Source organism: Clostridium sp. 001 (genome assembly GCF_019056555.1).
GTDB classification, from domain to species: domain Bacteria; phylum Bacillota; class Clostridia; order Clostridiales; family Clostridiaceae; genus Clostridium_B; species Clostridium_B ragsdalei.
In genome coordinates this window covers 57672-115342 of record NZ_CP020473.1, presented here as the reverse complement: position 1 = coordinate 115342, position 57671 = coordinate 57672, and the positions used below count along the sequence as shown (strand labels likewise).

The 57671-nt window shown below is 31.1% G+C and carries 58 protein-coding genes, 2 pseudogenes, 1 riboswitch and 2 other annotated features (1 of these 63 only partly in view); of the genes and pseudogenes, 39 read left to right on the top strand and 21 right to left on the bottom strand.

Translation table 11 applies throughout. The annotated features are described in order from the left end of the window. The first annotated feature begins 33 nt into the window (after positions 1 to 33). The 5 genes from B5S50_RS00580 (at position 34) to B5S50_RS00560 (ending at position 5575) form a co-directional block, all read left to right on the top strand. Positions 34 to 1272, top strand: coding sequence for an NAD(P)/FAD-dependent oxidoreductase (locus tag B5S50_RS00580; RefSeq protein ID WP_065079206.1), 1239 nt, complete (start codon positions 34 to 36; stop codon positions 1270 to 1272). Between the two features lie 117 nt (positions 1273 to 1389). Further along, positions 1390 to 2055 carry a (d)CMP kinase gene (cmk, locus tag B5S50_RS00575; RefSeq protein WP_065079205.1) on the top strand — a complete coding sequence of 222 codons (666 nt, stop codon included), beginning with the start codon at positions 1390 to 1392 and terminating at the stop codon, positions 2053 to 2055. 19 nt (positions 2056 to 2074) lie between these two features. Beyond that, on the top strand, positions 2075 to 3988 hold the full coding sequence (locus B5S50_RS00570) for a bifunctional 4-hydroxy-3-methylbut-2-enyl diphosphate reductase/30S ribosomal protein S1 (RefSeq protein ID WP_065079204.1): 1914 nt from the start codon (positions 2075 to 2077) through the stop codon (positions 3986 to 3988). A gap of 220 nt (positions 3989 to 4208) precedes the next feature. After that, positions 4209 to 4589, top strand: a complete 381-nt coding sequence (speD, locus tag B5S50_RS00565; RefSeq protein ID WP_013238781.1) for an adenosylmethionine decarboxylase — start codon at positions 4209 to 4211, stop codon at positions 4587 to 4589. A gap of 98 nt (positions 4590 to 4687) precedes the next feature. Further along, positions 4688 to 5575, top strand: a complete 888-nt coding sequence (locus B5S50_RS00560; RefSeq protein ID WP_065079203.1) for a GNAT family N-acetyltransferase — start codon at positions 4688 to 4690, stop codon at positions 5573 to 5575. A gap of 22 nt (positions 5576 to 5597) precedes the next feature. Here the strand turns inward: B5S50_RS00560 and B5S50_RS00555 are convergent, their stop codons facing one another. The 3 genes from B5S50_RS00555 to B5S50_RS00545 are packed head-to-tail and all read right to left on the bottom strand — an operon-like array spanning position 5598 to position 8250. After that, positions 5598 to 6794, bottom strand: a complete 1197-nt coding sequence (locus tag B5S50_RS00555) for a pyridoxal phosphate-dependent aminotransferase (RefSeq protein ID WP_065079202.1) — start codon at positions 6792 to 6794, stop codon at positions 5598 to 5600. Between the two features lie 60 nt (positions 6795 to 6854). Further along, positions 6855 to 7010 (bottom strand): hypothetical protein, encoded by a 156-nt coding sequence (locus tag B5S50_RS00550; RefSeq protein ID WP_167351581.1) that lies wholly within the window; start codon positions 7008 to 7010, stop codon positions 6855 to 6857. A gap of 55 nt (positions 7011 to 7065) precedes the next feature. Continuing rightward, positions 7066 to 8250 carry a PLP-dependent aminotransferase family protein gene (locus B5S50_RS00545; RefSeq protein ID WP_065079201.1) on the bottom strand — a complete coding sequence of 395 codons (1185 nt, stop codon included), beginning with the start codon at positions 8248 to 8250 and terminating at the stop codon, positions 7066 to 7068. A gap of 352 nt (positions 8251 to 8602) precedes the next feature. Here B5S50_RS00545 and miaB point away from each other — a divergent pair, with 352 nt between their 5' ends. The 13 genes from miaB (at position 8603) to B5S50_RS00480 (ending at position 24179) form a co-directional block, all read left to right on the top strand. After that, a complete protein-coding gene (gene miaB, locus B5S50_RS00540; protein WP_065079200.1) occupies positions 8603 to 9946 on the top strand; it encodes a tRNA (N6-isopentenyl adenosine(37)-C2)-methylthiotransferase MiaB in 1344 nt (447 codons plus the stop codon). Positions 9947 to 9962: 16 nt separating this feature from the next. Further along, positions 9963 to 12638, top strand: coding sequence for a DNA mismatch repair protein MutS (gene mutS, locus B5S50_RS00535; RefSeq protein ID WP_217302825.1), 2676 nt, complete (start codon positions 9963 to 9965; stop codon positions 12636 to 12638). Between the two features lie 26 nt (positions 12639 to 12664). Then, positions 12665 to 14494: a DNA mismatch repair endonuclease MutL gene (gene mutL, locus B5S50_RS00530; RefSeq protein ID WP_217303741.1), complete on the top strand. Its 1830-nt coding sequence runs from the start codon at positions 12665 to 12667 to the stop codon at positions 14492 to 14494. Between the two features lie 8 nt (positions 14495 to 14502). Continuing rightward, a complete protein-coding gene (gene miaA / locus B5S50_RS00525) occupies positions 14503 to 15438 on the top strand; it encodes a tRNA (adenosine(37)-N6)-dimethylallyltransferase MiaA (protein WP_217302824.1) in 936 nt (311 codons plus the stop codon). Between the two features lie 49 nt (positions 15439 to 15487). Then, on the top strand, positions 15488 to 15730 hold the full coding sequence (hfq, locus tag B5S50_RS00520; RefSeq protein WP_127721345.1) for an RNA chaperone Hfq: 243 nt from the start codon (positions 15488 to 15490) through the stop codon (positions 15728 to 15730). 75 nt (positions 15731 to 15805) lie between these two features. Then, positions 15806 to 17083: a methionine gamma-lyase family protein gene (locus tag B5S50_RS00515; RefSeq protein WP_217302823.1), complete on the top strand. Its 1278-nt coding sequence runs from the start codon at positions 15806 to 15808 to the stop codon at positions 17081 to 17083. Between the two features lie 220 nt (positions 17084 to 17303). Further along, complete coding sequence (locus B5S50_RS00510; protein ID WP_217302822.1) at positions 17304 to 19325, top strand: FAD-dependent oxidoreductase; 2022 nt, start codon at positions 17304 to 17306, stop codon at positions 19323 to 19325. A gap of 226 nt (positions 19326 to 19551) precedes the next feature. Then, positions 19552 to 19965, top strand: a complete 414-nt coding sequence (locus B5S50_RS00505) for a CGGC domain-containing protein (RefSeq protein ID WP_065079194.1) — start codon at positions 19552 to 19554, stop codon at positions 19963 to 19965. A 176-nt stretch (positions 19966 to 20141) separates the two neighbouring features. Further along, positions 20142 to 20492: a GlpM family protein gene (locus tag B5S50_RS00500; protein WP_217302821.1), complete on the top strand. Its 351-nt coding sequence runs from the start codon at positions 20142 to 20144 to the stop codon at positions 20490 to 20492. A 242-nt stretch (positions 20493 to 20734) separates the two neighbouring features. Further along, a complete protein-coding gene (locus B5S50_RS00495) occupies positions 20735 to 20971 on the top strand; it encodes a hypothetical protein (RefSeq protein ID WP_254306654.1) in 237 nt (78 codons plus the stop codon). Positions 20972 to 21126: 155 nt separating this feature from the next. Next, complete coding sequence (locus B5S50_RS00490; RefSeq protein ID WP_217302819.1) at positions 21127 to 22059, top strand: DUF4829 domain-containing protein; 933 nt, start codon at positions 21127 to 21129, stop codon at positions 22057 to 22059. Between the two features lie 227 nt (positions 22060 to 22286). After that, a complete protein-coding gene (locus tag B5S50_RS00485; RefSeq protein WP_217302818.1) occupies positions 22287 to 23675 on the top strand; it encodes a transposase in 1389 nt (462 codons plus the stop codon). Between the two features lie 45 nt (positions 23676 to 23720). Continuing rightward, entirely contained in the window at positions 23721 to 24179 is a 459-nt protein-coding gene (locus tag B5S50_RS00480; protein WP_217302817.1) for a YbaK/EbsC family protein, read from the top strand. Positions 24180 to 24306: 127 nt separating this feature from the next. Here B5S50_RS00480 and B5S50_RS00475 read toward each other — a convergent pair whose 3' ends face one another. Continuing rightward, a complete protein-coding gene (locus B5S50_RS00475; protein ID WP_217302816.1) occupies positions 24307 to 25647 on the bottom strand; it encodes an MFS transporter in 1341 nt (446 codons plus the stop codon). A 426-nt stretch (positions 25648 to 26073) separates the two neighbouring features. Next, a riboswitch (guanidine-I (ykkC/yxkD leader) is annotated at positions 26074 to 26169 on the top strand. Positions 26170 to 26268: 99 nt separating this feature from the next. On the opposite strand from B5S50_RS00475, the gene B5S50_RS00470 reads away from it, so the two are divergent. From B5S50_RS00470 to B5S50_RS00455, 4 genes are all read left to right on the top strand, one after another. Further along, the gene (locus tag B5S50_RS00470) at positions 26269 to 26589 is read left to right on the top strand and encodes a multidrug efflux SMR transporter (protein ID WP_217302815.1); all 321 of its coding nucleotides are present in this window, start codon (positions 26269 to 26271) and stop codon (positions 26587 to 26589) included. A gap of 109 nt (positions 26590 to 26698) precedes the next feature. Next, the gene (locus B5S50_RS00465) at positions 26699 to 27406 is read left to right on the top strand and encodes a B3/4 domain-containing protein (protein ID WP_217302814.1); all 708 of its coding nucleotides are present in this window, start codon (positions 26699 to 26701) and stop codon (positions 27404 to 27406) included. A gap of 18 nt (positions 27407 to 27424) precedes the next feature. After that, on the top strand, positions 27425 to 28117 hold the full coding sequence (locus B5S50_RS00460; protein ID WP_217302813.1) for a radical SAM protein: 693 nt from the start codon (positions 27425 to 27427) through the stop codon (positions 28115 to 28117). A gap of 73 nt (positions 28118 to 28190) precedes the next feature. Further along, positions 28191 to 28387, top strand: a binding site (T-box leader). 38 nt (positions 28388 to 28425) lie between these two features. Further along, positions 28426 to 28622, top strand: a binding site (T-box leader). Between the two features lie 103 nt (positions 28623 to 28725). Next, positions 28726 to 30063: an MFS transporter gene (locus B5S50_RS00455; protein ID WP_217302811.1), complete on the top strand. Its 1338-nt coding sequence runs from the start codon at positions 28726 to 28728 to the stop codon at positions 30061 to 30063. A gap of 216 nt (positions 30064 to 30279) precedes the next feature. Here B5S50_RS00455 and B5S50_RS00450 read toward each other — a convergent pair whose 3' ends face one another. After that, positions 30280 to 31428 carry a double-cubane-cluster-containing anaerobic reductase gene (locus B5S50_RS00450; protein WP_217302810.1) on the bottom strand — a complete coding sequence of 383 codons (1149 nt, stop codon included), beginning with the start codon at positions 31426 to 31428 and terminating at the stop codon, positions 30280 to 30282. Between the two features lie 271 nt (positions 31429 to 31699). On the opposite strand from B5S50_RS00450, the pseudogene B5S50_RS00445 reads away from it, so the two are divergent. The 12 genes and pseudogenes from B5S50_RS00445 to B5S50_RS00395 form a co-directional block, all read left to right on the top strand. Then, a pseudogene (locus B5S50_RS00445) lies at positions 31700 to 31978 on the top strand (B12-binding domain-containing protein); the annotation flags it as partial. Positions 31979 to 32009: 31 nt separating this feature from the next. Beyond that, a complete protein-coding gene (locus B5S50_RS21365; RefSeq protein WP_254306653.1) occupies positions 32010 to 32213 on the top strand; it encodes a hypothetical protein in 204 nt (67 codons plus the stop codon). A gap of 28 nt (positions 32214 to 32241) precedes the next feature. Further along, a complete protein-coding gene (locus B5S50_RS21360; RefSeq protein WP_254306652.1) occupies positions 32242 to 32475 on the top strand; it encodes a uroporphyrinogen decarboxylase family protein in 234 nt (77 codons plus the stop codon). A 30-nt stretch (positions 32476 to 32505) separates the two neighbouring features. Further along, a pseudogene (locus B5S50_RS00435) lies at positions 32506 to 33476 on the top strand (methylcobamide:CoM methyltransferase MtbA). A 299-nt stretch (positions 33477 to 33775) separates the two neighbouring features. After that, entirely contained in the window at positions 33776 to 34228 is a 453-nt protein-coding gene (locus B5S50_RS00430) for an Lrp/AsnC family transcriptional regulator (protein ID WP_217302809.1), read from the top strand. A gap of 263 nt (positions 34229 to 34491) precedes the next feature. Next, positions 34492 to 35169 (top strand): GntR family transcriptional regulator, encoded by a 678-nt coding sequence (locus tag B5S50_RS00425; protein ID WP_217302808.1) that lies wholly within the window; start codon positions 34492 to 34494, stop codon positions 35167 to 35169. A gap of 781 nt (positions 35170 to 35950) precedes the next feature. Then, complete coding sequence (locus B5S50_RS00420) at positions 35951 to 36589, top strand: oxalate oxidoreductase subunit delta (RefSeq protein WP_217302807.1); 639 nt, start codon at positions 35951 to 35953, stop codon at positions 36587 to 36589. Between the two features lie 30 nt (positions 36590 to 36619). Beyond that, positions 36620 to 36913 carry a 4Fe-4S binding protein gene (locus B5S50_RS00415; protein ID WP_063599908.1) on the top strand — a complete coding sequence of 98 codons (294 nt, stop codon included), beginning with the start codon at positions 36620 to 36622 and terminating at the stop codon, positions 36911 to 36913. A gap of 31 nt (positions 36914 to 36944) precedes the next feature. Then, on the top strand, positions 36945 to 38135 hold the full coding sequence (locus B5S50_RS00410) for an oxalate oxidoreductase subunit alpha (protein WP_065079331.1): 1191 nt from the start codon (positions 36945 to 36947) through the stop codon (positions 38133 to 38135). Between the two features lie 19 nt (positions 38136 to 38154). Further along, a complete protein-coding gene (locus tag B5S50_RS00405) occupies positions 38155 to 39099 on the top strand; it encodes an oxalate oxidoreductase subunit beta (protein ID WP_063599910.1) in 945 nt (314 codons plus the stop codon). A gap of 190 nt (positions 39100 to 39289) precedes the next feature. Next, positions 39290 to 40579 carry an oxalate/formate MFS antiporter gene (gene oxlT / locus B5S50_RS00400; protein ID WP_254306651.1) on the top strand — a complete coding sequence of 430 codons (1290 nt, stop codon included), beginning with the start codon at positions 39290 to 39292 and terminating at the stop codon, positions 40577 to 40579. A 190-nt stretch (positions 40580 to 40769) separates the two neighbouring features. Beyond that, positions 40770 to 41099, top strand: coding sequence for a hypothetical protein (locus tag B5S50_RS00395; RefSeq protein WP_217302806.1), 330 nt, complete (start codon positions 40770 to 40772; stop codon positions 41097 to 41099). A gap of 75 nt (positions 41100 to 41174) precedes the next feature. Here B5S50_RS00395 and dinB read toward each other — a convergent pair whose 3' ends face one another. Together dinB and lexA are read right to left on the bottom strand one after the other, a co-directional pair. Beyond that, positions 41175 to 42389 (bottom strand): DNA polymerase IV, encoded by a 1215-nt coding sequence (gene dinB, locus B5S50_RS00390; RefSeq protein WP_217302805.1) that lies wholly within the window; start codon positions 42387 to 42389, stop codon positions 41175 to 41177. Between the two features lie 45 nt (positions 42390 to 42434). After that, on the bottom strand, positions 42435 to 43052 hold the full coding sequence (gene lexA / locus B5S50_RS00385) for a transcriptional repressor LexA (RefSeq protein WP_217302804.1): 618 nt from the start codon (positions 43050 to 43052) through the stop codon (positions 42435 to 42437). Between the two features lie 123 nt (positions 43053 to 43175). On the opposite strand from lexA, the gene B5S50_RS00380 reads away from it, so the two are divergent. Continuing rightward, positions 43176 to 43595: a hypothetical protein gene (locus B5S50_RS00380; protein ID WP_217302803.1), complete on the top strand. Its 420-nt coding sequence runs from the start codon at positions 43176 to 43178 to the stop codon at positions 43593 to 43595. A 45-nt stretch (positions 43596 to 43640) separates the two neighbouring features. Here the strand turns inward: B5S50_RS00380 and B5S50_RS00375 are convergent, their stop codons facing one another. After that, positions 43641 to 44627, bottom strand: coding sequence for a tyrosine recombinase XerC (locus B5S50_RS00375; RefSeq protein ID WP_217302802.1), 987 nt, complete (start codon positions 44625 to 44627; stop codon positions 43641 to 43643). An 879-nt stretch (positions 44628 to 45506) separates the two neighbouring features. On the opposite strand from B5S50_RS00375, the gene B5S50_RS00370 reads away from it, so the two are divergent. The 3 genes from B5S50_RS00370 to B5S50_RS00360 are packed head-to-tail and all read left to right on the top strand — an operon-like array spanning position 45507 to position 48440. Then, the gene (locus tag B5S50_RS00370) at positions 45507 to 46406 is read left to right on the top strand and encodes an acyl-CoA dehydratase activase-related protein (RefSeq protein WP_065078199.1); all 900 of its coding nucleotides are present in this window, start codon (positions 45507 to 45509) and stop codon (positions 46404 to 46406) included. Beyond that, on the top strand, positions 46403 to 47500 hold the full coding sequence (locus B5S50_RS00365; protein ID WP_065078200.1) for a 2-hydroxyglutaryl-CoA dehydratase: 1098 nt from the start codon (positions 46403 to 46405) through the stop codon (positions 47498 to 47500). The genes B5S50_RS00370 and B5S50_RS00365 overlap by 4 nt, the downstream gene beginning before the upstream one ends. Further along, the gene (locus B5S50_RS00360; RefSeq protein ID WP_065078201.1) at positions 47481 to 48440 is read left to right on the top strand and encodes an acyl-CoA dehydratase activase; all 960 of its coding nucleotides are present in this window, start codon (positions 47481 to 47483) and stop codon (positions 48438 to 48440) included. The genes B5S50_RS00365 and B5S50_RS00360 overlap by 20 nt, the downstream gene beginning before the upstream one ends. A 319-nt stretch (positions 48441 to 48759) precedes the next feature. Here B5S50_RS00360 and B5S50_RS00355 read toward each other — a convergent pair whose 3' ends face one another. Further along, positions 48760 to 48972: a DUF3006 domain-containing protein gene (locus tag B5S50_RS00355; RefSeq protein WP_065078202.1), complete on the bottom strand. Its 213-nt coding sequence runs from the start codon at positions 48970 to 48972 to the stop codon at positions 48760 to 48762. Between the two features lie 85 nt (positions 48973 to 49057). After that, entirely contained in the window at positions 49058 to 49681 is a 624-nt protein-coding gene (locus B5S50_RS00350; protein ID WP_217303739.1) for an SDR family oxidoreductase, read from the bottom strand. 129 nt (positions 49682 to 49810) lie between these two features. Here B5S50_RS00350 and B5S50_RS00345 point away from each other — a divergent pair, with 129 nt between their 5' ends. Next, positions 49811 to 51199 (top strand): transposase, encoded by a 1389-nt coding sequence (locus B5S50_RS00345; RefSeq protein ID WP_217301860.1) that lies wholly within the window; start codon positions 49811 to 49813, stop codon positions 51197 to 51199. Here B5S50_RS00345 and B5S50_RS00340 read toward each other — a convergent pair. The 11 genes from B5S50_RS00340 to B5S50_RS00290 form a co-directional block, all read right to left on the bottom strand. After that, positions 51157 to 51366 (bottom strand): SDR family NAD(P)-dependent oxidoreductase, encoded by a 210-nt coding sequence (locus B5S50_RS00340; RefSeq protein ID WP_302180676.1) that lies wholly within the window; start codon positions 51364 to 51366, stop codon positions 51157 to 51159. The two genes, B5S50_RS00345 and B5S50_RS00340, sit on opposite strands and share 43 nt — an antisense overlap. 107 nt (positions 51367 to 51473) lie before the next feature. Next, entirely contained in the window at positions 51474 to 52049 is a 576-nt protein-coding gene (locus B5S50_RS00335) for a transposase (RefSeq protein WP_065079513.1), read from the bottom strand. Continuing rightward, the gene (locus tag B5S50_RS00330) at positions 52012 to 52551 is read right to left on the bottom strand and encodes a winged helix-turn-helix domain-containing protein (RefSeq protein ID WP_217302786.1); all 540 of its coding nucleotides are present in this window, start codon (positions 52549 to 52551) and stop codon (positions 52012 to 52014) included. Before B5S50_RS00330 ends, B5S50_RS00335 begins: the two co-directional genes overlap by 38 nt. Before the next feature lie 240 nt (positions 52552 to 52791). Beyond that, the gene (locus tag B5S50_RS00325) at positions 52792 to 52998 is read right to left on the bottom strand and encodes a DUF1657 domain-containing protein (RefSeq protein WP_065078204.1); all 207 of its coding nucleotides are present in this window, start codon (positions 52996 to 52998) and stop codon (positions 52792 to 52794) included. A 20-nt stretch (positions 52999 to 53018) separates the two neighbouring features. Beyond that, positions 53019 to 53372 carry a stage V sporulation protein AE gene (gene spoVAE, locus B5S50_RS00320; protein WP_065078205.1) on the bottom strand — a complete coding sequence of 118 codons (354 nt, stop codon included), beginning with the start codon at positions 53370 to 53372 and terminating at the stop codon, positions 53019 to 53021. Positions 53373 to 53389: 17 nt separating this feature from the next. After that, the gene (spoVAD, locus tag B5S50_RS00315; protein ID WP_065078206.1) at positions 53390 to 54388 is read right to left on the bottom strand and encodes a stage V sporulation protein AD; all 999 of its coding nucleotides are present in this window, start codon (positions 54386 to 54388) and stop codon (positions 53390 to 53392) included. Continuing rightward, complete coding sequence (spoVAC, locus tag B5S50_RS00310; RefSeq protein WP_065078207.1) at positions 54389 to 54868, bottom strand: stage V sporulation protein AC; 480 nt, start codon at positions 54866 to 54868, stop codon at positions 54389 to 54391. A gap of 11 nt (positions 54869 to 54879) precedes the next feature. After that, positions 54880 to 55740 (bottom strand): YetF domain-containing protein, encoded by an 861-nt coding sequence (locus tag B5S50_RS00305; protein WP_065078208.1) that lies wholly within the window; start codon positions 55738 to 55740, stop codon positions 54880 to 54882. 16 nt (positions 55741 to 55756) lie between these two features. Next, positions 55757 to 55963 (bottom strand): DUF1657 domain-containing protein, encoded by a 207-nt coding sequence (locus B5S50_RS00300; RefSeq protein ID WP_065078209.1) that lies wholly within the window; start codon positions 55961 to 55963, stop codon positions 55757 to 55759. A 184-nt stretch (positions 55964 to 56147) separates the two neighbouring features. Continuing rightward, on the bottom strand, positions 56148 to 56780 hold the full coding sequence (locus B5S50_RS00295) for a HutD family protein (RefSeq protein ID WP_242872125.1): 633 nt from the start codon (positions 56778 to 56780) through the stop codon (positions 56148 to 56150). A 64-nt stretch (positions 56781 to 56844) separates the two neighbouring features. Next, on the bottom strand, positions 56845 to 57671 hold the 3' portion of the coding sequence (locus B5S50_RS00290) for a potassium channel family protein (RefSeq protein ID WP_065078210.1). The gene runs 64 nt beyond the window's last position; the window shows 827 of its 891 coding nt (coding positions 65-891); its start codon lies beyond the right edge, outside the window; its stop codon occupies positions 56845 to 56847.

Sequence of the window (57671 nt, the reverse complement as noted above, 5' to 3'; positions counted from 1 at the left end):
AGGCATTTGAAAGAAAATAAGGTGTGTGGATTAATGTCAAAAGTAATAGTAATTGGTGGTGGCCCCTCTGGTATGATGGCAGCCATAAATGCAGCAAAAAATAACGATGTCGTTTTAGTTGAAAAAAACAACAAGTTAGGTAAAAAAATGTTTATATCGGGAAAAGGAAGGTGTAATATAACCAATTCAAAAGATATAAGTGAATTTTTTGATTACATTCCCCGAAATCCGAATTTCTTATACAGTTCTCTTTATTCGTTTACAAACAATGATACTATAAATTTTTTCAATAATTTAAAAGTTAAATTGAAAGTTGAAAGAGGAGATAGAGTTTTTCCTGAATCTGATAAATCATCAGACTTAATTGGTGCTATGGAAAAAGAGTTGCTTAGAAAAAGGGTTGTTATAAAATTAAACTCTCAAGTTACAAAATTTATCTGTAGAGAAAATCGTATACAATCGATTCAACTTCAAGATAATTCCATAGTAGAGGGTGACTATTTTATATTGTGTACAGGGGGAATGTCTTATCCCCAAACCGGTTCTACCGGGGATGGTTACAGAATGGCAAAAGATTTAGGCCATACTATAACACCTATAAATCCTGCTTTAGTACCAATAGAAATAAGTGATGATTGGATCAAATCTCTCCAGGGACTTTCTTTAAAAAATGTAGAGCTAAGTATAATAGATCCTAAAAAAAATACATTATATAAGGAATTTGGAGAAATGTTGTTTACCCATTTTGGTATCTCTGGACCTATAGTATTAAGTGGAAGTAGGGTTATAGAGAACAAACATAATTTAAAGGCAGTTATAAATCTAAAACCTGCACTTAGCTTTGAAGATTTAGATAAAAGAATACAAAAGGACTTTTTTAAGTATTCAAATAAAAGTTTTAAAAATTCCCTAGATGACCTGCTTCCTAAAAAATTAATAGATGTAATTGTAAGTTTGAGTAATATAGACCCAAATAAAAAAGTTAATTCTATAACAAAACTTGAAAGACATACATTAGTAAATTTGCTTCAAAATTTATCAATGAATATAAAAGGACTTCGCCCTATAGCTGAAGCTATAGTAACTTCTGGCGGTATAACTGTTAAAGAAATAGATCCATCTAATATGAAATCTAAAATAGTTTCAAATTTGTATTTTGGTGGAGAAGTAATAGATGTAGATGCTTATACGGGAGGATTTAACATGCAAATTGCTTTATCTACCGGTTTTTTAGCAGGAAATGATATTGGAAATATTCAAGAAAATAACTAATTTTATATAATATCATAAAATAAAGGATTTTATAGTTTTATATAGAATTATAATAGAATGTGGATATGTAAATTTTTATCTTTATATGGACTATTTTAAGAAAGGCGGAATAACATTTTGAAAATATCTGTAGCAATAGATGGACCTGCAGCTGCAGGTAAAAGCACCATAGCAAATATCATAGCCCAAAAATTTAATTTTATGTACATAAATACTGGAGCTATGTATAGAGCAGTTACTCTTATGTGTATAAGACAAAATGTAAGCTGTACAGATGTAAATAAAGTATGTGAAATCACAAAATCGCTTAAGATGCATTTTGAAGGAGAGAAGTTAATTGTAAATGGGGAAGACTTAACAGAAAGTATAAAGCATCCTACAATAAGCAATACTGTATCCAATTATGCTGCAATTTCTGATGTTCGAAAATTACTTGTAAAGTTGCAACAGCAGATGGCAGGAGAATATAATGTAATTATGGATGGAAGAGATATTGGCAGTGTTGTTTTAAAAAATGCACCTTTAAAATTTTTTCTAACTGCCAGTCCAGAGGAAAGAGCTAAAAGAAGATATAATGAATTGAGTGAAAAAAATATATCTGTAAACTATGACGAAATACTAAATGATATAATTAAAAGAGATCATATAGATTCACATAGATCCTCTTCACCTTTTGTAAAGGCAGAAGATGCTGTAGAGATAGATTCATCTTTTCTCTCTCTTTCTGAAGTTGTACAAATAATTTCATCCTATATAAAAAAATATATTGAAGAACATATATAAAATAATTAAGGTGATAAAATTGAATATTATTTTAGCAGACAAATCCGGATTTTGCTTTGGAGTAAAAAGAGCTGTAGAAGAATCCTTAAAGACTCAAAAAAAATTTAATAAAAAAATATATACTTTAGGTCCTTTGATTCATAATAGTGATGTAGTAAATAAATTAAAGGAAAAAGGTATATATCCTATAGAAATAGATAATATAGATAATCTAAGGGAAGATGATGTAGTTATAATACGTTCTCATGGTGTTCCCGAAAAAATATTTTTTACTTTAAAAAGTAAAAAAATAAACATAGTAAATGCAACTTGCCCATATGTTTTAAATATACAAAGAAAAGTACAAGAATATTATAAATTAGGGTATTCTATATTAATAGTAGGAGATAAAAATCATCCTGAAGTAATTGGAATAAATGGGTGGTGTGAAAATAAGGCTTTAATATCTAAAGATGGCACCAATTTAGAAAAGTTACCATCAAAACTGTGTATAGTTTCTCAAACTACAGAAAAACAATCTAACTGGGAAAAAGTGCTTAGTATAGTGGCTAAAAATTGCAAAGAATTTATTGCTTTTAATACTATATGCAGTGCCACAGAATTTCGTCAGAAGGCAGCAGCAGATATTTCTAAAGAAGTAGATATGATGGTAGTAATAGGTGGTAAAAATAGCTCTAATACCACTAAACTTTATGAAATATGTAAAGATAACTGCAATAATACTATTTATGTTGAAAATTCAGGAGAAATACCTGATGATATAAGTAATTGTAATAAAATTAAAACTATAGGTGTTACAGCAGGAGCTTCAACACCAGATTGGATAATAAAGGAGGCAATTTTAAAAATGAGTGATGACAAAAATTTAGAACTAAATGAGCAACTATCTTATATGGACAAAAATGATACCCAAATAATATTAGGTGAAAAAATTAAGGGTACAGTAATATCTGTAAATCCAAAAGAGGTTTTTTTAAATATAGGATATAAATCAGAAGGTGTACTTCCAAAACGTGAAATAACAAAAAATGAAAGTGACAACTTAGAAGAATTAATTCATTGTGGAGATGAATTATATGTCAAAGTAATAAGAAGACAAAATGAAGATGGATATGTGGTATTATCTAAGATAGAATTAGAGAGAGAAAATGCTTATAAAGAATTAAAAGAAGCTAATGGAAATAGTCAGGTATTAAAAGTTATTGTAAAAGAAGCTGTAAATGGAGGTCTTGTTGCCAATTACAAAGGTGCTAGGGTCTTTATACCTGCTTCTCATGTAGAATTATATCATGTAGATGATCTTTCACAATATGTAGATAAAGAGCTTGATGTAACTATAATTGAATTTAAAGAAGAAAAGAAAGGTACCAGAATAGTAGCTTCAAGAAGAGACCTTTTGAGAATGGAAAGAGAAAAAATGGAAGAACAGACTTGGAATGTGCTTGAAAAAGATACTGTAGTAGATGGTGAAGTTAGAAGATTGACTGATTTTGGCGCATTTGTTGATGTACAAGGAGTTGACGGACTTCTACATGTATCTGAACTTTCCTGGGGAAGAGTTGGAAAACCAAGTGATGTTTTAAAAATTGGAGATAAGATTAAAGTTTATATCTTAGACATTGATAGAGAAAAGAAGAAGTTATCTTTATCTTTAAAAAAGCTCATGGAAGACCCATGGATCAACGTAGACATAAAATATCCTGTTGGCAATGTAGTACTTGGTAAAGTAGTTAGGTTTGCAAATTTTGGTGCATTTGTTGAATTAGAGCCAGGTGTAGATGCATTAGTTCATATATCACAAATAAGCCATAAGAGAATAGATAAACCAGAAGATGTACTTAAAATAGGTCAGGAAATAAAGGCTAAGATCCTTGAAGTAAATAAAGATAGCGAAAAAATAGCTTTAAGTATAAAAGAAGTAGATGAAATCTAAGTTAAGTATTTTTAATTTACTACCCTGAAGTAAGAATTAGAAAATAGAAACTTTATGTAAATTCTGATTTCTTATACAATATACATAGAAAATGGGAGCAATGTTTAATTAAATAGAGCTATTGTTAACTAATGTTTTATAGCCATATTTATATTGACTTTTCTCTTATTTTTGATAAAATTTAATTGTTGTATTTTTTTCTAAGGGGGTAAGTTGAAGCATGCATGAATTGGGAAGACATATTTTAGCAGAAATTTATGGATGTGATGCTAAAATATTAAATAATAAAGATTTTATAGAAAAAATTATGATTGATTCTGCAATAAAGGCAGGTGCCGAAGTTAGAGAAGTTGCTTTTCATGAATTTAAACCTCAAGGAATAAGTGGAGTAGTAATAATATCTGAATCCCACTTAACTATTCACACGTGGCCTGAACTTGGTTATGCTGCTGTAGATGTGTTTACTTGTGGAAGTAGGATAAATCCTTGGGATGCATGTAATTATATGACTGAAAAGTTTCATGCCAGAAATATGACAGCAACTGAAATAAAGAGAGGTATATTTGAGCAAGTTGTAGAGGTAAAAGCTTCAAATATATAAGAGATCATCACCTGAGATGGTCTCTTTATATATTTGACCAAGATTTATTTTAAATTTATACTTATATTAAATAACAATCCTATGGGGAAAAATAGAGTATGTATAAATGCGTAAAACTAACAAACAAGAATCTAAAGTATTTTAGGGAGTTAAACAATAAAAGATATTTATTTAATCCTGTAAATGAGGATTTTTTTAAAACCTATGATAGGTATAATTTTGCTAAACAGCTAATTTTAAGAAGAAGGGTAAAACTTATAAAAAAAGATTTACACTATATAGGCTATATTTGGTCTGATGTCTCTTATAATAAAATATGTACTATAAACGCCATGAATGTATTATGTAACTGCATTGCCCCAGATAATTCGCCTTATAAGTATCTAATAAACACTATAAAAGAGCCTTGCACTATAAAGTATATATGTCAAAACAATAATTATAACTTCAATTTATTAAAAAGTATTGGATTTAAAAAAGGAGAGGGAACTTTAACCCTTTATAAAAATTTACTTGAAAATATACCGTTAATTTTTGACGAAAAACTTCAATTCAAAATATTTGAAAAGGGAAAAGATGAACAAAAAAGATGTGAAATACAAAATGAAATATTTAAAACTGATACTAGAGTTCCTTTGACTTTAGAGGATATATATTTTGATGAAGCTCAAGATTACTATTTTGAAAAAGGGGCAATTTTTCTAAAGCAAAATGATGAGTATATAGGTTATGGGCAAATTGTAATGGAAAATGATATACCTGTTATAGTGAATTTTGGTATATTAAAAGAATTTAGAGGAAAAAAATATGGTAAGGCACTGTTAATCTATCTTTTAAAAATAATGTACTGTAGTGGATTTAATAGAGTAATAATAAAAGTAAAAAGTTCTAATTATATAGCCTTACAATTATATACTAACATGGGATTTCGTATTGAAAGTGAGAGGTATAACTGGATATTGGATAAAAAAAGTTTCCATAAATAATTATGGAAACTTTTTTTATAATTTATTTTATAACTTTTTGATACTCTTCTATTGCTACTTTGAGAAGGTCCATAGCATCTTTTAAATCATCACAATTTAAACAATAAGATATTCTCACTTCATCTTTTCCAAGACCAGGAGTAGCATAGAACCCTCCTGCAGGTGCTACCATTACAGTTTTACCATCTTTATTAAACTCAGTTAATAAGTATTTAGCAAAATCTTCTGCATCTGGGACAGGTAACTTAGCAACTATGTAGAAAGCACCTGTCGGCTTTTGACATACAACTCCAGGGATTTTTTTAAGACCATCCATAAGTATGTCTCTTCTTTTTTGGTACTCTTTTCTAGTTTCAATGAAGTAACTTTCTGGAGTATCTTTTAAAGCTGCAGCGCCTATCTGCTCTACTGTAGGTACACAAAGTCTAGACTGACATAATTTCATTATATTGTGAATAAGGTTCTTATTCTTTGAAGCTACCAGACCAATTCTTGCACCACAAGCGCTGTAACGCTTTGATATACTGTCTACGATTATTACTCTGTCTTCAATATCCTTCAAAGTAAGGGCTGAAGTATATTTCAATCCATCATATACAAATTCCCTATAAACTTCATCTGCGATTAAGAATAAGTCATGTTCTTTAGCTATATCTCCAAGCATCCTGAGTTCTTCTTCAGTATACACTGTTCCAGTTGGATTTCCTGGATTTGAAATCATAAGAGCACGTGTTTTGTCAGTTATTTTACTTTCTATTACTTCTTTAGATGGCAAGTGAAATCCATCTTCAGCTTTTGTTAAATAAGGAACCATTTTAGCTGAAGCTACTTGTGCAAATCCATTATAATTTGTATAAAAAGGCTCAGGTGAAAGTATTTCATCACCAGGATCACATAAAGTCATAAAGGTAAGCATTATGGCTTCACTTCCACCATTAGTTACCAAAAGTTCATCTTTTGCAAATTCTGTGCCCCATTTTTTATAATATTCTATAAAACTTTCTTGAAGTGCATCCATTCCTTGTGATTCAGTGTATTTAAGTACATTTTCCTTAAAATTTGAAATTGCCTTAAAAAATATGTCAGGAGTAAGTACATCAGGTTGTCCAATGTTTAAGTGATAGACCTTTGTTCCTCTCTTTTTAGCTTCAGCTGCATAAGGCGCCAATTTACGAATAGGCGAAAATTGCATATTTAAAATTCTGTTTGATAATTTCATATAATTTATCCTCCGACTATTAATTTTAATCAAGCTAAAGATAATTTAAGTTAAAAACTTCTATTTAATTAAGCTTTCTGTAGGAATATGCATTGACTTAAATTGAAACATACTTTCATAATAAGTACTTTTAAAATAACCTCTGTCTCCAATACAATCAGCCCTTAGCTTATTTTTGCTCTCTTGTAGTTTTTTGAAATCTTTTATATCATACATAGTATCCTCTCCCTTAAGAGAAGTTTAACCCAAAGGGAGAGATATTATTCATATATCAATAGTATTTAGCAAGAACTTTTCCTAATCTTTTGATTCCTTCAACGATTTTGTCTTCTGACATACAGGAGTAGTTTAATCTAAAGTGATTTTTATGCCCACCATTTGGGAAGAAAGGACCTCCAGGAACATAGGCAACATTCTCTTTTAAAGCTTCTTTTAATATTTCAGCAGAATCTAAACCTTCTTTTAAATAAACCCAAGTAAAAAGTCCTCCATAAGGATTTGTATGTGTAACTTCTTTTGGAAAATATTTATCCATACTTTCAAGCATAAGTTTTCTGCGTTTTCCGTATACTTTTTTGATTTCTTCTACATGTTCATTTAAATCATACTTTTGCATAAAAAGTGCAGTTGCCCTTTGATCTAAAGTACTACACTGCAAGTCTACACCTTGTTTTATAATAATGTATTTTTCAAGTATTTCAGGTGCAGCACATATCCAACCAAGTCTCAAACCTGGACAAAAAGTTTTAGAAAATGTTCCAAGGTATATTACCCAACCATCTTTATCAAAACTTTTTATAGATGGATGTGTAGTGCCTTCAAAAATAAGTTCTCCATATGGATTATCTTCAATTACAGGAACCTGGTATTCTTTAGCAAGCTCTGCAATACGCTTTCTTCTGTCATCTGACATAGTTATTCCTGTTGGATTTTGAAAATCTGGAATTGTATATATCATTTTAACTCTTTTATTTTTCTTTAATTCTTCTTCTAACTTTTCTATTATGATACCATGCTCATCCATTTCTATTTCAGTAAAATTAGGTCGATAAGCTTTAAATGCTCCAATAGCACCTAAATAACTTGGACTTTCACATATTATAGTATCTCCCTCATTTACAAATATCTTAGCTGAAAATTCAATTCCCTCTTGAGATCCAGATGTTACAATTATGTCATCTCCAGTTACATCTACACCTTCACGAGACATTCTCTGCTTTGCTATTATATCTCTTAAAGGCTTAAACCCTTCTGTTGTACTATATTGTAAAGCAACTTGTCCATCCTTTTCCAAGACCTCTTGAGTAACTTTCTTCATTCCGTCTACAGGGAATAATTCCGGTGCTGGTAATCCTCCGGCAAAAGAAATGACTTCAGGCATCTCTGTTAATTTTAAAAGCTCTCTTATTTCAGATGCTTTTAAACCATTTGCCCTTTCTGAAAAATTTATTTTCATAAAAAAACCCCCTTAAGTAAATATTTTGTCATATAAATATCTATTTATCGCCACCTTATAAATAGATATATTACAATAATATAGTTTTTGAATGATTTTTTCAATAAAAACTTTATTATTGTATAATTCTGAATATGAAATTTATTCTATATATTTATTATACTTAAATTTAAAGAGCTATGAAAACCATAACTCTTTAAAGATTTTATAAAAGATTTAATGAATTAAAGTCTATTTCTAAATTATCATAGATATTAACTTTAATCTTATTTAAATGGATTATGTTTATTTTTAATTGCTTATTATGTTATAATACAGTGTAAAGCTAAGACTATCGGAGGTTATAATACACATGATAAATAATGTAGAAAAGGCAGCTAAAAATTTCTTTATTGAAACTTGGGGATGTCAGATGAATGAAGAGGATTCTGAAAAATTATCTGGCATGTTAAAAAGATTAGGATATAAAAGAACAGAAGATAGATCTTCTGCGGACTTAATAATATTCAATACCTGCTGCGTAAGAGAAAATGCAGAACTAAAAGTATATGGGAATCTTGGAATGCTCAAAAAGCTAAAGATTAAAAATCCAAATCTCATAATAGCCATATGTGGATGCATGATGCAGCAAAAAGACATGGCAAAAAATATAATCAAAAGGTTTCCTTTTGTAGATATAATATTTGGAACTCATAATTCTTATAAATTTCCTGAATACTTAAATAGAGTTCAGCAGGAAAATACATCTGTAATTGAAATACAAGACAAAGAGTCTGGGATCGTAGAAGGGCTTCCAATAGATAGAGAAAGTACTGTAAAAGCCTTTGTTACAATAATGTACGGATGTAATAATTTTTGTACCTACTGTATAGTTCCCTATGTAAGAGGAAGAGAGAGAAGCAGAAAACCTGAAGATATTGAAAAAGAAATAAAAGAATTGATTTCAAAAGGGTATAAAGAAATAACCCTCCTTGGACAAAATGTAAATTCCTATGGTAAAACTTTAGAACCTAAAATAAGTTTCAGTGATCTTTTGAGGAGAATTAATTCTATAGATGGTGTTGAAAGAATTAGATTCATGACATCCCATCCTAAAGATTTAACTGAAGATGTAGTAGATGCCGTAGCTGAGTGTAGTAAAGTATGTGAGCAAATACATCTTCCAGTACAATCGGGTTCAACTTCTCTTTTAAAAAAAATGAACAGAAACTATTCAAAGGAAGGGTATCTAAATCTTGTTAAAAAGATAAGAGAAAAAGTGCCTGATGCCGCTATTACTACAGATATAATAGTTGGTTTTCCAGGTGAGACGGAAGAAGATTTTGAGGAAACATTAAATCTTGCAAGAGAAGTACAGTATGATTCAGCATTTACTTTTATATATTCAAAAAGGAAAGGTACTCCTGCTTATGATTTTGAAGATCAGATTCCAGAAGATATAAAACATGAAAGATTTAATAGACTTGTTGAAGTTATAAATGAATCCTCTGCTAGAAAAAACAAAGCCTATGAGGGAAGAACGGAAGAAATATTAGTAGAGGGTACAAGTAAAAATGATAATACAAAACTTACAGGCAGAACAAGATCAGGTAAGCTGGTAAACTTTGAAGGTAATAAAAAAGATATAGGCAAATTAGTTAAAGTACACATAACAAAAGCAACTTCTTTCTCACTTTTAGGTGAGGAAATACAGTAGCAAGGAGGACAATAAAGTGGCATTAACTCCAATGATGCAGCAGTATATGGAAGTAAAAGAAAGTTATAAAGACTGTATACTGTTTTTTAGATTAGGTGATTTTTATGAAATGTTTTTTGAAGATGCAAAAATAGCATCTAGAGAACTAGAATTAGTACTTACAGGTAGAGACTGTGGTTTAAAAGAAAGGGCTCCTATGTGTGGAATACCCTATCATGCTGCAAATTCGTATATAGGAAGACTTATAAACAAGGGATACAAAATAGCTATATGTGAGCAGCTAGAAGATCCCGCTCTAGCAAAAGGTATAGTTAAAAGGGGAATAATCAAGGTTGTAACTCCTGGGACTTACACGGACTCTACTTTTTTAGAAGAAAATAAAAATAATTATATAGCGTGTTTGTACATAGATACCCAGACAAATATTTCTGCACTGTGTTTTGCAGATGTGTCTACTGGAGAGTTCAATTGTACGGACACTCCTTTTAATTTATCTACAATTTTAGATGAAATATCAAAATACTCTCCAAGTGAACTAGTAATTCAAAATATCATAAGTATCGATATATTGAATAAAATGAAAGATATTTTTAATGGTTCATTCACTAAATTAGATGAAAGCTATTTTGCAGACGAAACTAAAAATATGTTAGAGGATCAGTTTGAAAATTTTGCAGGAGAAGATTATAGTAATGAAATTATAAAATGCTGTGGCTCCCTACTAAAATATATAAGGGAAACTCAAAAGAATGATCTATCTCATATAAATAAATTTTCCTATTACAATATAGTAGACTACCTTACTATAGATGGGAATTCCAGAAGAAATTTAGAAATTACAGAAAGCTTAAGAGAAAATAGTAAAAAGGGATCTCTCCTTTGGGTTATAGATAAAACAAATACATCTATGGGAGGAAGACAGCTTAGAAGATGGTTGGAACAGCCCCTTATAAATAAAATTAAGATAGAAGAAAGACTGGACTCTGTAGAAGAAATTTTAAATAATATATCCTACCATGAAGATTTAAAAGAAGCTTTAAAAAACATATATGATATTGAGAGATTAGTTGGGAAAATCTCTTCTAAAAGTGTAAATGCAAAAGAGTTAAATTTTTTAAAAAATTCTATAGAAAAAATACCTGAAGTAAAATCTATACTTTCAAACTTTCACACAAAATTATTGAAAGACATGTATGAAAACTTAGATGAACTAAAAGACATTTATGCACTTTTAGATAAATCTATATTAGATAATCCTGCAATCTCTTTAAAAGAAGGTAACATTATAAAAAAAGGATATAACAGTGATATAGATGAACTTAAAGAAATAAAGGCTCATGGTAAAGAATGGATAGCTTCTCTTGAGAATTCAGAAAGGGACGTTACTAAAATAAAATCTCTTAAAATAGGATATAATAAAGTATTTGGTTATTATATTGAGGTTACTAAAAGTAATTTAAATCTTGTACCAGAAGGTAGATATATAAGAAAACAAACTCTTACAAATGCAGAAAGATACATAACTCCTGAATTGAAAGAAATGGAAGATAAAATATTAGGCGCAGAGGAAAAGCTTATAAATCTAGAATATAGTGTCTTTATAGAAGTAAGAGATAAAATAGAAAATGAAGTAGACAGAATGCAAAAATCCGCTAAAATAATTTCAGAAGTAGATTGCTTAAGCTCCCTTGCAAGAGTTGCTATAGAAAATAATTATTGTAAACCTGAAATAACAAATTCAGATAACATAATTATAGAAGAAGGTAGACATCCTGTAGTAGAAAAGATGATTGACTCTGGAGAATTTATATCAAACGATATAAACATAGATACTGGTAAAAATCAACTTCTTTTAATAACAGGGCCTAATATGGCAGGCAAATCTACCTACATGAGGCAGATAGCTTTGATCGTTATAATGGCCCAAATTGGTAGCTTTGTACCGGCAAAAAATGCTTCTATATCTGTTTGTGATAAGATATTTACAAGGATAGGTGCATCAGATGACCTGGCATCAGGAAAGAGTACCTTTATGGTGGAAATGTGGGAGGTTTCCAATATACTTAAAAATGCAACTAACAAAAGTTTGATTTTACTGGATGAAGTAGGACGTGGAACAAGTACTTACGACGGCCTTAGCATAGCCTGGTCAGTAATAGAATATATATGTAAAAACAGCAAACTAAAATGTAAAACCTTATTTGCAACCCATTATCATGAACTAACTAAATTAGAAGGTAAGATAGATGGAGTCAAAAATTACTGTGTATCCGTTAAAGAAATGGAGGATAATATAGTTTTTTTGAGAAAAATTATAAGAGGAGGAGCCGACCAATCCTACGGCATAGAAGTTGCAAAGCTTGCAGGACTTCCAGAAGAAGTTTTAAAAAGAGCAGGAGAAATATTAAATAGCCTTGAAAGTAAAAAGCTAAAAGAAAATAAACGTGCTGATTCTGAAATTGCATTAGATTCAGAGTATTCAATAAATGAGAAAAAAGCACCTCTTAAAAATGAAGATATAATTATAGAAAAAGCTCCTATACTTGAATCAACCAGACAATTGGGCTTTTCAGATATAGAGAAGACAAATTTAGTAAAAGATATTACAGATATAGATATACTAAACATGACTCCTATGGACGGATTTAATAAACTTTATGATATAATAAGAAGAGCAAAGTCCATAAGATAAAACTTAGTCATAAGGAATGATGTATGGTGAAAAGAATAAATTTACTTGATGAAAATACTTCAAATAAAATTGCCGCTGGAGAAGTAGTTGAAGGCCCTTCATCTGTAATAAAAGAACTTCTTGAAAACAGCATAGACTCTGGAGCTAAGAACATAACTATAGAAATAGAAGAAGGTGGAGAAAAATCCATAAAAATAATAGATGATGGATGGGGAATACACCCTTTGGATATAAAAAAAGCCTTTATGCCTCATGCCACAAGCAAAATAAGTACCGTAGAGGATTTAGATAAAATAAGTACTTTAGGATTTCGTGGAGAGGCTCTATGCAGTATAGCTTCCGTATCAAACACCATACTTAAAAGTAAAGCAGAAGGCTTTGATGTGGGAAATGAAATAATTATAAGTGGTGGAATCTTAAAGGAAACTCAAGAAATTGGCTGTAACAAAGGGACTACAATTTTAGTAGAGGATTTGTTTTTCAATGTACCTGCCAGAAAAAAATTCTTAAAATCCCCAAGTAGAGAAGCTGCAGGTATATCGGACATAGTAACAAGACTTTCTCTTGCCAATCCGGATATATCCTTTAAATTTTTTAAAAATGGGAAAAAGGCTCTGACAACTTATGGTACAGGAAAAGCGATGGATGTTATACGATGCGTATATGGAAAAAATATATATGAAAACATAATTCCTGTGGAAAAGCACAGCGATATTATCTCAATTTGTGGATACATAGGTAACTCCGAAATAAGTAGAGGAAGCAGAAATAACCAAAGTATATTCATAAATAAGAGGTATGTTAAAAATAAATCCATAACTTCCGCTGCAGAGCAGGCTTTTAAATCATTCTTAACGATAAATAAATTTCCTTTTTTTATATTGTTCATAGATATATTTCCTGAATTTGTAGATGTAAATGTGCATCCAGCCAAATGGGAAGTTAAATTCAGTGACTCCAGAATGGTATTTAAATTTGTATTTGATGCAATTCATGAGGCTTTAAGGGAAAGCTTAAAGGATTCCTTTACCATTGATTTAAAAGAAGATGATTTAAAACCCAAAAAATCTGAACCTGAAATTAAGGAAGTTCAAATACCAATAGATTTGAAATCTCCAAATGAGGGGATTTATATAGAAAAAAATGAGTCTGGTTTATTTAAAGGAAGTAAAGAAAGTTCAAATAGAAATGAATTTATAAAAGAGCCTAGGACATCTTTTACTGCTAAGGAAAATGCAGTATCTAAAAATGAACTAGAAGAAGCTAGAACCGCTAAATTTCCACCCCTTAGAATAATAGGACAATTTCATAGTACTTATATAATAGCAGAAGATAACAGTAATCTTTACATGATAGACCAGCATGCAGCTCACGAAAAAATTCTCTTTGAAAAATATAAAAAGAGTATACAAAAGGGAATGGTATTATCTCAAGTTTTAATAACTCCTGTAGTAATGGAACTTACAATTAAAGATTATAATTGTTTTATAGAAAATAGAGATTTATTTAAAAAAACTGGTTTTAATGTAGAATTATTTGGAAATAATACAATAAGTATAAGAGAAGTACCTATGATACTTGGAAAACCTGATATGAAAAATTTATTTATGGATATATTAGATAATTTAAAAAACATGGGATCAGGCAATACCTGGGAAGTTAAATATCTTTCACTTGCAACCCTTGCCTGTAAAGCTGCCATAAAGGCAAATGCTAGTATTTCAGAAATAGAGATGAATCATTTAATTGAAGAGCTGCGCTTTATAGATGACCCATTTAACTGCCCCCACGGAAGACCTACTATAATAAAACTTACATTAAATGACCTGGAGAAAAAATTCAAAAGGATACAATGAGGAGAAAAATGAAAAACTTATTTATACTTTCGGGACCAACTGCAGTTGGGAAAACCCATATATCTATAGAACTTGCTAAAAAATTAAAGGGCGAAATAATATCTGCAGATTCCATGCAAATATACAAATATATGGATATAGGTTCTGCTAAAGTTACAGAAGATGAAATGCAGGGGATTACCCATCACTTAATAGATTTTATTGAACCAGATAAGAACTTCAACGTATCTGAGTACAAAGCTTTAGCTGAAAATGCAATAGATGAAATATGTAAAAAAGATAAACTTCCTATGGTAGTAGGTGGTACTGGACTTTATATAAATTCTCTCATTTTAAATTACAATTTTACAGATGCAAAAACAGACAAAAGTTATAGAAAACACCTGGAAAATTTAGCAGAAGAAAAAGGGAAGGAATACGTACATTCCCTTTTGAAAGAGGTAGACATAGATTCTTACAAAAGATTATATCCAAATGACTTAAAAAGAGTTATACGTGCCCTGGAAGTGTATAAACTCACAGGAAAAACTATAAGTGAGTACAATGCAAATACTAATTTATATGACATACCTTATAACATATATTATTTTGTACTCACTATGGATCGGGCTAAATTATATGATAGAATAAATAAGAGGGTAGATTTAATGATGAAAAATGGCCTTATAGATGAAGTTAAAAGGTTAAAATCCATGGGATATACTCCTGATATTCAATCCATGAAGGGTATAGGCTATAAAGAAATTTTAGATTATTTAAATGGAAATTCTACCTTAGATGAAGCTATTTATTTAGTAAAAAAGGGAAGCCGAAATTATGCCAAAAGGCAGCTAACCTGGTTTAGAAAAGATAAAAGAGTAATTTGGATAAACAAGGATAATTTTAGTTGTGACGAAGACATTGTAGAACATATAATACACGTCTTTAATATAATGAAAATTTAAATTCATTATATTGTATGAATATAAATAAAAGTTACGGAGGGTGAGAACTATGAGTAAAACAGCTAATAACTTACAGGACATATTTTTAAATGGGGCAAGGAAAAATAAAATTCCAGTTACTATATACTTAACAAATGGATTTCAAATTAAAGGGAATGTAAAGGGTTTTGACAACTTTACTGTTATAATGGATTGTGATGGAAAACAAATGATGGTATATAAACATGCGATTTCAACTATGACACCTATAAAGACCATTTTATTTAATAATTTTTCGGGAAACGAGATATAAGGGAATGGACATTTGTCTATTCCTTTTCTATATGTTAATATGACATTTAGTACATACATTTAGGAGGTAATATTTTTGCTAAATATAACAAAAAAAGTACTTAAAGATAAATATAAAATAAGCGACAAAGTAATTGATTTATATGAAAGAGCTTTAAATGATGTGAAAGACCAATTTCAATACTACGATGAAATAAGGGAATTCAATCAATTAAAAGTTTTAAATGCACTGCAAGAAGAGGGAATAAGTGAATCTCATTTCACAAATTCATCTGGATATGGATATGGAGACATAGGTAGAGACTCATTGGACAAAGTCTATGCTAGAATATTCAATTCAGAGAGTGCCCTTGTAAGGCCTCATTTTGTAAATGGAACTCATGCTCTTGGCTGTGCACTTTTCGGAAACTTACGTCCCGGAGATACTATGCTTTCAGTATGCGGTGATCCCTATGACACCCTCCATGAAGTAATTGGCATAGAAAACAAGGGTTCAGGTTCTCTTAAAGAATATGGAGTAAATTATGAACAGGTAAATTTAACTGATGATAACAAGATAAATTTTGAGGACATAAAAAAACATCTTGAAAATAATCACACAATAAAATTGGTACATATACAGAGATCTACAGGTTATGGCTGGAGAAAATCTCTTCTTATATCTGAAATCAAGGAAATTATAGATTTCGTTAAAGGTATAAATCCTAATGTAATATGCTTTGTAGACAATTGTTATGGTGAATTCATAGATACCATAGAGCCTACAGATGTAGGAGCTGATTTAGTAGCAGGTTCACTTATAAAAAACATAGGTGGTGGAATAGCCCCAACTGGTGGATATATAGCAGGAAAAAAAGACTGTGTTACAAAAGCTTCTTATAGGCTAACTGTACCTGGAATAGGTGGAGAATGTGGTTCTACTTTTGGAGTTATGAGACTTTTATATGAAGGATTATTTTTTGCACCTCATGTTGCCATAGAAGCACTAAAGGGAGCTATATTCTGTTCTAGAATAATGGAACTTTCAGGATTTGAAGTACTGCCTAAATATACGGATAAAAGAAGCGATATAATACAGTCTATTAAGTTTAACGACAAGGAAAAGCTTATAAATTTCTGCCGTGGAATTCAAAAGGGATCTCCTGTAGATTCTTTTGCCCAGTGTGAACCTTGGGATATGCCTGGATATTCAGATCAGGTCATAATGGCTGCGGGAGCTTTCATACAGGGAGCTTCTATAGAGTTGTCTGCAGATGCACCTATAAGAGAGCCCTATATAGGTTATCTGCAAGGCGGGCTTACTTTTGACCATGCTAAGATTGGAATATTGATAGCTTTATCAAACATATTGTAGAAATTCGTATAATATAAGTATTTAACACATAAAATTCACTATTTTATGTGTTAAATACTTTTTTTAGTGTGCATAGTGTACATTATGACATATAAAATCTATTCATAATGTGTCTTTAAACTTAAAATGAATTAGATTATTATTAAAATATAGTTGGTTAAATATTGATACCATGTAAAAACATGAAATGCAAAAGTTTAAAACAGAAAGGATGAATGAAATGAGATCAAAATTTGAACATGTATTCTCACCTATTAAAATAAGAGGAATAGATTTTAAAAACCGTATCGTTCTTGCACCACCGTCTCCTAATCTTGCCAGTACTAATGGCCTAGTTACACCGGAATTTGTAGACTGGTTCCGTATGTTTGCACGTGGTGGGGTATGCACATTGTATGTTGGAAACTGTTCTATTGATATTACAGAATCTAAAGATGAAGCTTTTCAGCTTGATCTTAAGGATGATAGATGCATTTTTCCGTTAACATTATATGCTGATATGGGCAAACAGTACGGTTGCCATGCTTCTTTGGAGATTAATCACAATGGTGAAAATACGGCTTTTGAAACTGTAGGCCACGCTCCTTACAGTTCATCACCAAATATTTCTTCAAGTGAAGCTACACGTTCTGCAGCACTTGGAAGAGAGCCTATACCTGCAATTGAAATGACACATGAAAAAATTGTACAAACTGTTGAGAAATACGCCAATGCTGCTGCGCGTATGAAAAGAGCAGGAATGGATATTTGTCTTGTCCATGGTGGACATGGTAACCTTATTTCACAGTTTACTAGCCCGCTTTATAATCATAGAACAGATGAATATGGCGGTTCAATTGAGAACAGGGCACGTTTTGCTATTGAAGTATGTGATGCTATCCGCAGAAAAGTTGGCGAGGACTTCGTAATAGAATTTCGTATTTCTGGTGATGAAATTGCAGAAGAAGGTATGCATTTTAAAGAAACACTTGAACTTATCGGATTATTAAAGGATCATATTGATATTCTTCACGTTTCTGCTGGACTTCACAGTGACTTCAATATGAAATATTACTGTAATTGGTGCCAAAACTATATGATGGATCGCTGCTTTAATGTTCATTTTGCACGGGATGTAAAGAAGGCTTATCCTGATCTCCTTGTAACTACAGTAGGTTCTATTACAAGTATTGAAGATGCTGAAAAAATTATTGCTAATGGATGGGCTGATTTCGTTGCTATGTGTCGTCCACTTATGGCAGATCCTGATATGCCTAGAAAGTATGCTGAAAACCGCCCTGAAGACAGGCGTCCATGTTTACGCTGTGATACTTGTACAAAACATCTTTTTATTCCGAAACCAATCTATTGTGCTGTTAACCCTATTTCAGGAATGACAAGTGAACTTAGAGATGGTGTTGTTCCAAAGGCGCCTGTTAAGAAGAAAGTTGCTATAATAGGAGGAGGCCCTGGTGGAATCCAGGCAATGCAGACATTACTTGACCGTGGACACAATGTAACTCTTTATGAAAAATCAGGTTCACTTGGTGGTAATGTACAAGGAGCTGCACTTCCTCCATTTAAAATTGATTGCCAGGATTATTTGAAATGGCTTAAGCACACAGCTGCACAGTGTCAAGCTGCAGGTGCAAAAATTTTATTTAATACAGATGCAACACAGGATATGCTTGATGCTCAGAATTATGATGCAATTATAATTGCAGTTGGTTCGGATCCTATCATTCCTTTGAGTATTCCGGGAATTAATAAAAAGCATGTACACTGGGTCATCGATGCTGAATCTGACAAAAGTCTTGTTGGAGATAAAATCGTTATTGTAGGTGCCGGTGCCGTTGGTATCGAAGCTGCAATTGAATTCCATGATGAAGGAAAAGATGTAATCGTTATCGAAATGGAAGATCAAAAAAAGAGCTTTTCCAAGCTGATAAAAAGTTCAGGCACAAGTGCTAAGGAATTTCAGACTATACTTAAAGACAAAGGTATTCCTGTAAAATACTTAAATCGCCTTAAAGAAATTTGTGATACTGAAGTTATCTGTGATAATATTGAAACTGGAAAAACTGTTATGTATGAAGCAGATACGGTACTGCTTGCTATGGGAATGCGTCCAAGAACAGATACTGTAGAAAAACTTCGCCACTGTGCTCCTGAAACCAATGTTTATATAGTTGGTGACTGTCAGAAAGTTGGTACAATCGGTACAGCTGTTAACCAGGCGTTCCAAGCTGCTCTTCATATCTAGTGTTAAATTATCTTGTAATAAGTATTAATTAAATAATATAATTCTTATCCGAGAATAAGAATGTTAAAAAGCACTGAATATTATTCCATTATGACCTTTTTAATGAGAAATAATATTCAGTGCCTTTTTATGCCCTCCAATAACTGATACCATAAGATATGTTAAAACTGACACTTTTTATTATACCAGGTTAGAATTATAATTAAAAGAAAAAGGGGGAATAAGTATGAATACTAAATATGTTGTTATCATTCAATGTGATATTGCACAAAGAAGGTGCAGTGGATTTGCATGCACAAATGCTTTTTATAATAAGGATGAAGTTTTTGAAGATTATGATGATGCCACAAGATATATTTCTTTTACTTGTGGTGGATGTAGTGGAAAAGGAGTTGCAGCTAAATTAGAGCAATTCTCTAAGAAATTAAATAAAAAAACTGATATTAGCAAAAATGAAGTTGTAGTTCATTTAGCATCTTGCATGGTACATGATAGTCATCATTCTGATAGATGTCCACATGTAGACTATATTAAGAGTATAGTTATAAAGAAAGGTTATAAAGATGTAGTAGAGGGATCTTATATAAGTAATAATGCAAGAATGAAAAGAGAAGAAGGTATATATAACTGTTATGATTAGAATCAGCTTTAATACTAATAACTGCGTAGTTTGCCCTCTCAAAAGATGAAAGACTAAAAAAGATTTCAAGAATATTGCTCGCATGATCTCAAAATTACAAATAATCTGTTAAAATGTTATAATTATTAAAAGATAAATGTAGTTTATTTTTTATAATGGAGGTAAAAGTTATAGTTATGAATGTAGGTTTAATAATTAAGCCTTTAGTAGGAGCGTTAGTTGTAATTGTTATTCAGGTTTTATCAAAATCAAAGAATTATTATATAGCAGCATTAGTTCCGTTGTTTCCATTGTTTGGCATAATGGCTTATTATATTGTTGGCTTGGAAAGAGGTACAAGCGTTTTAGAAAATACAATTATCTTTGGAATGTTTTCTCTAATTCCATACTTCGCCTTTTTAATAACGCTATATTTTAGTATCAAACATTATAAACTAGGGTATTCTCTGATTATTGGTTCAATAGCTTGGGTTGTTATTGCTGTAATACTTGTTGTTTTATGGAATAGATTTAAAATCGGTCAATAACTATTAATACACCTTTTTTCATATTCTTTACTAAGTATAAGGCCACATCAGGATGTTAATTCCAGAATGTGGTCTATTTTTATACATATAGCTACTATACGATGGAAATAAAATAATGTTTAATAGAAATAGCATACATTTAAGTATAAATAATTGACCTATAATCTAATTGATGAATACATATAAGTTAGATATACTAATCATATGGAGGATATAATAAATCCCAGATAAGAGTAGAGGAAGTGATTTTTTTGTTAAAAAAGCTTTTTCAATATTTTAAGAGGAATAATTGGGAAATGGTCTTTTTCGCTGCAACGTTAGAAGAATATTGTATGATAAAATATAAACTTATTAGCAATGGGATTAAAGTAAAGACTAAAATAATAAGACACAATGGAAGAAGAAGTGGAAATGAATACTACGAGATATATATCGAATCCAAAGAAATAGAAAAAGCTAATAAAATTATTCATAGTTAATGTTTATATTCTTAATTTTCTTATATTATTTAACAACTAAAGCCACATGTTGTATGTTGATTCCAGTATGCAATTCATTTTCAAATGTATGTCCGATGCATTCAATTGCAACTAAACATTTTGCTGTAATTATATAAATAATAGAGAGGTTGTTTATGAAAAAATTTTTTTTATTCATAATAATTTGTATGGTGCTGCTATCTGGATGTGGTAAATCAGATAAAAGTACAAATGCTGTTAAGTCAGACCTTACTCCACAAGCATTTATAGAACTTTATGATTTAAAAGTTCAAAAAAATCCACATAAATTTAAAATTGATGTTCCTAAGACATGGAATGTGAATCCAGGTGAATATCCTATAGGACTATTTTGGCAGCTAGCGAATGAGTTTTCAAAAGATGTAGGACTCGACTTGATACTATTAAAAGGAACAACTGTTGATGTATGGAGATATTCTTTAGTTGATGGACTTCCTGATGCTTCAGATCTAAGTAAATATAATAAATATCCTTCTAATCTAGTATTATTGGTTAATAATCAAAAGGTAGTTGGTGCTTGGTTAGCTTTTAATCAATTTGAAATTGGCCCTTCTGTGAAGAAACGTTATTTAAAGGATATTACAGGATTAGATTTTGAAGATTGGGTTCAGAAAAAGGGTTTGTTTACTGAACTCGGGAAAAATAAAGACATTGCTTCACTTGATCCAGTGGATGTAGTAAAAACATATTTTAAAGCTATTAATGATGGTGATAAGACAAGAGCTTATGAGTGTTTAGCTCCAACTGTAATGCTTGATTCTCTTACAGATAACTTTGGAATAGATCAAGGAAAGGCTCGGGAGGATCTCCTTTATAATCTAAAGTTCGTTAAAATGAACTCTATAGTTGAAGGTACGGCAAACATTAAGCCAACATCCTTTATTCTTAAAGATTCTGAAAATCACTTAGATATAAAAAATGTTGGCAATAGAACAGAAGTGGCAGTTGATACTGCTTGGTTTAATAGTAATAATAGTAAATATGGTACGTTTGTCACGTTGAAAAAATATGCAAATGGATGGAAAATTAAAGGCATGGGTAATATCTAGGTGGTAAAATGGTTGCCCTAGAAAAAAAGCAAAAATTAAAAATTATATTTTCATACAATATTTACCTTGTAAAAAGTTAGGCACTTATTTATACTTAATTTTAACTCAACTTTCGCACATAAAAATTAAGGGGAAAGCCTTGAGAATAAACACATAAAGCAAAGAAACATTCCTTTTGGTATAATAGAATTGCAAAAAACACCACACCAAGGAAAGGAATGTTTCTTATGAATACTATTATATCAAATGATACTAATGATAAACAATTTAATTTTACTATAAATAGATTTTTTAAAGACAACAAAATTGGACATATACTTAAGCAATGCAATTTTTCTAAAGAAAAAGGATTTCCATGTATTAAAATATTTCAATATATTTTTATGCTTGTTTTTACTGGAAAAAACTTATTTAGGAACTTGGAGTCTGGAAAAAATAATCAATTTTCAAAGGATACTGTATATAGATTTCTTAATTCACCAAACTTTAATTGGAGAAAGTTTTTGTTTTTACTTTCTTCATTAATCATAAAAAATATTATCGTACCACTTACTTCAAAAGATAGAGTTAATGTACTTGTAATTGATGATTCTTTATACAGTAGGTGCAGGAGCAAATCTGTTGAACTTCTTGCAAGAGTTCATGACCATGTTGAACATAAATATGTTAAAGGCTTTCGCCTTCTCACCCTTGGTTGGTCAGATGGCAATACTTTTTTACCTCTTGCTTTCACTCTGCTTTCTTCCGAAAAGGAGAAAAACAGACTTTGTCCTGAAAACCACAATATTGATAAAAGAACCAATGGTTCTAAGCTCCGTAAGGAGGCTGTTTTAAAGTCACCTGAGGTTATGATTAGTTTACTTCAACAAGTTTCAAAATATGCTATTCCTGCATCGTACGTTCTTTTTGACAGTTGGTTTACGTACCCAAAAACTCTTATACGGATTCTAGAACTCAAACTTAATACTATTGCCATGGTCAAAGCAATGCCAAGGGTTTACTACAATTATAACGGTAAGTTATTGAACCTTAAAAATCTCTATGCTAATTTAAGAAAAAAGCGTGGTAAGGCAAAAATTCTTTCTTCTGTTATTGTAGGTATTGGCTCTGACAAAAATGGTAATGAGGTAAAAGCAAAAATTGTATTTGTAAGAGATAGAAACAGAAGTAGAAAATGGCTTGCTTTAATTTCTACCAATATATCCTTAGATGACAATGAGATAATAAGAATTTACGGAAAACGCTGGGATATAGAGGTTTTCTTTAAAATGAACAAGTCTTTTCTAAAACTTGCTAAAGAGTTTCAGGGGCGTTCTTATGATTCCATGGTTTCACATACTTCTATAGTTTTTACCAGATACATTATGCTTACTTTAGAGAGCCGTAAGAATAATGACGTTAGAACTATTGGTGGTTTTTTTTATCAATGCTGTGATGAACTTCAAGATATCCAATTTTGTGAAGTAATGAATATTATTATAGATATTCTAAAAAGTGTATTAACTGAAAAACTTCTTCTTTCAAAGAACGTTATTGACTCAATAATAGATAGTTTTATTGCTGCTTTGCCTTGTTATATCAAGGAGAAATTAGTCTTTTTGTCCTGCGAAAGTTGAGTTTTAATAATTATTTTATAAATATACATAATAGGGAGTGATTTGATGAGTTTAGAAAGTGTAAAACAGTATTTCAAAGATAACAAGTTATCTCTTGAAATAATCGAAATGGGTCAAAGTACTGCTACCGTTGAATTAGCAGCTAACGCTCTTGGAGTTGAGCCTGCTTTAATAGCTAAAACTATGGCCTTTAAATTAAAAGATAGAAATATACTTATATTATCAGAAGGTGATGCAAGAATTGACAATAGAAAATTTAAAGATTATTTTCACACAAAAGCCAGGATGCTAAGTGCTGATGAAGTACTTGAATTTACTGGGCATCCAGTAGGAGGCGTTTGTCCATTTGGATTAAAAACTCAAATGGACACTTATCTTGATGAATCACTTAAAAAATTTGAATATGTATATCCTGCTGCTGGTTCACGTAACTCTGCTGTAAAAATTACCCCAGAAGAACTATCAAACGTAACTTCTGGCACATGGGTTGATGTATGTAAATAGTATTAATTTTTAATATAGGGAAACATATTTAAATGTATCACTATCCACCAGTTAAGCAGAGAAGCCCAAATCTATGATTTGGGCTTCTCTAATAGTATGAAAAGAGATTTCATAATAAAAGATAGAGTTAAGACACATTGATTTCATCTAGGGCTCGACCTTTAGTTTCAATACCAACTAGAGCAACTACTACTGCAACTACTGCGAACACTATAGTTAGCATAAGAAAGACATAAGTGAAGCCAACTTGTTTACCTTTAGTTTCATATACCAATCCAACAATGTAAGGAGCAGCGATGGCACCAATTCGGCCAATTGCAGCTGCCCAACCGGCTCCACTGCCTCTAACACGTGTAGGATAAACTTCCGGTGTATAAGCGTATACTGCACCCCAAGCTCCTAGACTGAAAAAGTAGAGTAGGCATCCAAAAGCAAGTACAGTAGCTGCAGATGTTGCTTGACCAAATAAATATGCTGATAAAGAGGTACCTATTAGATAGACCACTAAAACTACTTTACGTCCAATCTTTTCTATTAGATAAGCTGCACTGTAATATCCAGGCAGCTGAGCAATGCTCATAATTAACGTAAATTGGAACCCCTTTACTAAGCTGAACCCTTTGCCAACAAGCAGGGTTGGAGTCCATAAAACAAACCCATAATATCCAAAATTAATACCTAACCATAGAACCCACAGCACAATAGTACGCCTAAAATAAGCTTTGGACCATAAATCAGCAAGAGTGATACTACTCATTTTTTCATTTTTGGGCAAATCAGTTACAGCTATTTCATTATTAATTATTCCAGCCTGTTGTTCCATTTTACGTACAATTCCATCTGCTTCTTCCAAACGTCCTTTCTGTTCCAAGTATCGAGGAGATTCTGGAATATTTCTTCTCAGATAGGCTGCATACAGTGCTGGTATTCCTCCTAAGAAAAATCCAATACGCCATCCATATATCGGTATCAAAAGGTAAGCAATTAAAGCTGCAGCAATCCATCCCCAAGCCCAGAAACTTTCTAACAAAACAACCATCCGACCACGGGATTTAGCAGGTGAAAATTCACTAACCAAAGTAGATGCTGCCGGCAGCTCTCCACCTAGCCCTAATCCAGTTAAAAATCGCAGCAACAATAATATACTAAAGTTAGGAGAAATACCGGATACGGCACTGGCTAATCCATATAGAACAAGAGTAAATGTAACAACTGTTCTTCTACCATATTTGTCAGCAACCATTCCAGCTACAGCGGCACCAATAGCCATTCCCACTGCTGAAGCACTTCCGAGTAAGCCTAAATCGGCAGGAGTAAGCTTCCATGACTTTCCAATTGAAGCCATTACACCAGCCATCATGCCTTGATCCATGGCATCAAACAGCCATCCTATGCCTGACAAAAACAGCACTGTCCAAAGCATGGGCGTAACTGGCAATTTTTCAATTCTTCGCGAAATACTACTCATTTAATTCACATCACTTTCTTAAAGAGCTATTTATTTTTTAGTCTTTTTAAATAACTAACTTCTTATATTTTTTGTATAATACTACAGAATATTTACGCCAATAATAACTTCCTACATAAATACTCACCTCTAATAATATAAATTTTATAACTTCAACATTTATATTATAATGTATATACATGTGTAAATTCAATGCTTTTCCACATTTTAGTTTGCAGATTACACTTTAATTCTTTTTATAGCACAACTTTCAGTACCCACCAACATTACTTGCTTAGAATTTTTCAACAAAGGATTTAAATTTCACAAATTAGTATAATGAATTTATAAATTATTGACGATAATAAAATAATTCATAGATGTATAATCTTGCGAAAGAAGTCATATAGTTGACTTAATCTTAATATTATGCTAAAATCAGCATATATTTAAGTTTTCTAGGGTTCCGCAGTTTGTAACTGGCTGGTCCGAGAGAGAACGCACATTTAATTGTGTACACGGAAGGATAAAAGCCTGGGAGATATTTTTTATAATATTTCCTTAGGCTTTTTTTATTTACTTTTAAATAAGCCATGAAATATTACTATAAATCTTAACTACTAATTTAGGAAGGTAAAGTTTATGGAATGGATTTATTTAATTACAGCAGGTTTTTTTGAAGTAAGTTGGGCAATAGGGCTGAAGTATTCTCAAGGACTTACAAAAATATTACCTAGCATATTAACTATTATAGGAATGATTGCAAGCTTCTATTTTTTATCATTGTCTTTAAAAAGCTTGCCACTAGGCAATGCATATGCAATTTGGACAGGGATAGGAACTGTTGGCACTATAATCTTAGGTATTATTTTATTTAAAGAACCAATTAATGTAATGCGTATGATTTGTATTGTATTTATAGTTCTTGGAATTGTTGGTTTAAAATTAATACCAATAGACTAATGATCGTGTATAATTTAGAAATAACAAAAAATAAGTATAGTTTTACTAAAAGAAAAGTATAAGGATAAAATATGTAGTCATCTAATTTTAATATTGAGGAGGAATTTTGATGAAAAAGTTTGTCATTGAAAATGATTTTTGGAGCTTATTCCCTAATGCAAGGATTGGAATTGTTGTTTGTCATGGTATAGATAACTCTATAAAAGATGAAGAACAATATAAGGATATGATTTATAATTCAGAAAAGGAAGCCTTAAAATATTTGAAGAATGAAGAATTTAGCAGTAATGAAGTCATAAAAATATGGAGAGAAGGCTTCAGAAAATTTAAAACAAAGAAAGGTGCAAGATCATCTATTGAAGCATTATTAAAACGAGTTCATAAAGGAAATCCTATAGGAACTATTAATCCGCTAGTTGATATTTACAATTCTATTTCTTTAAGATATGCTATGCCTTGTGGTGGCGAAGATATTGATACATTTGTTGGAAGTATAAGATTAACTAAGGCAGTTGGAAATGAAAGCTTTATTACATTAGGAACAGATAAAAATGAACCACCCTATGAAGGTGAAATAGTATATAAAGATGATGAAGGAGCAATTTGCAGGTGCTTTAATTGGCGGGAATCAGTAAGAACAATGCTTACTGAAAATACAAAGAATGCTTTTTTGTGCATTGAACTAATTGATGAGGGAAGATTAAAAGAGTTTGAAAATGCTTTAAAGGATTTAGCAGAAACAGTACAGGGTAATTTAGGTGGGACATGTAAGATTTCAGTTCTTGATATTAGCAATAAAGAAGTATCAATAAATTAATTTCAGGAGGATAAGATAATGGGTGGTTTCAGTTATAAAGATATTTATATCGAAGATGGAAGAAGGGTACTGGAGATTAACGTACTTCCAGAAAAGTATTGTAATTTTGATTGCATATTTTGTCCTATTGGAAGGTCAAAAAATAAGGTAGATACCCAAAGGTCATTCGATAAAATAGAGAGTTCATTGATTGAACTAGAAAGTATGATAGAAAATACAAAACCAGAATTAATTTTTATTAACTCAAAAGGAGAAGCCTTAATAAATGATAAAATCAGTGATATTGTTGACTTTATCAAGGGCAAAGGCTTATCTGTAAGACTGCTTTCTAATGGATATTTACTAGGTAGAGATAAATATATGAAAATTGCTGATAAATGTGATGAAGTTGTTGGAGAAATAAAAATAATAACAGAAGAGGGTTTTCAAAAAATTCAAAGACCTATTGAAGGATATACATTATCAGAATATATTTCAAATATGGTCGTCTTTAATAAACAATACAAAGGAAAATTTATATTTGAAATTACTATCATTAAGGGATATAACGATGATGAAGGATCAATTCAGAAAATAAAAAATATTATTGAGAAAATATCTCCTAACAAAACAATTATTGCAAGAATGGAAGATGAAAGATTTAAGAAAAAACTTGGTATAACTGATGAACGATTTAAGGAAATTTCAAATGCATTAAAAAAGAGAAAATAGAAGAGGAGATAAACTTTCTCAAAAATTTATTTGACAATAGTTTAAATTAGTACTACAATTAAGAAAATCAAATTTAAAAACTATGACAGGAATCAAGTAGATATATAATATTCAAAGAGAGTGATGTTTGCTGTAAATTCACAATACTTATATATTGAAAACTCATCCTTGAGTTATTAGCTGAAATATCAGTAGGCTATATCGGTTGAACCCGTTATTTTATAAAGAAAAAATTTGGATGGTACCGCGGCATTGTTTCTCGCTCCAAGAGAAACAATACCGCTTTTTTATTTTAACAACTTAATATTATAAAAATAATGATAGGGACAAGTAGATATACTTATACTTTAAAGAGAGTGCGCATGGTGAAAAAACACATTTATATTATATTGAAACTCACCCTTAAATTGCAATCTGAAATCAGTAGGACTGTGCCGACATAAAGCCGTTAAACTATTTAAGTGATAAATTTGGGTGGTACCGCGATAGACCTTTCGCCCCATGGGAAGGTCTATTTTTTATACTCAATTTTAGAAAATAATTTTTACTGGCCAGTGAAATTATATATAAAAAAATTAATTTTGCACTTATTGGATGGAGGTATTTTAATGGAATCAGTTAGTTACATTTCTGAAAAGATGGATTATGTTCCAGTATCTAAGTTACATTATAAGATATTATGGCTTATAGGCCTTGGAATATTTTTAGATGGTTTTGATGTATATCTGGCAGGTGGAGTTTTAGGAGTATTATTAAAAAGTGGATGGTCAAATATTGGCTTAAATGCTACTTTTATCTCTGTAACTTTTTTAGGACTTTTAATAGGTTCACTTCTTACTGGATTTTTAGGGGATAGTTTCGGACGCAAATTTTCCTATCAGTTGAATCTTTTAATATTTGGAGGAGCCTCTCTTGTGGCTGCATTTTCTCCTAATATGATTTTTTTAATAGCTTGCAGAGGAATAATGGGGATTGGTCTTGGTGCAGAAATTGTTACAGGATACGCATTACTTGGAGAATTTGTACCATCAAAGACTAGAGGAAAGTGGGTATCTATGCTTTCTCTTATAACAAACTGTTCTACTCCAGCAGCTGCATTTTTAGGATATATCATAATACCTAGATTTGGATGGAGATGGATGTTTGTATTTGTAGGAGTATTTTCCATAATTGTATGGTATCTTAGAAAAAGTATGCCTGAATCTCCAAGATGGTATGAATCAAAGGGAATGGAAAAAGATGCACAGGATGTAGTAGACATATTCTACAGTGCAGCAGAAGAGGAATCAAGAAATTCCATATCTCAGCCCAGCGTACTAAAAAAAGAGAAACATAAGGATGAAGGAAAATTTACTGATTTATTTAGCAAAAATATGATCTCCAGGACTATTGTAGGCTGTGTAGTACTAATTGCAATAAACACCTTGATATACACCTTTGTAAGTTGGGCACCTACGTTTTTCTTGAGAAAGGGGATAAATATTTCCAAATCCCTAGGGTATACAACTATAATGATGGTAGGCGCACCACTTGGAGCTTTAATTGGCAGCTTCATTGTAGATAAGCTTGGACGTAAATGGTGTCTTACTGTATTTATGCTTGTAGCTGGTGCACTTGGATATGCCTACGCTTCACAAAATGCTATGGGAATAATATTAACAATGGGATTTTTCTTAACTGTAATAATATATATTTTACTTACACTTGGCCTTGCTATCTATGTTCCGGAATTATTTCCTACAAATATAAGAATGAGAGGATCTGGATTTTGTAATGCTATTGGAAGACTGGCAACCATATTCAGCCCCTATGGAGTAGCATGGATACTAAAAAATTATGATACCAAAGTTGTATTTATAACACTTGGATTTATACTTATAATAGTAGCATTTGTTATTGCCACTTTAGGAGTTGAAACAAAACAGAAATCTTTAGATGAAATATAGTGCTTCTAATATAAGTATAAAGTTAAGCTAGTTGTGTCCAATATAAAAACTCCACCACTGAAACTTTTCATTATTTTAAATGGTGGAGTTTTTTATATACAAGATAGGCTATAGCAAATCTGGTTTTATAGGATAATCACCAAAGCTTCTTGCCGTATCCATAAGTGCCTGTATATTTTCAATTGGAGAATTTATAGGAATCTGGTGATGAATAAATTATAGCATTTCTACAAAAGCAGCAACTCTTGTCTTAATCTGACCTACATCTGTTTTTGAATAATCTGTTTCGATAGCCATATAAGGTACTTTTTTCTCTTCATTTACAAATTTCTTTATTCCATAAGATTCTACACTGTATGGATGACAGGACTGTAGTATTACATCTACTACTCCATCTATTTTGTAGTCATTTATAAGCTCCGAAAGTAAATTTGTCCTATTGTTGTTTGGAGTCATGCAGGCACAGCCTATTTTTAAATATTTTTCAGCAATTGCATCTATAGGATCTTTAGTTTCATCTACAAGCTTAGAGATTTCCTTAACACCTGTACAATCTTCATAGCATACTACTACTCCACCGTTATCTTCTATAGCATGTACAACTTTCTCCGTAGCTTCACCCATTGGACATCCAGTAATCAATATTCTTTTGGCATTTTGTGATACTTTTCTTTCTCCCTTATCATAAGCATATTTAATTTTTACTGTTGTATTATGTAAGTCATTGATTAAAGCTTCCTTGTCCCATTTAAAAGATGATCCATTTAAAATTTTAAGTAACTCTATACCTGTTATTGGAGGAGGGCACATTTTGCCTAATTCATAAAATTCCTTTAAAGCTTTTCTCTCTCTATTACGAAGCTTTATAGAATTTTTTAATTTTTCATCAGTTATAGTTATATTGAATTCTTTTTCAAGCTTTTCCTTTAATTTTATCAATTCATCTTTCCATAATTTATAGCTATCAGCATCATCGGGCATCTGCGGCAGGTGCATTACATGTACATTCTTTAATTTACCTAAGTATTCATACATCTTTTTCTTTCCATCACAAGTAGTTTCTCCCACAATTAAATCTGAGAAATAAAAATAAGGACATTTATCCGTTATAGCAAAGCCGTAACTTGATTTAATAAGGGGACATAGATTTCTAGGTAAATGCTTTTCCGCATCTTCTATAGTTTCATCATTTTTTGAACATAGTGAAACAGCCAAGGCTCCTGAAGCATTTATAATTTCCCATGGAGTAAAAGTACAAAAAGTTCCTACAACCTTTTTACCCTCATCCTTTAGATTTTTTATAGTTATAAATCCTTGTTTTCTAGAATCACTAAAATCATTAAATATTTTGGGTAAATCATTCATTTATCAATACCTTCCTTACTTTTAATTTTTAATATTAAATTATTACAAAAATTGACTTTTATTTTAATTTTTAATAGATTACATATTTTAATATTATCACAGATTATATCGTTAATTTTATCTATAAAAAAATCTTATATTATTTAAGTTGATTATACAAAGGTTTTAAAGACCATTAATGGCAGCAGTTGTATAGAAGTTCAGGTAGACAGTGCTATAAAAAAAGTAAAATTACCTTGCATAGATGTAAAAAAAGTTGATTCCTACATATATACCTCCTATAGATTTTGTAAACAAAGCCAAAGAAGTAGGAGCCTCAATTATTGCACTGTCAACTCTTATGACAACTACTATGGACGGCATGGCTGAGGTAATAAACCTTTTGAAAAAAGAGGGCATAAGAGACAAAATATCAGTCATGGTAGGTGGAGGCCCTATATCTCAAAGCTTTGCAGATAAAATAGGGGCAGATGCTTATACCTTAGATGCTTCAAAAACTGCTAAACGAGCTAAAGCTTTAATTAAAAAACAAACAGCAGAAATTATATAAGGGGAGATAAAAATTATGGAAGACCAAAATTATGGAAGACCAAATGACACCTATAGAAAGATCTATAGCATTAAATAAAAAGCAAGAAGTAGATAGATTACCCTGTAATCCTAATATAGCTAACGGCGTAGCAAGAATTTATGACTGCAAGATTTCAGATTTTAATACTAGTGGACAAGCTATAGCTGAGGCACAAATAGCAGCGTATAAAAAATTTCATATGGATGGATTATAAAGAAGAACTAGGCGATAAAGTAAAAATAATGGGTAATGTAGATCCTTCAAATATAATGTATGGAGGCACAAAAAAAGAAATTGTAAATACAGTTGCCAAATGTGTATTAGATGGATATGATAGCTTAAAAGGTTATGTGGTAATGTCTGGATGTAGTTTACCAGTAGAAACCCCTTCAGAAAATATACAATTAATGATGGATACTGTTAGGAAAATTGGATATCCAATAGATGTTGAAAAGGTAAAATCATTTATTGTATAACACAAATTCAAAATAAAGGTTGGTGGTTTTTTGTTATCTGAAAAAGAAAGGCTTGGATTAGCTCTTAAGAGAAAAAAAGTTGATAGACCTCCTTCTATATGTCCTGGAGGAATGATGAACATGATAGTGGAAGAAGTAATGGACTTAACCCATTGTGCATGGCCAGAGGCTCATACAAATCCAAAAATAATGGCGAATTTGGCTGCAGGTATGTATGAAAATGGAGGTTTTGAAAATTTTGGAGTGCCATTTTGTATGACTATAGAAGCTGAAAGTATGGGATCAAAAGTATTTTTAGGAACAAAAATAAGCGAGCCTAGAATTTCTTCTTATGCTATTAATTCAGTAACTGAGTGGAAAAAGCTAAAGAATTTAGACATTAACAGTGGCAGAGCTCAGGTAGTACTAGATGCAATTAAACTTTTAAAAGGAAAAAACAAAAATGTGCCTATTATAGCTAATTTAACAGGTCCTATTAGTACCGCATCATCACTTATGGAACCTGTTAAATATTATAAAGAACTTATAGTAAAACCAAAGGAATCCCATGAAATGATGGATTTTGTAACTGATAATCTTATAAACTTTGGAAAGGCACAGTTAAATGCAGGAGCTGATTTAATCGCTATTTCAGATCCAAGAGGTACAGGTGAAATATTAGGTCCTAGGACTTTTAGAAAATATGGACTCTTTTATATAAATAAAATAATTGATGGATTAAATAAATATTCAAAATACGGTATTATAGTTCATATATGTGGAAGACTGAAAAGTATTTACAAGGAATTAAACGAACTTCATAGTGATGCTATAAGTTTTGATGCTGTAACTAGTATAAAGCAGATGTGTGAAAATGTAACAAATAAAGCCATAATGGGAAATAAAACTGTTTAAAAAGCGGCGTTCATATATTGTCTCCAGCTTGTGGTTTGGGAACTACAACTCCACTGAAAAATATACAAGCTATGGTACAAACAGCTAAGAATTTAAAAAAAGAATAGTGTAAACAGAGTTCTTGGCATCAGATGAAGTTTTGACTCCATCTGGTGCTTAGAAGTCGTTATCCAGGGACGTAGCTGCTATTTATTTCCACTTGAAAAAGTGGGAATATTAGAGCAGGTAGTCATCGGATAAATTAAAATGTTTAGGAAATCTAATGAATTTAATGCAAAGATTTTAAAAAAATAAGGTTAAATGCTATTTTAGCCTTATTTTTTATTTTATTATCTGAAATATATTTAATAATTTAAAGTATATATTATAATATATTTAATAAATTAAAAAAGAGGTTTTGCTTAATATGGATGCTATAGATGTTAATATATTAAAATTACTAAAGGAAAATTCGAGAATTTCAGCTTCAGAAATAAGCAGTAAAATTAATTTATCAATACCTGCAGTAAGTGATAGATTGAAAAAACTTGATGCGTCAGGAGTAATAGAAAAATACACTATAATTATTAGCAATAAGAAAATGAATAAAAATATCACAGTAATAATGTTTGTAAGTCTTAAAAATCCAAATTTTACAGAAAAGTTTGTAGAATTTGTTCAAAATGAAAATGAAATAATTGAATGTCACTACTTAACGGGTGACTTCGATTATGCATTAAAAATTGTTACTGAAGACACAGAAACTCTTGAAAAGATTTTAAATGAAATAAAACTGATTAAGGGGGTATTAAGAACTAAAACTATAGTTACACTTTCTACAATTAAGAATAATTATTCAATACCACCTGATGAAATCTAAAAATAGTTCAATATATCTATAAATCAATAGATATAAATACCATTAAACTAAAAAACTAGCTTTACTCTTGATACTTTTTGAGAGTAAAACTAGTTTTTTAGTTTAGTATAATTGTAAATTTCATAGTTATACAATTTTAGATATTTTTAATATAGTTACTATAAATTGACATGTAAAAGCTGTTGATGATATACTTTTCTTAATGTAGTAAAAGTATATCATCAATTTTCATATCAGGGAATTTTTAAAGGGGGTAAAATAAATTGACTTATGAATTTTCACCTATAAAATTTGATAATATGGGTTATATTAGGGATTCGGTATTTTCTATTTTACGTAATGCTATTCTTGATGGAAAATTAGAACCAGGTCAACGTCTTATAGAGCGTAATATTGCAGATCAATTAAAAATAAGCAGAACCCCAGTAAGAGAGGCCATTAGAAAACTTGAATTCGAGAAATTAGTTACTCATATTCCCCGCAAAGGGGTGGTTGTTTCTGGATTTACTAAAGAAGACATAGAAGAAATTCAGATAATTAGAATATCACTAGAAGCTCTCAGCTGTAGTATTGCAGCTTCAAAAATAAAAGAATGTGAATTAGAGCGTTTAGAGTCAATTAACAATAAAATGTTAGAAGAGTACCAAAAAGGAAACGTTTCCAAATCAATTTTATTAAATAGAAAATTTCATGAAGTTATTTATAAAGCTGCAGAAAGTCCACATTTATATTATTTTGTTAGTACACTTCGTGAATACATTAGTAAATTTACAAAACTAACCTACACCAAGTCTGGTAGACTTCAGGAAGTGTTTAATGAGCATAATGAAATCATCAAAAGTTTGCGTCAGCATAATAGTGATAAATCATATAATTCGGCTAAGAGACACATTGAAAAATCCAATGAGGTATTTTTGAAAATGGCATATTTTAAAAAATAATAGTAACATTTTTAATACTTTATGAATATTATAAATAGAGCAAATAGCGCGGACTACAAAGGTACTTGCTTTTTTAGTAGCATTTGTCTTATTATGAAAGTGATATATTTTCAGGTAAAATATTGAAATAATTAATTATCTGTGATATTATATGAGTATAGCAATGAATTCAAATCATTTTATAATTACTTGAAGCCTTAAAAATATATAATACAGCATAATTTATCAACAAATGGTATACCGAATACCATACACTACTTTTCATAGTAATAAATATTATAATTAATATTTTTATAATTAATATTTATCCAATAACTATCTGTTCCAATATTCCCATCGCGTATTGCAAACTTGTAATAATTTTAAATCTTAAACAATATATATAATATATCATTAAAATTTTTTTACTCAAAGTTGGTATACCGTATACCAATATTAAGAATACAAAAACACTAAAACTCAACTTTATTTAATTAAGTTTTTAAAAACTTTACTAGACGTTCCTCTGCACAATTTTAAATTGTGTAAAGAATATAATTTTACTCATCCAAAAGGTATTTTGTTTTCGGATGAAATCGATGCCATAAGTCTTCATTCATAGCACTTAAAAAAGCACTTAAAACAGAATTAAAGATCAAGATAAATCAGGAGATCTTTAATCAAGCCATTGCTGAGGTAAACCATAAAAAGAAATTTGAGGAGGTGATTGCCCCCAAATAGCAGCTTTACAGCTGTGTACATTACCAAGTATTAAATTATTAAAAGAAGAAGGTGGAGAATAGTGACAAATAAAAATTTGTTTGCCGAACCAGATTTAAAGCAAATCACAGTTTGGGGAAGAGGAGTATATGAAAACAAAGAAGCTCGAGATGTAGTTGTTTCTCTAACTGAAGCTGCTGCACTAGAAGGTAAGTGTGTTCAAGCCTGGGAAAATTATGTTGATCTTCCTGACCGTATCTATGTTCCAGTAAGGGCCTATGGTAAAATTAGCCCTAAACCAATCGAATCCAAATATGTCTATGAAAATGAGACTCCAGATATTGTTGCACTTACAGAAGAAACTCTTGTTAAGGGGATTGACATTTTAGCTGGAATTAGACCTGGAGCTGTTCTTGTAATTAATACTAAGAGGGCACCTGAGTACTTGTTCAAATTTATTAAAAAAAATACGCAAAACCTTTCTAAGATTATAACAATAGATGCCAATAAATTGTCAAAATCCATTATTACACTTTCAGGTGCAGAAGGTGCAACAGATGCATCCGGTATTGGTAAAGGTATGGGTGCAGCATTAGCTGCTGCTATTGTTAAAGGTACCGGAATTGTACAAATGGATGATTTATTAAAAATTGTTGTAAATAAGAGTGCTGCTAAAAAAGCTTATGACCAAGCTGTTGTCGTAGATGCGAATACTTTATAAAACATTAAAATATTGAGGAGGTGCTGTAAAATGGCTGTACCATATGAAAAGATTCCTTTTGCAGGAACTGTTAAATCACCACAAAAAGAAAATGAAGGAATGATCACCGGAAATTGGCGTACAAGGAGACCAATATTAGATGCTGAAAAATGTACAGAATGTCAGATTTGTTGGATTAGCTGCCCTGATTCATGTGTCAACCTTATGACTAAAGACAGTCCCATTAATTTTAATTTGAAATATTGCAAAGGTTGTGGATTATGTGCTGAGATGTGTCCGGTTGGAGCAATAAGCTTAGTTCCTGAACTGGATTTTGAAGATTAAGTTTATATTAAACAGGAGGTGAATTAAGATAATGAAAACTAATATAAAAAGAATGTCTGGTTGTGTTGCAACAGCTAACGCAGTTAAGTTAGCTAATGTTGATGTCATATGTTCCTATCCAATTCGTCCATATACTGGAATTATGTCAGAATTGGCACGAATGGTTGCAGATGGGGAATTAGATGCTGAATTTGTTCTTGGTGAAGGTGAACATGGACAGTTAAGTGTTGTCTATGGAGCTTCAGCTGCTGGTGCCCGTGCATTTACAGGTAGTTCAGGAGTAGGTGTAACTTATGCAATGGAAGTTTATTCTCCAATTTCAGGTGAAAGACTGCCACTGCAGATGGCAATTGCAGATCGTACATTAGATCCACCAGGAGATTTTGGTTCTGAACAGACAGATGCTATGTGCTGTCGTGACCAAGGATGGATTCAAGGATGGGCATCCACTCCTCAAGAAGCTTTGGATATGACTCTTATGTACTATCGTATAGGTGAAGATCCTAGAGTTCTTTTACCTCAATATGCTTGTCAAGATGGATATTTTGTATCTCACATACTTGGAGAAGTTGATGTACCATCACAGGAACAGGTTAATTCATTTTTACCACCATATAAAAATCACCATGTTTTAGATACAAGAAATCCTCAGATTCTTGGTGCACAAATGGAACCTGAAATGGGTCCTGGTACACAATACCAGCGCCATTTAGCTGTAGAAGGTACTTATAAAGTAATTGAAGAAGTTCATGATGAATTTGGTAAAACCTTTGGACGTAAATATGATCCATGGCTGGAAGAATATATGACCGACGATGCTGAAATAGTTATCTTTATGCAAGGTGGACATACTGAAACAGCAAAAAATGTTGCAATGCACCTTCGTAATCTTGGAGAAAAGGTTGGAGTAGTAAGACTGCGTACTTTACGTCCATTCCCAACAAAACAAGTAAGAGAATGTTTAAAAAGATTTAAAGTTGTAGGTGTAGTTGACAATTCAGTAAACTTTGGAATTTCATGTGGAGCAGGAGTTTTACTTACTGAAGCTAGAGCTGCTTTATACAATAATGATGAAAAAGTTAAAACAGTTGGATTTGTTGCAGGTTTAGGTGGATCAATGATTACCCATGATGAATTTTACAAGATGTTTAACATACTGAAAGAGGTAAATAAAACAGGTAAAATTGAAAAACAAAGCTATTGGGCACCATTTGAACTATAAATGAGGGGAGGAAAGTTAAATGTTAGAACAAATTAAGTCTATTAAACAAGCACCAGTGGAAGAATATTATGTTCCAGGTCACCGTACCTGTGCAGGCTGCGGTCCTGCTTTGCAATATAGATTAGTTGCTAAAGCTGCCGGTAAAAATACAATTTTCATCGGGCCTACTGGTTGTATGTATGTTGCAAATACAAGCTATGGTTGTGGTCCTTGGGCTGTTCCATGGATACATGCACAGATAACAAACGGTGGTGGAGTTGCATCTGGTATATCAGCCGCATTTAAAGCTATGATCAGAAAACATAAAACAGATGCAGAATATCCAAATATTATTGTTATGGCGGGTGATGGTGGTACATCTGATATTGGTATTCAATCTTTATCTGCAGCTTTTTATAGGGGACATAATATAGTATTTATCTGTTATGATAATGAATCTTACGCAAATACAGGAATACAAGCTTCTCCAACTACTCCTTATGGTGCATGGACTACATTTACACCAGCAGGGCCTGTAGTTCCAGAAGGTAGAAAACTTATGCCTAAAGATATTACAAAGATTATGGCACATGGACATCCAGAATTAAAATATTTAGCTACTGCCTCAGTAGGATATCCTGTGGATTTAATGAATAAAGTACGTAAAGCTTGCAATGCAGAAGGACCTGCTTTCCTTTACATTCATGCCCCATGTCCAAAAGGCTGGAGTTTCCCAGCAGAAAAGACAGTAAAAGTTGCCAAATTAGCAGTAGAAACAGGAATGGTACAGCTGTACGAACTTGTTGATGGAGAATACAAGCTTACTATAAAACCAGCTAAATACAAACCAGTTAGTGAATATATTAAATATCAGGGGAGATTTAGTCATCTGCAACCAGAGCATATCCAAAAGCTTCAACAATTTGCAAATCAACGTTTGAAGGAAGTTGGAGTAGAAAATACTATATCCCAAACAATAGAATAAGATTTTTCAAATTGAGGGTATACTATATGTCTTGATTTCGCAAGGTCTTCAACAGCACTCAATTGTTGTGTAACCCCGGGCCAATATAAGGGATCCGGGGTTATTTAACTAAGTAAACATATTTAATGTTAACATATGTATTATTTTGCATTAAATATAATTAAATATATATTTAAAGGGGGAGAAATGTATGTCTGATTTTAACAAAACTGAGTTTATGGCTAAAAATCAAAATGCATATGGGTCAATTTTAGGTAACCGTTGGGTTCAATTGATTTCTGCTTGTTTAGCTATGGTAATGATTGCCAATCTTCAATATGCATGGACTTTGTTTACTACTCCGTTAGTTAAGTCACTGCACTCGTCTCTAGTTGCTGTTCAGTACGCTTTTACTTTGTTTATAATGTTTGAAACCTTTGTTCAACCAATAGGTGGATTATTGCTTGATAAGTTTGGCACAAAACTGATGTTTGGTCTTGCAGGTATACTGATTGGTGGCGGATGGACTATGCTTGGTCAAGCAACTTCTGTTGCTAGTTTGTATTTCTTCTATGCTATGGCAGGTGTTGGAGCTGCAATTATTTATGGTGGATCTGTTAGTGTTGCAGTTCGTTGGTTCCCAGATAAACGAGGCCTTGCATCAGGTTTAATAGCAGGAGCTTTCGGAATAGGATCAATGCCTTTTGTTCCTGTAATTCAGAAAGTTTTAGATGCTAGTGGTGTTGCACAAGCTTTTGGTTTTACAGGTATACTTCAAGGTGTTATCGTTGTAATTATTGCATTCATTTTACGCTATCCTGTTGGTTCAAAAATGCCTAGCCAAAAAGCGAAGGCTGCTAAAGCAGATTCATCAAAAATTGGATTTAGCCCTAGTGAAGTGTTAAAAACTCCACATTTCTGGCTTATATGGACAATGTTCTTATCTATCAGTGTTGGTGGACTTATCATTACAGCAAATACAAAACCTTTTGGTAAACAATTAGGAATGGCTTCCTCAATTATTGTACTTGCAGTTATGATGAATAGCCTTGCAAATGGTGTAGGAAGAGTTTTTTGGGGATCAGTTTCAGATAAGTTAGGTCGTACAAGAACAATGTGTTTGTCCTTTGGTTTGAATGCAGTCTTCCTATTCTTGTTACCTATCTTAGGAAGCAAAAATAGTGTGTTGTATATAATTCTTTTGATGTGCGTAATGTTCACATGGGGTCAACTATTTAGTTTATTCCCATCATTAAATGCTGATATGTTTGGCTCAACTTATGCTGCTACTAACTACGGATTTATATATAGTGGTAAAGGATTTGCTTCTATTTTAGGTGGCGGTTTAGGAGCTACACTCGCTGCTCACTACAGTTGGTCTGTTGTATTTACAGTTGCAGCGTTGTTTTCACTTTATGCATGCATAATGTCTGTAATTTTACCTAAGATACCAAAGCCTACAAGGAAACAAATTAAAGATACAACTCCTATAGCTCCATAATATTTGGTATACAGCTACTAATCATTACATTTTAGCTAATTAAATTTCTCTCTAACAGAGGAAATATTTTGCCGAATACTTCCTCTGTTTCTTGTAGTATATCACAATATGGAAGTTATTACAATAGTATTTGGTATACCAAATACTATTGTAATATATAAATATTATATTAAATAGGAGGTAATTGACAATGTTGAAAAGGTTAGACGATAACAATTTTCAAGGCTTCATAGAGGATAGTTTTTACTCTGCAATAGGTTTTTATTGTCCTTCTACACAAAACCAGGATAAGATCATTGGCGTAATAGAACAGTTTTCGGAAACCCATGGCAACATAAGCTGTGGTATAATGGACATTACTGGACAAAACATACCCAATGAATACGGAATTGGTGAAGATGAAACTCCAATAGTCGTCGTGTTCAAACAGGGAAATCCTTTTAAAGCTATAACAGATCTTTCAATTAAAAACATTTCGGATGCAATTACACCACCAGGTAAAAACATAACTTTACAGTAAAAAGTATTTGAACCCAAATAAAAATAGGGGATACAAGTATATGTAAAAAGCACATTTGTATTCCCTAAAAAAGAATTAATCTTTATTATTTTTCTTCATTAATATTGCACGATTAATTATTGAATAGCCGTACTTTTTTCGTATACTATCAATGGCATTTTCTATTTTTTCAACTTTATCCGCATCTCTCATACATCTTTCTTCACGCTTAATTTCTTTCATATTAAAAATTGATATCTGCTGTATACTAATATCTCCACTAAATCCACTAAGACTTATCCCTAATAACCGTATTGGCAATTGTAGGTTCCAATTTTTCTCAAGAAGTTTAATTCCTGTAGAATAAATTTCCTTAACTAAATAAGTTGCAGGTACAGTTGTTTGCCGGGTAATAGTTTGAAAATTAGAATATTTGATGCTAATTTGTATTGTATGGCCTTTTTTTCCGTATTTACGGGCAGTCATTCCAACTTCGTCGGAAAGCTTCATCAAAATAATTTTTGCACGTTCCATGTCTAAAATATCTTCACCTAATGTAGTAGATTTGCTAATTGATTTTATATCTTTTTTAAAATGTTGTTTTATAGGAGAGGTATCTATGCCATTTGCAAGTTGGTGAATCTCAGCACCTATTTTGCCAAGCTTTTTTATAAGATACTGTCTACTAAAAAGTGCAAGATCACCAATAGTCTTAATTCCCATTCTTTGAAGTTTTTGAGCAGTTTGCTTACCAACTCCATACATAGATCCAATAGGGAGTGGCCATAGCTTTACTTTAATATCCTGCCTCCAAAGTTCTGTAATACCTGAAGGTTTTTTCATATCAGAAGCCATTTTTGATAAGAACTTATTTTGAGATATGCCTATAGAACATTTTAAATCTAGTTCATAGTTAATGTGCTTCATAATTCTTTTAGCTGACTCAAATGGCTTCCCAAAGATTCCTTCGCAGCCTGTCATATCAAGCCAGGCTTCATCAATACTATTTTGTTCAATAGAAGGAGTATACTGTGAAAGTATACTCATGACTTCTCTGGATTTTTGCTTATAAAATTGATGATCAGGGGGAATAACAACCATATCTGGGCAGAGCTTTAGAGCTTGGTGTAAAAGCATAGTTGTTTTAACTCCAAATCTTCGTGCTTCATAATTTGCAGTTAGAATAATACCTGACCGATTTTTAGGATCTCCAGCTACTGCAGCAGGCTTATTTATAATTTCAGGATGGCGAGTTGCCTCACAACTTATGAAAAAAGCATTCATATCTACAAGAAAAATAACTTTCTGCATATTTACACCTGTACTTTACCACTTTATATATTTACATAAAAATATCTAATACCTTCTATATATTCCTACTAACCTACCAATTATTTTACAATCATCCACTATAATAGGAGACATACTTTTGTTTTCAGGCTGTAATCTTATATGGTCTTTTTCTTTAAAAAACCTCTTTAAAGTAGCTTCATTGTCAATTAAAGCTGCTACTATGTCTCCGTTTTCAGCAAAATTAGTCTGTTCTATTATAGACATATCTCCATCTAATATACCTGCATCTATCATACTTTCTCCTTGTACTTTGAGTATAAATAACTGATTTTTATTTTTTACATACTCTATTGGAAGGGGAAATACATCTTCTATATTTTCTACTGCTAAAATAGGCATTCCTGCTGTTATAGTTCCTACAATAGGTATATCTATTAGTTCTTTTTTAGTGCTTTTAGAAATTGATTTTTCAACAATTTCTATAGTTCTAGATTTTGAGGCATCCCTTTTTATAAATCCCTTTTTCTCTAATTTTTCTAGATGACTATGAACAGTAGAAGTAGATTTTAAGCCTACACCTGCACATATTTCTCTAACAGAAGGGGGATATCCTTTCTCCCTAATTTGAGTCTTAATAAATTCATATATTTGAAACTGTCTATCTCGATTGTGTTCTGTCATTAAAAACACCCCTCTAATTTACTTATGTGAATTATATCATATAAGTTGACAAATATCAAACTTATGTTCTATACTGATTTTATTAATATACATATTTATATAAAATTTAAAGGAGTACTATGTATGAATAGAGAATACTGCATATTTGATGAAAAAAAGCCCTGTAATAATTGCGGCGAATGTGAAGTCTGCGATTTAGATTCAAACAAGAAGTGTGACAACTGCGGCAAATGCCTTGAAATGGAAGGGTACGATATGAAGGCCATAAAAATTGACCAAATTATAGATGATAAAGAGGAAGTAAAAGAGTATCAGAAGGAAGAGTTAGAAAACAGCACAGAAAATAATGATGACTCTCATTCTCAATTAGATGATGATGAAAATTCACAATCAGATCTAAAAGACGACGAAATCAATGTTCAATTCATTGATGACATAGATGGATTAAAGGAAATTCTAGAAGACGGGGAAAAATATAAAGACATAACTCACGAAGACTATCCTGGCCTTATAAGAATCAAAAAGAAAAAAGAAACTAAGTAAAAAGTACGTCTGTTCTTTGAAAAAGTAGGGAACAGACGTACTTTTTTATTCTTCTTCATTGCTTAAAGGATTTGAATTCACTGCTTCTCTCAATTGTTCATCATCTACATGAGTATAAATTTGAGTAGTAGATACATTTTCGTGGCCCAATATTTTTTGAAGGCTTCTAATATCTACATTTCCGTATTTATACATAAGAGTTGCAGCCGTGTGTCTCAATTTATGCGGTGTATATTTGTTACTGTCAAGTCCTGCATTTTTTAAATATTTCTTGAGCATCATTTCTACAGATCTTTTATTTATCCTGGTATGATTTTTACTTAGAAAAAGGGCATCCTTTTCTCTTATTTTATCATAATCCTTATTTCTAATTTCAAGATAATTATTTAAAGCCATTAAGCAAGCTTTGTTTAAATATATAGTTCTTTCCTTATTTCCTTTTCCAACTACAGTTAATGTGTCTTCTTTAATCTTTGATATATTTATGCTGCAGAGTTCTGAAAGTCTCATACCACAGTTTAGAAAAAAGGTAATAATACAATAATCTCTTTCTTTAAATTTACCATCTATAGAGTTTAAAAGAGTTTTGCTTTCCTTTAAACTTAAATAAATAGGGTTCCTCTTATCTATTTTAGGAGATTCCAGTTCTAGAGCTGGATTTGCGTCTATTAGTTTAGCTTTGCTAAATAGGTACTTAAAAAATGATTTTAAGCAGGCTACTTTTCTAGCTCTGGCATAATTACCATTATTTCTATAGTTTTCGGCAAAAGATATAAACGCATATAAATCGCTTAAAGTTATTTTACGTATAAAATCCGTATTTATATCACTTATATCTATATTTTCAAATTCATAATTTTCCTTAACAATTCCTCTGTAAATTTTTAAAAATCTAAAAAACATGGTCAAATCAACTTGATATCCATCCTGTGTATTTTTTGATTTACCTCGAATAGTTCCAAGGTAATTTAAAAAGTCATTCAGACATTGTGGAAGCTTAGAATTATAAATATTGCTCAAATTATACTGCATACGGCCATTCCCCTCTCTAAAATTAAGTACAACTTCGCTAAATGGTTATTTAACGAAGTTAATATTCTATAAAACTAAGTCAAAATCCTCCTTATATGCCCTTATATTGTATGAATAATTTGTTAATTATATTTTATTCTTATATTTTATGATGATTAATGTCACAAGTTTTCTTTAAATTACGTGCTATTTCATGCTGCATGCTTTCTATGTATTAATTTGTAAAAATATATCCTATGCATTAAATTTATATTTCAATTGATAATATTCTCAATTTATATTTCAAATTTTGAAAAAGAATATTTCAAATTAAAATAATTCATTTTTTATTTAGGAATGTATGTATCTTATTGTATGAAAAATTAAATTTTTATCAAATTGAAATATTTCCACAATATGGGCATAACTTTGTGGATTCATTTTTCTACTTTATTCTTTCCTATTTATTGCCATTAATCTTTCTGCGTAATATTTGCAGAATTATGATTTATTTTCAGATATTATATTCCCTCTTATCTATAAAATTAGAAAATAGAAATACTCTCAACTTGTATTTTATAGTCGAAAACTTTTTTAAAAATATTTTTTTCAGTACAATCCGCATATTAATCAAGTGATTCTTAGACTCAGCTGGAAGATTAGAGTGTTGCGGATGGTAGCCATCGGATAACTTACAAAATAGCCTTTTTATAAGTTCATCTTTTAATTTACATAATATTTATTCCGCAAAGTAAAAAAATAATATTTTATAAGAATTGAATAAATTAAAGGAATTATGGCAAAATATACAAATGTAAATATTTAATCATAAAAGATTGGAGGAATCGCTGCTTATAAATTTCTATTTACTACTCCCCTATTAAAAGCAGCAACTTATATATGAAACTAGGTATTCCTAAAGGATTATTGTATTGTAAATATCACACTTTTATAGAAACGTTCTTTAAAGAACTTGGAGCTGAAATAGTAACATCCCAAGATACAGATAAATATATACTTAACCTTGGAACAAAATATTGTGTAGACGAAGCATGCCTCCCAATAAAAATATTTCATGGTCATGTAGCTTCAATAAAGGATAAATGTGACATCATGCTTATTCCTAGAATAATGCAAATACAAAAAAGAGAATTTATATGTCCAAAATTTTGTGGTCTTCCAGAAATGATAATAAATGACATTCCCAATATGCCCCTATCGTTAAACTACCCTATATATGCTTTTTCTAAGGTAAAACGTAGAAACTGGTTATTAAAATCTGGCTTGATATTTACTAAAAACATTTTTAAAATAAATGCTGCCTATAAAAAAGCTTTAAGTGCCCAAGAGAATCATAAGTTATTACTAGATACCAGTGGTTTTCCTATAAAAACTGCATTAGTAAGTCACCCTTACAACTTATATGACACTTTTATCAATATGAATATAGTAAAAAAATTAAACAAACTTGGTATGGGCATAGTTACAGAGGAAAGTATAAATGAAAGCATAATAAACAGTGAGGTAGACCATCTATTTAAAAAACCATTTTGGCATTTTGCTAGAAATTCTTATGGTTTTTCCATTTATGCAGCAGAAAATAAAAAAGTAGATGGCATAATATACATCTCTTCTTTTGCCTGTGGAATAGATTCCGTAGTAATTGAACTTATTAAAAATAGGTTAAAAGATTTTCCTATGCTCATATTAAAAATAGATGAACAAACTGGAGAAGCAGGCTTTAATACTAGATTAGAAGCCTTTTCAGATATGCTTAAAAGGAGGTGTGCAAATTTATGAAAGTAACCTTCCCCCACCTTGGCAATACCTGTTTTGCAGTAAAGGCTGTATTTGATGGACTTGGAGTTGATTATATAATTCCACCATTGAGCAACAGGAAAGCCTTAGAAATTGGATCATTTTATTCTCCAGAGGAAATGTGCCTTCCTTTTAAAATAATGATAGGAAATTATATAGAAAGTATAAAACAAGGTGCAGATACAATATTAATAGTTGGAAGCTGCGGTCCCTGCAGATTTGGAGAATATTGCGAACTCCAAATGAATCTATTGAAAAAATTAGGCTATAACTTAAATTTTATAGTTCTAGATTATCCAAAAGATATAGGATTGAAAGAACTTATGAGAAGACTGCTTTCTATTGGATCAGTTAGCAAGAAAAATGCCATAGAAAAGTTAAAAGTAGTACATCAAGGACTTAAAATAATAAACCTAATGGATAATATAGATAAAAAGGTAAAGTTATTATCAGGTTATGAAATAAAAAAAGGACAATGCAAAAATATATTAAAAGATTGCAAATTAAAAGCTTTTAAAACTACTTCACCAGAAGAAATGATATTTACTATAAAAAAACATATGGAACAGTTAAGCAAAGTACCAATCTCTAAAAATAAAAAGCCTTTAAAAATTGCTATAATCGGTGAAATATATACTATAATAGAACCTTTCTCAAATCTTTTTATAGAAGAAAAGCTTATGAATTATGGGGTATCTACAGCTAGATATCTTTCTCCAAGTTGGTGGATTAAAGACATGGCTCTATCTCCATTAAAGTTGAATTCACTTAGTTTGAGAAGGAATTCTAAAAAATATTTGCCTTATTATATAGGTGGTCATGCAAGGGAATGTATAGGAGAAGCTGTTTTAGCAGATAAAAACGGGTTTGATGGTGCTATACAGATTTTCCCTATGGGATGTATGCCTGAAATTGTATCAAAATCCATACTTCCAACTATATCAAAGGATAGAAATTTCCCTATACTTACATTAATAGTAGATGAAATGACCGGTGAAGCTGGATATATAACAAGAATAGAAGCATTTTTAGATTTACTTGAAAGGAGAAAAAAAAATGTATTATATGGGAGTTGACGTAGGCTCAGTTAGCACAGATATTGTAATAGTTGATGAAAATATGAACTTACTTGAATCACTTTATTTGAGGACAAAAGGAAGGCCTATAAGTGCAATTCAAGAAGGATTTAAATTACTGAAAAATAAATATAGAGACACGGACATAAGTGCAGTTGGAACCACTGGAAGTGGAAGACAAATTGCTGCTTCTATTATAGGTGCTGATATAATTAAAAACGAAATAACTTCTCATGCCGTTGCTGCCTTAAACCTAGATAAAGATGTTAAAACCATAATAGAAATAGGCGGTCAGGATTCTAAAATAATACTTTTGCAAAATGGCATTGTGCTAGATTTTGCAATGAATACAGTATGTGCAGCAGGAACAGGTTCCTTTCTAGACCGTCAAGCTGAAAGATTAGATATCCCTATTGAACAATTTGGAGAATATGCTTTAAAGTCTACTTCTCCTGTAAGAATAGCAGGGAGATGTGCCGTATTTGCTGAATCAGATATGATACACAAACAACAATTAGGTTATAGTAACTCTGATATAATAAAAGGCCTTTGCAATGCTCTTGTAAGAAATTATTTAACTAATGTGGCCAAAGGCAAAGATATAAAATCCAAAATATTTTTTCAAGGAGGAGTTGCTGCAAATATAGGAATGAAGACTGCTTTTGAAGAAATACTGAATAAAGAAGTAGTAATACCTCAAAATTTTAAAGTAATGGGTGCCATTGGTGCAGCTATTTTAGCAAAGGAAACCTTGGGAAAAGGTAATAAAATCACTAACTTTAATGGATTTAATTTAGCAAATGCTAGTTTTACATCTAAAAGCTTTGAGTGTGGAGGATGCCCTAATAGATGTGAAGTTGTAAAAATATCGGGTACCAAAAAAATTATAGGTTTTTTTGGTGGAAGATGTGAAAAATGGAATAAAACTATTTCTGCATAAATGCAGAAATAGTTTTATTCCATAAAATAAGGCATTTGAAAGAAAATAACAAGTTAAAGATACGACGAATATTTTTTATCCGATGACTACCCACTCTAATACTTACACTTTTCCAAGTGTGAGCAAAGAGTGGCTATGTCCCTGGATAACAATTTCTAAGCATCAGATGAAGTTTTAAACTTCATCTGATGCTTAGAAATTTGTTTATCAGACCCGCAGATAGTGAATCCTATCTAAGGGTTCTACCAACGCAGTATGATAAAAAATAAGCTAGCATACTGACTAGTTATTTCTTTGAAAATGCCTAAGTATATGAAAATTAATTCCACATATCTTTAGTTATATATTCCATATGTTTTTTCCTATTTTGAGTTTCTTCTAGATCTATAGTTATTTCATCTCCATATACATCAAGTACATATCCCTCTTTTGCCTCAATGGGTAAATTTATTCGTTTTATATCCATCATAGTTTTATCTTCTTTTTCACAAACGGCATAAGGTCCCTCAAACCTATCTATTATAACTTTCATAAAAATAATCCCCCATTTCATAGTATTATGCATTACCATTATATTACTATTATACTACCTATTTTTTAACTTTAAAGTGTTTATTTTAAAAATTTTTAGTTGCCTTTTCCTGTATTTTTCTAACAATGACCGCAGAAATTTTGCCTGGCAATAGCTTACAAAATAAAACAGCTATTTTATTAAAAAATCCTGGTATTATAATAGATTTATTTTTCATAAATCCTATATAAGCTATCTCAGCAGTTTTTTCAGCACTCATAGCAGTTTTTATATCTTTTTTACCTGCATTTTTAGAAAATCCAGTTTTAGTAGCTCCCGGGCACAGAGTACATACTTTTATGCCATATGGCTTTAGCTCATTTTCAAGGGCTTGAGAAAAGGATAGTACATATGCTTTAGAGGCATAATATACTGCAGTATAAGGTCCTGGTTCATAAGAACCCGTAGATGCCACATTTAATATACTCCCCTTTTTTAACTTTATCATCTCTTTTGAAAATAATTTCGTTAAATAAGTAATAGCTTCAATGTTTAACCCTATCATTTCTTCATCTTTGTCTATATCAATTTCATGAAAAAGTCCACAGTAACCTGTACCTGCATTATTAACAAGAGTAGTTACCCTTATGCCTAGTTGTTGTACTTTCAAAAATAGATCTTTTACAGATTCTTTTTTTGAAAGATCTTCTTTTATTATATGTACATTAATATTATACTCAACTTTCGCACATAAAAATTAAGGGGAAAGCCTTGAGAATAAACACATAAAGCAAAGAAACATTCCTTTTGGTATAATAGAATTGCAAAAAACACCACACCAAGGAAAGGAATGTTTCTTATGAATACTATTATATCAAATGATACTAATGATAAACAATTTAATTTTACTATAAATAGATTTTTTAAAGACAACAAAATTGGACATATACTTAAGCAATGCAATTTTTCTAAAGAAAAAGGATTTCCATGTATTAAAATATTTCAATATATTTTTATGCTTGTTTTTACTGGAAAAAACTTATTTAGGAACTTGGAGTCTGGAAAAAATAATCAATTTTCAAAGGATACTGTATATAGATTTCTTAATTCACCAAACTTTAATTGGAGAAAGTTTTTGTTTTTACTTTCTTCATTAATCATAAAAAATATTATCGTACCACTTACTTCAAAAGATAGAGTTAATGTACTTGTAATTGATGATTCTTTATACAGTAGGTGCAGGAGCAAATCTGTTGAACTTCTTGCAAGAGTTCATGACCATGTTGAACATAAATATGTTAAAGGCTTTCGCCTTCTCACCCTTGGTTGGTCAGATGGCAATACTTTTTTACCTCTTGCTTTCACTCTGCTTTCTTCCGAAAAGGAGAAAAACAGACTTTGTCCTGAAAACCACAATATTGATAAAAGAACCAATGGTTCTAAGCTCCGTAAGGAGGCTGTTTTAAAGTCACCTGAGGTTATGATTAGTTTACTTCAACAAGTTTCAAAATATGCTATTCCTGCATCGTACGTTCTTTTTGACAGTTGGTTTACGTACCCAAAAACTCTTATACGGATTCTAGAACTCAAACTTAATACTATTGCCATGGTCAAAGCAATGCCAAGGGTTTACTACAATTATAACGGTAAGTTATTGAACCTTAAAAATCTCTATGCTAATTTAAGAAAAAAGCGTGGTAAGGCAAAAATTCTTTCTTCTGTTATTGTAGGTATTGGCTCTGACAAAAATGGTAATGAGGTAAAAGCAAAAATTGTATTTGTAAGAGATAGAAACAGAAGTAGAAAATGGCTTGCTTTAATTTCTACCAATATATCCTTAGATGACAATGAGATAATAAGAATTTACGGAAAACGCTGGGATATAGAGGTTTTCTTTAAAATGAACAAGTCTTTTCTAAAACTTGCTAAAGAGTTTCAGGGGCGTTCTTATGATTCCATGGTTTCACATACTTCTATAGTTTTTACCAGATACATTATGCTTACTTTAGAAAGCCGTAAGAATAATGATGTTAGAACTATTGGTGGATTTTTTTATCAGTGCTGTGATGAACTTCAAGATATCCAATTTTGTGAAGTAATGAATCTTATTGTAGATATTTTAAAAAATGTATTAACTGAAAAACTTCTTCTTTCAAAGGACGTTATTGACTCAATAATAGATAGTTTTATTGCTGCTTTACCTTGTTACATCAAGGAGAAATTAGTCTTTTTGTCCTGCGAAAGTTGAGTATTATATTTTTTTATTAAATTTTTTGCTATTTCTACTAATTTGTTTTCACTTCTAGCTACAAGTATTAAATTATACCCATCCTTAGAAAATAGTTTTGCAAGCTCAAGTCCTATTCCGTTTGAAGCTCCTGTAATTAGAACAGTCTTTTCATTAGTTAAAGTCATAATAAATCTCCATTGTATTTATTGCTAGTTTATATTTTTCATTTTAAGTAGTTTTGTTTCTATTTGCAACTGGTGTTTGTTATAGGGTTTCTAAGTGATAATTTAACTTATACTAGGAAACTTCTAGCATAAGCTAATGAATGAATCTTAGCAAAATTAGAATTAAGTTCGTCAAAAAGAATTTTAATATCTGATACTAATTCCCATATACAACTTCTAGCAGATGGTTTAAACAACTTTGCTTTTAGGTTTCTCCACATATTTTCTTGAGGGTTCATATATGGGGAATACCTTGGTAGAAGTACTACCTTCAATTTATCTTTGTTATCATAGTAAAAGCTTTGCATTAGCTTACTTGTATGGGTTTTAGCATTATCCATAAATATTACAATTTTTTTATTAGGATTAAGTTCCATCAGATATTCTATATGCGACTTAATTTTTTCAGATGTTATAGATTCTTGGGAAGAATAAACATCATTGACAGTATGAAAATTATTTAAAATTGAAGTAGACCCTACAATATTTACCCCTTTATGCGAAGCATTCTTCTCTAGTATAGGGGGATTACCTACAGGGCTCCAAGATGAATAGTTGTCCGACTCTATGCTGATACCAGTCTCATCTAATGCATATACAATAGTATCAGATGAAGACTCTAAAGTATCTAGCAGTTTTGGCATTTTTTTTAAAAGCTTCTTGTTCATCTTTATCAGCTTTTGTAGGTTTATGTTGAGATCTTTTATAAGATATATTATGAGATATTAAAATGGATCTGATAGTTTCATTACAAACTTTTACTCCATATGTTTTTTCAACATATAGAGCTAAAAGCGCTAAAGTCCAAGTATGACATGTAAAATCAAAATCTATAGGGGATTTTTTTAGAACTACGTCTATAAGATCATCAACTATTTCTGGTTCTAATTTAGCTTCACTACCGCCACGATGATCTTTTATAGCTTTGATGCCAACTTCGTTCCAATTTTTAATATGTTTAACTATAGATACTTTACTTAGACCTGTTTCTATCATAATATCTCTATTTGAGCATCCTCGATATCTCATAGTAACCACAGCTAATACTAATCTAGTAAATTTAGAATTCGTAGTGTTTTTTAGCTCAATTAAATCTTCAATTTTATAATCATACAGTGATTCTATTTCAAATGATTTTCTTCCCATAATTAAAACTCCTTTCTCCGTACATTTAGTATTTGGAGAAGAATTTTAATTATTCTGTATAAGTTAATATTTTAGTTAGAAACCCTATATTATTTTTAGTTTACTTTATTTTTTATTTACATAATATTTATTATTTTAACAATTTATATTACATTACATCTTTCTTTAAATAAAAGTCATAATTATCACATTAATTGATAATTATGACTTTTAAGTCTTCTCTTAATTATATTTTTGTTATTAACATTGTTTATACTGTGGTTCTTCTTGCTGTATGAACTTTTGTCTTCCTTGAAGTATTTGAAGAGCGTCATCCAAATTTGTTGCTATTTGGTGAAAATCTTTTTTAGCACTTTTGTCCTGTGTCTCCAGTTCAAATGTCTTCATAGTTGCAGCCGCACTTTGAATTCCTGCTATTGCTTGCTGCATTTGAGTTCCAACTGTCATTTATTATCACCTCCTTTAAATTATCCTTTAGGTTTAAATATTAAAGCCCCTATAAATCCAAAAATCACAGCAGCAGAAATACCAGCACTGGTAATCTCAAAAATTCCTGTTAGCACACCTATTATTCCATATTCATCTGCTTCCATCATGGCTCCTTTAACCAACGAATTTCCAAAACTACTTATTGGTACAGAAGCACCGGCACCAGCAAATTTTACTAAAGGATCATATAATCCTAGCCCTCCAAGGATAGCTCCTACTACTACAAGAGTAGTTGTTGTATGTGCCGGTGTGAGCTTAAATACGTCCATCATTATCTGACCTATTACACATATTCCTCCACCTACTAAAAATGCCCAAAGAAATTTTTCCATATGAATGCACCTCTTTTCTATGCTTCTATAGATACTGCATGAGCTACAGATGGTATACTTTCTTTTTGTTGATATGACATAGGTGACATAAGGGCTCCTGTTGCCACTACCAATATTTTATTTAACTTTTTTTTCTTCATTTCCTTAAAAAAATGTCCATAGGTTACTGTAGCAGAACATGCACATCCGCTGCCACCTGAAAATACAGGTTGATCTTTGTTATATATTAGCTTTCCACAGTCTTTAAATACTCCTTCTTGAAACTTAAATCCATCCTTTTTTAAAATTTCTTCTGCTATGTCATGGCCTATTTTCCCTAAATCTCCTGTGGCTATTATGTCATAATAAGAAGGATCTCTATTTAAATCTCTAAAATGAGCTTCTATTGTATCTACTGCCGCTGCTGCCATAGCAGCACCCATATTAAATGGATCAGAAATTCCCATGTCTACTACTTTACCTATAGTAGCTGATGTAACTTTAGGTCCAGTACCTTTTCCAACTACTGCAGCTCCTGCTCCTGTTACCGTCCATTGAGCTGTAGGTGGCTTCTGTCCTCCATACTCTGTAGGGTATCTAAACTGTTTTTCTGTAGCAGCATTATGGCTGGATGTTCCACAAAGAACGTATTCTGCTGCACCATTATCTATGAGCAACGACGATATAGCTAACCCTTCCATAGAACTTGAACAAGCTCCAAATATACCTAAATACGGTATGCTTAAAGTTCTAGCAGCAAAACTACTGATAACTATCTGATTCATAAGATCTCCACTTATGAAAAAATTTATACTTTCTTTTTTTACTTTTGCATTTTTTATAGCAATCTGACAAGCTTCCTCCAATAACTTTTTTTCAGATTTTTCAAAACTATCCTGACCAAGCCATATATCTTCATGAAGCAAGTCAAAATCTTTAGCTAAAGCACCTTTTGCTTCAAACGGTCCTCCTACTGCACCACATCCAAGTATAGTCGGTTTAGATTCAAATACCCATGATTGATGACCTTGAATCATTTACATCCCACCTAACCATTTAATAATTACTTTTATAGTACCAACTACAAAAGCAGAAAAAACTCCAAAAGTTATTACAGGACCTGCAATTTTAAACATATTTCCTCCTACACCAAGAACGAATCCTTCGCTTCTATGTTCTATAGCAGCAGATGCAATGGAATTTGCAAAACCAGTAACAGGAATAGATGTTCCTGCCCCAGCCCATTGTGCAATATGATCAAACACTCCAAACCCTGTAAGTAATACAGCAATTATTATTAAAACTGCAGATGTCGGATTACCAGCGTTGGCTTCTGTAAATTTAAAATACTTTATAAATATAATTTGAAGTCCCTGACCAAAAGCACAAATACTTCCGCCAACCAAAAATGCCTTCAGACTATTTTTAAGAACATTTCTTTTTATCTCTTTTGTTTTAGCCAAGTTTTGATACTCCTGTTGTACAGGAGTCAGCTTTTTATTTTTTTTATTAGACATTTTATCACCTTCTATTTCAATAAATAGGGTTTTAACTTTATTAATACATTCTTTAAAATATCAGAGTCCTTTTTATACATATCTTTTACCTTTTTATCCTGAGTTTCAAGTGCAAATGACATCAAATCTGCCTGAGCCTTTTCCAGATTGGCATAGAGAATTTTTCTAACATTTGATTGGGGAGTTTGAATTAAATCATCAAATAAATCTATGTAGAGCTCGCCTTTTGAATTAACCTGACCTATAAATACATTATCCAAAGATACACCTTTAGATTCTAACTGTACATCAAGCCATCCTTGATTTAGTCCTAAATTGCTCAAAGATTCATTTATTACATTTCCGTCCAATATTACAGTCTGCGGTGCTCCTTCTTGACATACTTCTATCTGAAGATCATTTGGGGTAAGTGGCCTTTTATCTGATTTCATCAGTATATTTATATCTCCTGTAGACTCCATCATGGCAAATTCCACATCTGCTAAATTAAATACATTTTTTGAGCGAAGTTCCCTTAATAAGTCTTCACCGCTGCATCCAATTTTACTTAAATTTTCTTCCATTACTTTTCCTTCTTTTACAACTACAACTCCTTCACCCTTTAGCAAATTGCATATAAACTTACTTTTCATAGAAGCATATTCTAAAATTAATGGGAGTAACATCCATACAGCTATAGCCAGAATACCAATTACCCAGTTATATATAACATTTGTACACGTTAGTGCTATTAAAACCGCTATTACACTATAGTTTATAAAATTAAAAGGGGTTATCCTCCTGGGATGCTTTTTCCCAACTATTGTTATAAAAAATAAGGTAACAAAAAATAGTACCGTAGATTTTAACAAAATTATAATCCAAATTTTCATATATTATTCCCCCAAATCAGTTCTGTTTATATTGAGGCTCTTCATATTCTAAATATTTCAATCTATCATTTAGATTCTTTGTAACACCATCTACAGCATCCAGTGCCTCTTTGTACACATTCTTTACTTTTTTATCCTGTTCTTGAAGAGAATATACTCTCAAAGTACTTTCAGCACCTTTAAGAACAGCCAGTGTCTGTTTTACTTGAGATCCTACAGTCAATTTATTAAGCCCTCCCTCACATTTCTTATAAAATTGCTAACCAACTTTTCTAATATAGTTTTACCCTGTTTAAATAGAATTATTACACATAATTTATGTACACTTATATTTAAATTTTTTAAATAAAAAAAGGCCCAAAAAATAATAATATTTTTAAAGGCCTTTTTTTATTTAGTACATATAACTAATACGCTATTTCTGTCTTTATAACTTTAATGTCTTCTTCACCTTTATTGCAAAGTTTAATATTAAAAGGATCACCATTAACCAAAGTGGTTACAGCTAATGTATCTTTATTGTTAAGATACACCTTCATATCACTAATATAAGCTTCCACTTTTTCACCCAAAATATAAAATACATATGTAATTTGTTTTATATCTTTTTCTCTATTAATATGTTCACCTGGATTAAGTTTTTCTTCATACATTTTTTTACCTTCAAAAATGTATGTTTCTATTTTTCCCTGGCATCCAGGAGCCATCATTAAGTTAAAATCTGTTACCTTTCCAAAACTTTTAGTATTCCAATCGCCCATAAAATTATCCTGTTCAAAAGGCTTTAAATCTTTTTCATAGTGTCCCTCATGATGAAGAGTTAAATTCCCGTCTATACTCATTATGATTCTAGCAATTCCAGGTAAATGAGTGAATACAGATTCTTCATCTATAACCTTTGCAGAACTTAATCTCCATTTAAAATTTCTTTCAGCATATTTTGCTTCATAAGGATATATTAAAAGCTCTGTAGTAGTCCCTCCCGACCATCTGCTTGTCTTATATTCATCCGACCTTATAATTTTTACTGTATTCATCATATTACGCATCTCCTCATACATATAGATTTAATTCTAGATAAAGTATATCACAACAAATTTTATTTTAATTTCTATTCCAAAATAAACAGGAAGTAAATGTGCCTACTATTATTATCCCTAGTATGGTTTCCATAATTACCATAAAACGCACTATAATAGAATTAGGCAAAATATCACCATATCCCAGTGTGGTTATAGTTACAGCACTAAAATATATAAAATTCTCTATTGGATATTTGAAGTTTCCACAAACCACTGATTTAAGTACTAGAGGACTATTGTCCAAAAATGATATAGAATTTTCAACAAGCTTTGAAAAATAAAAGCTTAGTGGATAATAATAGTATTCTTCTTTGAAAAATTTACTTTTAAGCATAGTATAATCATTTACCCACATATATTTAGTATCCACTTTTCTTAACTGATTTGCTTGACTTTTTTTATAACACTTAAAGCTTTTATAGATTTCATTTTCATTTACTGTATAAAAGCATATTTTTAATTTACAACTGCTAAATTTACTATTAACCCTATCTTCTCCCATATCTTCTACACTTATATGGGTTACGCCCTTATCTTTTAACAATGTACTATAATAATTGGCCCATAATTTTCCTAAAGATTTATCAAAGGAAAATACCTTTATAGAAGAACCTGAATCGTCTACAATTTCTAAATTTGCAAAAGGTCTTTTGTATTCATCAGAATTTATTAAATCTTCCACAGTGCTTTTCAATTCTTTGCTTTTAATTTTAATGTTTAGATTTTTTTTAAATACATCTACTTTTGTAGTCATATTTACATCTTTTTGAAATACAAAAAAATCTCCCCTAGAATTATTTGCAATGCTCCAATAGATAAGCCCAAATAGAAATAATACAGTTACATAGG

Bases quoted from the DNA above. Each gene is read 5' to 3' on its own strand.
- B5S50_RS00580 (WP_065079206.1), top strand. From the start codon at position 34: ATGTCAAAAGTAATAGTAATTGGTGGTGGCCCCTCTGGTATGATGGCA.
- speD (WP_013238781.1), top strand. From the start codon at position 4,209: ATGCATGAATTGGGAAGACATATTTTAGCAGAAATTTATGGATGTGAT.
- B5S50_RS00560 (WP_065079203.1), top strand. From the start codon at position 4,688: ATGTATAAATGCGTAAAACTAACAAACAAGAATCTAAAGTATTTTAGG.
- B5S50_RS00555 (WP_065079202.1), bottom strand. From the start codon at position 6,794: ATGAAATTATCAAACAGAATTTTAAATATGCAATTTTCGCCTATTCGT.
- B5S50_RS00550 (WP_167351581.1), bottom strand. From the start codon at position 7,010: ATGTATGATATAAAAGATTTCAAAAAACTACAAGAGAGCAAAAATAAG.
- B5S50_RS00545 (WP_065079201.1), bottom strand. From the start codon at position 8,250: ATGAAAATAAATTTTTCAGAAAGGGCAAATGGTTTAAAAGCATCTGAA.
- miaB (WP_065079200.1), top strand. From the start codon at position 8,603: ATGATAAATAATGTAGAAAAGGCAGCTAAAAATTTCTTTATTGAAACT.
- miaA (WP_217302824.1), top strand. From the start codon at position 14,503: ATGAAAAACTTATTTATACTTTCGGGACCAACTGCAGTTGGGAAAACC.
- hfq (WP_127721345.1), top strand. From the start codon at position 15,488: ATGAGTAAAACAGCTAATAACTTACAGGACATATTTTTAAATGGGGCA.
- B5S50_RS00510 (WP_217302822.1), top strand. From the start codon at position 17,304: ATGAGATCAAAATTTGAACATGTATTCTCACCTATTAAAATAAGAGGA.
- B5S50_RS00505 (WP_065079194.1), top strand. From the start codon at position 19,552: ATGAATACTAAATATGTTGTTATCATTCAATGTGATATTGCACAAAGA.
- B5S50_RS00500 (WP_217302821.1), top strand. From the start codon at position 20,142: ATGAATGTAGGTTTAATAATTAAGCCTTTAGTAGGAGCGTTAGTTGTA.
- B5S50_RS00490 (WP_217302819.1), top strand. From the start codon at position 21,127: ATGAAAAAATTTTTTTTATTCATAATAATTTGTATGGTGCTGCTATCT.
- B5S50_RS00485 (WP_217302818.1), top strand. From the start codon at position 22,287: ATGAATACTATTATATCAAATGATACTAATGATAAACAATTTAATTTT.
- B5S50_RS00480 (WP_217302817.1), top strand. From the start codon at position 23,721: ATGAGTTTAGAAAGTGTAAAACAGTATTTCAAAGATAACAAGTTATCT.
- B5S50_RS00475 (WP_217302816.1), bottom strand. From the start codon at position 25,647: ATGAGTAGTATTTCGCGAAGAATTGAAAAATTGCCAGTTACGCCCATG.
- B5S50_RS00470 (WP_217302815.1), top strand. From the start codon at position 26,269: ATGGAATGGATTTATTTAATTACAGCAGGTTTTTTTGAAGTAAGTTGG.
- B5S50_RS00465 (WP_217302814.1), top strand. From the start codon at position 26,699: ATGAAAAAGTTTGTCATTGAAAATGATTTTTGGAGCTTATTCCCTAAT.
- B5S50_RS00460 (WP_217302813.1), top strand. From the start codon at position 27,425: ATGGGTGGTTTCAGTTATAAAGATATTTATATCGAAGATGGAAGAAGG.
- B5S50_RS00455 (WP_217302811.1), top strand. From the start codon at position 28,726: ATGGAATCAGTTAGTTACATTTCTGAAAAGATGGATTATGTTCCAGTA.
- B5S50_RS00450 (WP_217302810.1), bottom strand. From the start codon at position 31,428: ATGAATGATTTACCCAAAATATTTAATGATTTTAGTGATTCTAGAAAA.
- B5S50_RS21365 (WP_254306653.1), top strand. From the start codon at position 32,010: ATGGAAGACCAAATGACACCTATAGAAAGATCTATAGCATTAAATAAA.
- B5S50_RS21360 (WP_254306652.1), top strand. From the start codon at position 32,242: ATGGGTAATGTAGATCCTTCAAATATAATGTATGGAGGCACAAAAAAA.
- B5S50_RS00430 (WP_217302809.1), top strand. From the start codon at position 33,776: ATGGATGCTATAGATGTTAATATATTAAAATTACTAAAGGAAAATTCG.
- B5S50_RS00415 (WP_063599908.1), top strand. From the start codon at position 36,620: ATGGCTGTACCATATGAAAAGATTCCTTTTGCAGGAACTGTTAAATCA.
- B5S50_RS00410 (WP_065079331.1), top strand. From the start codon at position 36,945: ATGAAAACTAATATAAAAAGAATGTCTGGTTGTGTTGCAACAGCTAAC.
- B5S50_RS00405 (WP_063599910.1), top strand. From the start codon at position 38,155: ATGTTAGAACAAATTAAGTCTATTAAACAAGCACCAGTGGAAGAATAT.
- oxlT (WP_254306651.1), top strand. From the start codon at position 39,290: ATGTCTGATTTTAACAAAACTGAGTTTATGGCTAAAAATCAAAATGCA.
- B5S50_RS00395 (WP_217302806.1), top strand. From the start codon at position 40,770: ATGTTGAAAAGGTTAGACGATAACAATTTTCAAGGCTTCATAGAGGAT.
- dinB (WP_217302805.1), bottom strand. From the start codon at position 42,389: ATGCAGAAAGTTATTTTTCTTGTAGATATGAATGCTTTTTTCATAAGT.
- lexA (WP_217302804.1), bottom strand. From the start codon at position 43,052: ATGACAGAACACAATCGAGATAGACAGTTTCAAATATATGAATTTATT.
- B5S50_RS00380 (WP_217302803.1), top strand. From the start codon at position 43,176: ATGAATAGAGAATACTGCATATTTGATGAAAAAAAGCCCTGTAATAAT.
- B5S50_RS00375 (WP_217302802.1), bottom strand. From the start codon at position 44,627: ATGCAGTATAATTTGAGCAATATTTATAATTCTAAGCTTCCACAATGT.
- B5S50_RS00370 (WP_065078199.1), top strand. From the start codon at position 45,507: ATGAAACTAGGTATTCCTAAAGGATTATTGTATTGTAAATATCACACT.
- B5S50_RS00365 (WP_065078200.1), top strand. From the start codon at position 46,403: ATGAAAGTAACCTTCCCCCACCTTGGCAATACCTGTTTTGCAGTAAAG.
- B5S50_RS00360 (WP_065078201.1), top strand. From the start codon at position 47,481: ATGTATTATATGGGAGTTGACGTAGGCTCAGTTAGCACAGATATTGTA.
- B5S50_RS00355 (WP_065078202.1), bottom strand. From the start codon at position 48,972: ATGAAAGTTATAATAGATAGGTTTGAGGGACCTTATGCCGTTTGTGAA.
- B5S50_RS00345 (WP_217301860.1), top strand. From the start codon at position 49,811: ATGAATACTATTATATCAAATGATACTAATGATAAACAATTTAATTTT.
- B5S50_RS00340 (WP_302180676.1), bottom strand. From the start codon at position 51,366: ATGACTTTAACTAATGAAAAGACTGTTCTAATTACAGGAGCTTCAAAC.
- B5S50_RS00335 (WP_065079513.1), bottom strand. From the start codon at position 52,049: ATGCCAAAACTGCTAGATACTTTAGAGTCTTCATCTGATACTATTGTA.
- B5S50_RS00330 (WP_217302786.1), bottom strand. From the start codon at position 52,551: ATGGGAAGAAAATCATTTGAAATAGAATCACTGTATGATTATAAAATT.
- B5S50_RS00325 (WP_065078204.1), bottom strand. From the start codon at position 52,998: ATGACAGTTGGAACTCAAATGCAGCAAGCAATAGCAGGAATTCAAAGT.
- spoVAE (WP_065078205.1), bottom strand. From the start codon at position 53,372: ATGGAAAAATTTCTTTGGGCATTTTTAGTAGGTGGAGGAATATGTGTA.
- spoVAD (WP_065078206.1), bottom strand. From the start codon at position 54,388: ATGATTCAAGGTCATCAATCATGGGTATTTGAATCTAAACCGACTATA.
- spoVAC (WP_065078207.1), bottom strand. From the start codon at position 54,868: ATGTCTAATAAAAAAAATAAAAAGCTGACTCCTGTACAACAGGAGTAT.
- B5S50_RS00305 (WP_065078208.1), bottom strand. From the start codon at position 55,740: ATGAAAATTTGGATTATAATTTTGTTAAAATCTACGGTACTATTTTTT.
- B5S50_RS00295 (WP_242872125.1), bottom strand. From the start codon at position 56,780: ATGATGAATACAGTAAAAATTATAAGGTCGGATGAATATAAGACAAGC.